The sequence below is a fragment of the Streptacidiphilus sp. EB129 genome, from assembly GCF_041262645.1.
GTDB lineage: Bacteria > Actinomycetota > Actinomycetes > Streptomycetales > Streptomycetaceae > Streptacidiphilus.
Map to the genome: position 1 here is coordinate 56,792 of NZ_JBGCCS010000018.1, position 55,157 is coordinate 111,948.

A 55,157-nucleotide genomic window follows, 5' to 3' on the forward strand; every position below is an offset into this window, starting at 1 on the left:
CCGAGGCGGCCGTCCCGGTGCTGCTCCCGATCGGCGGCGCCGAGCGGGTGCTGGTGACCGCGCAGGACCTGCCGGGCCGCAGCAACCGGGAACTGTCGGCCCGTCACCTCGCCGAGCTGCTCGGCACCCTGCGCCAGCCCGTCGGCTGGTACGACCCCACCCACTCGGCACCGCGCCGCAGTTGCGCGCTGACGGTGCCGGTGCGGCTGCCGTCACGCCCGCGCCGTCCGCTGCGGCTACTCGCGGAGTGGGACCAGTCCGGCCGGATCCCGGACCGGCTCTGGCTGACCAGCCTGCCGGACCACTCCGCCGCCGAACTGCTGCGGATGGCCAAGCTGCCGCTGCGGGTGGACCACGACGTCGAGCGGGTCACCAAGCCGGTCGGTATCCACGACTTCGAGGGCCGCTCCTTCCCCGGCTGGCACCGGCACGCCACGCTGGCCTCGGTGGCCCACGCGCTCACCGTCCTGGACGACCTCGACCGGGCCAGGGCCGTGGCCCTTCCGCAGGCCTCGTAGGCCCCTCCCGGGGTCGTCGCCGGCCGAGCCGGCCAGGCCGAGCCGGCCAGGCCGAGCTGACCAAGTCCCCGGGTATCTGACGAAGTGCGGTTCGGCCATTGTTCCGAACACCCCGTGAATGTGCAGACTGCTGTCGCAGCAGGAATTGAGCAGCCGCCTCGAAGTGGCGCGCGCATTCACCGTGGGGGAAGGCATCCTGTGAGTACTCTGACGACGTGGCCGGAATATCCGACGGTTGCGTCAGGGCCGGTCACGGCCGATATCGAATTCCTTCGGACACTGCCCGCCGAACAGCAGCCGGAATGGGACGACCAGCTCGGTCTCGACCAGGCGTCGGCGGAACTGGCGCGGATGCCCGCGCTGGTGGAGCGGGAGGAGGTCCGGGCCCTGCGGGCGCTGCTCGCGGAGGTCGCGGCGGGCCGGATCCTGGTGCTCCAGGCCGGCGACTGCGCCGAGGACCCGGCCGAGTGCACCCTGCCGCACATCGTGCGCAAGGCCGCGCTGCTGGACATCCTGGCCGGGGTGATGAAGCTGGGATCGGGCAAGCCGGTGCTGCGGGTGGGACGCATCGCCGGGCAGTTCAGCAAGCCCCGGTCCCGGCCCACCGAACAGGTCGACGGCCGCGAACTGCCGGTGTTCCGGGGGCACCTGGTCAACTCTCCCGAGCCGACCGCGCAGCGGCGCCGCCCGCAGCCGGAGCGGCTGCTCACCGGCTACCGCGCGGCCAGGGCCGCGGTCGACATCCTGCGGCACCGGCAGCTCGGCGGCGGCCCGACCGTGGAGGCCCCGGTCTGGACCAGCCACGAGGCACTGCTGCTGGACTACGAACTGCCGTTGCTGCGCCGGGACGAGGACGGCCGAACCGTGCTCACCTCGACGCACTGGCCCTGGATCGGGGACCGTACCCGGCAGGTCGACGGCTCCCACGTGGCGATGCTGGCGATGGTGGCCAACCCGGTGGCCTGCAAGGTCGGCCCGACCATGGGGACCGCCGATCTGCTGGCCCTGTGCGAGCAGTTGGACCCGCACCGGGAGCCGGGCCGGCTCACGCTGATCTCCCGGATGGGCGCGGACGCCGTCGGCTCCCGGCTGGCGCCGCTGGTCGAGGCGGTCCAGTCGGCCGGGCACCCGGTGATCTGGCTCTGCGACCCGATGCACGGCAACACCCGCAGCACGCCGAGCGGACTGAAGACCCGCGTGCTGGAGGACATCGTCGCCGAGGTCACCGGCTTCCAGCAGGCGGTCCTCGGCGCCGGCGGCGTGGCCGGTGGCCTGCATCTGGAGACCACGCCGGAGCAGGTGCGCGAGTGCGTCGCCGAGCAGGACCGGCGCGACGCGCCGGAGGGTCAGGACCCCTGGGACCTGTCCGGCGGCTGCTACACCAGCGCCTGCGATCCCCGGCTCAACCCGCAGCAGGCGATCACGGTCGCCTCGGCCTGGAGGTACTGAACGATGTCGGAGCTCACAGCGGTGCCCGGCGACCGGGCCGGCGGCGACCGCCCGTTCGGCTGTCCGCCCGCCCGCGGTCCGGCCGCCGCGGGTCCGTTCGCCCCCGGTGCGGCCGCCGCCGGCCAGGGTGTCGGCGACCCGGCCATGAGCGGACGGGTCGCACTGGTCACCGGCGCGGCCGGGGGCATCGGCGCGGCCGTGGTCGAGCAGTTGGCCCGGCTGGGCGTCCAGGTGGCGGCCGTGGACCGGGACGCCGACGCGTTGACCGTCCTGGTCGGGCAGCTCGCCGCGCAGGGCCTGCCGGTGCGGGAGTTCCCGGCCGACGTCAGCAGCAGCGCCGAGGTCGACGCCGTGGTCGCGGCGGTCGAGCAGCACCTGGGGCCGATCGACTACCTGGTCAACGGCGCCGGGGTGCTGCGCCTGGGCCGGGCCGCCGAACTGACCGACGACGACTGGGCCGCGACCTTCGCGGTGAACACCCTGGGCGTGTTCCAGGTGTCCCGGGCCGTGGTCGGCCGGATGACCGCCCGGCGGCGCGGGGCGGTCGTGACGGTGGCGTCCAACGCGGCGGCCACGCCGCGCACCGGGATGGCCGCCTACGCCGCCTCCAAGGCCGCGGCGTCGATGTTCACCCGCTGCCTCGGTCTCGAGGTCGCCCGCCACGGCATCCGCAGCAACGTGGTGGCCCCCGGTTCGACCGAGACCGCGATGCTGACGGCGCTCTGGGACAGCGGCGCGGGACCCGAGTCGTCCATTGCCGGAATTCCCGGGGAGTTCCGTACCGGAATTCCGCTGGGGAAACTCGCGCAACCCGCCGACATCGCCGCCGCCGTGGTCTTCCTGCTCTCGGACCGGGCCGGCCACATCACGCTCCAGGAACTCACCGTCGACGGTGGCGCGTCGCTCGGCCACTGAAGCTCGGCCACTGAAAGAGGACACCATGCCGGGAATTCCCGTTATCGAGCCCTATCCGATGCCGGTGGCAGCCGAACTGCCCGCCAACACGGCCGAATGGACCGTCGACCCGGAGCGCGCGGTGCTCCTGGTCCACGACATGCAGCGCTTCTTCCTGCGGCCGTTCGTCGAATCGGCCCAGCCCGTCGGCGACCTGGTGCGCAACGCCTCGCGGCTGCGCGGGCACGCCGTGCGCAACGGCGTGCCCATCGCCTACACCGCCCAGCCCGGCGGCATGACCCCGCAGGAGCGCGGTCTGCTCAAGGACTTCTGGGGGCCGGGGATGACCCCCAGCGCCGAGGACCGCACCGTGGTCCCGCCGATCGCCCCGGACGAGCCGGACTGGGTCTTCGTGAAGTGGCGCTACAGCGCGTTCCACCGGACCGACCTGCTGGACCGGATGCGCACGGCCGGCCGCGACCAGCTGCTGGTCTGCGGCGTCTACGCGCACGTCGGCGTGCTCACCACGCTCAACGACGCGTTCGCGCACGACATCCAGTCCTTCCTGGTCGCGGACGCCGTCGCGGACTTCTCCGCCGACTACCACCAGCAGGCACTGCGGTACGCCGCCGAGCGCTGCGCGATGGTCCTCAGCACCGACCAGGTCATCAAGGAGTTGCCGTGACCGATGGAGCCGTCGCCCCACTGCTGGACCGGGTGCTGTCGCTGCGCACCCCCGCGTTCGCTTTGCTGCACCGCCCCGGCGCGGGCCGCGGGGACCGGGTGGACGTGCTGTCCGGAGCGGTCACCACCGTCCCGGCGCTGGCCGACCTGCCGCTGGCCGAGCTGCCACCGGCCGACCCGGCGTTGCCGACCGGTGCGCCGGCTGCGGACGAAGTCGGCGCCGCCGCCCACGAGTTGCTGGTGCTGGTGCCGTACCGGCAGATCAGGGAACGTGGCTTCGCGGGCGTCGACGACGGCACCCCGCTCCAGGTGATGCGGGTGGACGAGCAGGCCGAGGTGCCGCTGGACCTGCTGCTGCACCGGCTGCCGGACACCCCGGCGCAGACCGGCGACAGCCGTTTCGACATCGACGACGCGCGCTACCAGGAGCTGGTGCGGCAGGTCGTGGACCAGGAGATCGGCCAGGGCAGGGGTGCCAACTTCGTCCTCAAGCGCACCGTCACCGTCGACGTCACCGACTACTCCCTCGACCACGCGCTGGCGTTCTTCGGACGGCTGCTGCGCGCCGAGTCCGGCGTCTACTGGACCTTCGTCATCCACACCGGCGAGCGCACCCTGATCGGCGCGACTCCGGAGCGCCACATCAGCGTGGACCACGGCACGGCCGTGATGAACCCCATCAGCGGCACCTACCGCTATCCCGCCACCGGCCCCACGCTCCCCGGGGTGATGGACTTCCTGGCCGACCGCAAGGAGGCCGACGAGCTCTACATGGTGGTCGACGAGGAACTCAAGATGATGGCCCGGATCTGCGAGTCGGGCGGCCGGGTGGTCGGCCCCTACCTCAAGGAGATGGCGCGGCTCGCCCACACCGAGTACTTCATCGAGGGCCGCACCTCGCGCGACGTCCGCGAGATCCTGCGGGAGACCCTGTTCGCCCCGACCGTGACCGGGAGCCCGCTGGAGAGCGCCAGCGAGGTCATCCACCGGTACGAGCCGGAGGGGCGCGGGTACTACAGCGGCGTGGCCGCGCTGATCGGACGGGACACCGCCGGCGGCCGCGCCCTGGACTCCGCGATCCTGATCCGCACGGCGGACGTGGACCCCGGCGGCCGGGTCCGGATCGGCGTCGGCGCGACCCTGGTGCGGCACTCCGACCCGGCCTCCGAGGTGGCCGAGACACGGGCCAAGGCGGCCGGGCTGCTCCAGGCGCTCAGCGGGACACGGCCCTCGGCGGGCTTCGGCTCGCACCCGGAGGTGCGGCGGGCGCTGGCCCGGCGGAACGAGACCATCTCCGGCTTCTGGCTCGGCAGCGGCTCCGAACGGCTGCCGCTGGGTGACGAGTTGACCGGGATGCGGATTCTGGTGGTGGACGCCGAGGACACCTTCACCTCGATGATCGCCCATCAACTGGGCTCGCTGGGGCCAGAGGTGACCGTTCGTCGGTTCGACGACGAGTACCGGTTCGAGGACCACGACCTGGTGGTGCTCGGCCCCGGCCCCGGCGACCCGCGCGCGGAGGACGACCCCAAGATCGCCAGACTGCGGGCAGCCGTACGGAAGTTGCTGGCCGAGGACCGCCCGTTCCTGGCGGTCTGCCTGAGCCACCAGGTGCTCTGCACCGAGCTCGGCCTGGAACTGGTCCGCCGGGACACGCCCAACCAGGGCGTGCAGCGCGAGATCGACCTGTTCGGGCGGCGCACCAGGGTCGGCTTCTACAACACCTTCGCGGCCCGCGCGGACGCCGACCGGATCGGCCCGCTCCAGGTCAGCCGCGATCCCGGCACCGGCGAGGTGCACGCCCTGCGGGCGCCGCGCTTCGGCTCGATGCAGTTCCACGCCGAGTCGGTGCTGACCGAGGACGGCGTGAGCATCCTGCGCGACGCCGTCGCCGCACTCGGGCTGCGCCCGCGTCTGGCGGCCCCGGCGGCGTCCGGTACCGCGCCGGTGGCCGCAGCCGCGCACTGACGCGGCACCGAGTGAAGCAGACCGAAGCACCGACCGAAGCACTGATGGCAGTACGAGAGAGGGATACCCATGCACTGTGTCGTCGTCTGGTGGGATCTCGCGGGATCGGGCCGGACCATCGAGTCGCTGCGCCCCTTCCTGCGCGACGAGGCCGTCCCGCGCTTCTCCGCCGTCCCCGGGCTGTGCCTGAAGGTGTGGGTCTCCGACCCGGCCACCGAGCGCTGGGGCGCGGTGCTGCTGTGGGAGTCGGCCGAGGCGGCCGCGGCCGCGGCCGGTCTGCCGAACCGCGCGGCGGAGCTGATCGGCCGGCCGCCGTCCCAGCGTTCCGCCTTCGACATCGAGGCCGTCGTCGAGGGACGGCACGACCTGACCTCGCTCAGCGGCCTCGGCCTGGCGCTGGGGGCGGACCGATGACGACGATCCTCATCGCCGGCGGCGGCATCGGCGGCCTGGCCGCCGCGCTCGCCGCCGCCGGGGCCGGGCACCGGGTGACCGTGCTGGAACGGCAGGGCGCGTTCGCCGAACTGGGCGCCGGCATCCAGATCGCACCCAACGGCTTCCAGGCCCTGGATCGGCTCGGCGTCGGCGACGTGGTGCGGGCCCGGGCCGTCCACGTCGACGAACTGCGGCTGATGGACGGCACCACCGGCGCCAGGGTCCAGCGCCTGCCGCTGGACGACCGCTACCGCGCCCGCTTCGGCAACCCCTACGCCGTCGTCCACCGCGCGGACCTGCACGCGGCGCTGCTGGCGGCCTGCCGCGACTCGGAGCGGATCACGCTGCGCGGCGGCAGTACGGTCACCGGCTACACCCGGTGGGACGGCGGGGTCGAACTCCGTCTGGACGGCGGCGCGTCGCTGTCCGGGGACGCCCTGGTCGGCGCGGACGGGATCCGCTCCGCGATCCGCGCCCGGCTGATCGGCGACGGCGAGCCGCTGGTGTCCGGCCACACCATCTACCGCTCGGTGATCCCGATGGACGAGGTCCCCGCCGAACTGCGCTGGAACGCGGTGACGCTGTGGGCTGGACCCGGCTGGCACTTCGTCCACTACCCGATCGGCGGCGGGCGGTTCCTCAACCTGGCGGCCACCCGCGACAACGGCGCCACGGTCGCGGTGACCGGACTGGAGGCCCCCAGGGACCTGGTTCTCCGCGCCTTCCCGGAGCTCGGCGACACCGCGCGCCGGCTGCTGGAGCTGGGCCGGGAGTGGCGCGAGTGGGTGCTCTGCGACCGCGACCCGGTGTCCGGCTGGACCGACGGGCCGGTGGCGCTGCTCGGCGACGCGGCCCACCCCATGCTCCAGTACGCGGCCCAGGGCGCCTGCATGGCCCTGGAGGACGCCGTCGTCCTGGGCAGGGCGCTGGCCGGGGCACGGGACGGCGGCGACTGCGCCGAGGCGTTCGCGGCGTACGAGGCGGAGCGTGGCGAGCGCACCGCGCGGACCACGCTGGTCGCCCGCGAGATGGGGCGGCAGCTCTACCATCCGCGCGGCGCCGAGGCGTTGGCCCGCAACGCGTACCTCTCCGGGCTGTCGACCGAGGAGTTGCACGGGAAGGTGTCCTGGCTGCATGCCGGGCCCCCGGACGCTCCCGGCGGCCTCGCGGCGGCCCTCCCCGCCCCGGCCGCGGCGGCCGGGCCGGCGTCCGTATCCGTCACCTGACCAAGTCGCCATCCGGCCGTTGCCGCTGTCCGGCGCCCCGTGTGAGGGTCCGACAGCATCGCGACCGCGACAGCCAATCCCACCGCGCCCCCTGGAGGAGAGACACCATGACCACAGCCGACATGAGCGCGCTCGACGCCGGCGGCTCCCGGCGCAGTGCCGTCGACGCAGAGCGCTCCCGGCTCTGGGGCCGGGGCTCGGTCGTCACCGCGGAGCTGACCGCCGAGGAGACCGGCGGCGCCGTGGGGATCACCCGGTTCCAGGCGGTCCACGGCGAACGCGGCCCGCGCCACATCCACTCGGTGGAGGACGAGATCTTCCTCGTCGGCTCCGGCGAGCTGACGGTGACCGTTGGCGACCGGGTGCACGAGGTCTCCGGCTCGGGCACGCTCTTCCTGCCGCGCGGAATCCCGCACTCCTACGAGGTGGTCAGCGCGGACGCGCGGTTCCACGTCATCACCACACCCGGCGGGTTCGAACGCTTCTTCCTCGCCGCCGGGTACCCGCTGGACCTGGGCGCGGACGCCCCGGTCGGCGCGCGCTGGTCTGTCGACCGCACCCACGACTTCGCCGAGCGCCTCGGCCTCGGCCTGACCTGGTGCGGCTGACCCGGCGCAGGCAGCACCAGCCGCTCGCACCGCACACCTCCTCTCCGACGGAACTCCCGGAAAGCGACCACGACAGACCATGACGAGACTCAACAGGCGCAGCATGCTGGCCGGCACGGCGGCGGTCATCGCCGGTGCGGCGACCCTGGAAGCCGGCCCGCTCACAGCAACCGCCACCGCAGCGACCCCGACCGCCGCTCCGACCAGCACCCCGACCGGCGCCGGTCACGCCGACACCGCGCCGATCGTCGTCCGCCCGGACGACCCGCGCTATAGCGACCTGGTGGTGGGCAACAACACCCGCTGGGTCGGACGCCCGGACTCGGTGCGGGTGGTGCGCTCGACCGCCGAGGTGGTGCAGGCGGTCCAGGAGGCGGTGGACGCGGGCAAGCAGCTGTCGGTGAAGAGCGGCGGCCACTGCTACTGCGACTTCGTGTTCAACCCCGACGTCCGGGTGGTCATCGACACCTCCCTGCTGGACACCGTCGAGTACGACCAGACGCTCGGCGCCTTCGCGGTCGGCGCCGGGGCGACCCTGCTGCAGACCTACGAGGCCCTGTTCAAGGGCTGGGGCGTGACCGTCCCCGGCGGCATGTGCTACTCCGTCGGCATCGGCGGGCACATCGCCGGCGGCGGCTACGGCATGCTGTCGCGCCGCCACGGTCTGAGCGTCGACCACCTCTACGCGGTGGAGGTGGTCGTGGTGGACGCGTCCGGCACCGCCCGCAGCGTGGTGGCCACCCGTGAGGCAACCGACCCGCACCGGGACCTGTGGTGGGCTCACACCGGTGGCGGCGGGGGCAACTTCGGTGTGGTCACCCGGTACTGGTTCCGCAGCCCGGGTACCGACGGCCGGCCGGCCGCCGAGCAACTGGTCACCCCTCCCAAGGAGGTGCTGGTCAGCGCGATATCCCTGCCCTGGACCGAGCTGACCAAGGACGCCTTCGCAGGCCTGGTGCGCGCCTTCGGCGGCTGGCACGAGCGCAACGCCTCGGCGGACTCCCCGTACGGCACGCTGTGCAGCTTCCTGATGATGAACCATCAGTCCAACGGCAGCATCGGCCTGCTCACCCAGATCGACGCCACGGTGCCCGACGCTGAGAAGCTGATCGAGGACTACCTGAGCGAGGTCACCGCGGCGCTGGGCGCCGGGGCGGCGCGTCCGATGACCCGGTCGACCGGTGAGCACGGGCCGCTGCCGCAGCTGTTCACCCCGCAGCGACTGCCCTGGCTCACCGCGTCCAAGCTGCTCGGCACCAGCAACCCGACGCTGACCAGCCCGGTGCTGCGCGGTGCGCACAAGTCGGCGTACCTGCTCAAGCCGTTCAGTGACGCACAGATCGGGTCGATGTACCGGCATCTGACCCGCACGGACCACCAGAACCCGGCGTCGATGGTGGTACTGCTGTCCTTCGGCGGCAGGATCAACGAGGTCGCCTCCGACGCCACCGCCTCCGCGCAGCGCGGGTCGATCTTCAAGGGGCTGTTCCAGAGCTTCTGGTCCGGCGCCGGGAACGACGCCGAGAACATCGGCTGGACCCGCGACGTCTACAGCGAGGTGTTCGCCGCGACCGGCGGGTACCCGGTGCCGGGCGCGGCCGCCGACGGCTGCTACATCAACTACCCGGACGCCGACATCACCGACCCGGCCCAGAACCGCTCCGGGGTGCCCTGGCAGACCCTGTACTACAAGGACAACTACCCGCGCCTGCAGCAGGTGAAGGCCGCGTACGACCCGCGCGACGTGTTCCACCACTCGCAGTCCGTCTCCCTGCCCGCGTAGTCCTCCTGACGATCCGAGAGGTGGTCGTAGATGCAGCCGGAGACCACGGCGGGACCGGCGGCCGCCGCCGCGCCGGCGACTTCAACGGCGGCGGCGTCCCCCGGTGACCGTTCGGCACGGCGGACCCTGGCCTTCACCCTGCTCGCCTCGGTGCAGTTCACCGTCATCCTGGCGATGAGCGTGCTCAACGTGGTGCTCCCGGAGATCCAGCACGAGCTGGGCCTCGACCGGGCGCAGCTCGCGCTGGTCAACGCCGCCTACGGGGTCTCCTTCAGCGGCCTGCTGCTGCTCGGCGGCCGGCTGGCCGATCTGTACGGGGCGCGTCGCGCCTTCGTCGCCGGGACCGGCCTGTTCGGTGTGGCCTCGGTCCTGGCCGGGCTGGCCCCGGACGCGTGGACGCTGCTGGCGGCGCGGTTCGGGCAGGGCGCCGGGGCCGCGCTGGCGGTCCCGGCGGCGGTGGCCCTGGTCGGTGTCCTGTATCCGGAACCGGCCCGGCAGACCCGGGTGATGGCGCTCTGGGGCGGCCTGGCCGCGTTCGGCGGCACGGCGGGGATGCTGCTGTCCGGGGCCGTCGCCGACACCGACTCCTGGCGCTGGGCCTTCGCCGTGCCGGTCCTGGTCGCCGCCCTGGCGGCCGGTTCGGCGCGACGGCTGCTGCCCGCCGGGGGCGGCGGCGGAAGGACAAGGGGCCAACTGGACGTGCCGGGGGCGCTGCTGGTGACCGCGGGTATCTCGCTGCTCGGCTACGGGCTGCTGCAGGTCCCGGACCGGGGCTGGACCGCCGGGGTCTCGCTCGGCCCGCTCTGCGCCGGCGTGGTGCTGCTGGCGCTGTTCGTCGCGGTCGAACGGCGGGCCGCCCTGCCCATCCTGCCGCTGTCCTTCCTGGCCACGCCGCGCCGGGCGGTGGCGCTGCTGGCGGTGTTCCTGGGTTCGGCCGGGATCACCAGCGTGTTCTTCATGCTCGCGCTCTACTTCCAGCAGGCCCGCGGCTACTCGGCGCCGGCCACCTCGGCGGCCTTCCTGCCCTTCGGTCTGGCCCTGGTCACCGCCGGACTGCTGGTCGGACGCCTGGTGCAGCGCTTCGGCCCGCGTCCGGTCACGGTCGGCGGCCTGGCGCTGTCCGGGCTCGGCCTGGCCCTGCTCAGCGGCATCGGGCAGGGCACCCCCTACCTCGGGCCGGTGCTCGCCGGCCTGCTGCTCTTCGCCGTCGGGGTGGTGCCGGTCTTCGCCGGGGCCACCGTCTCCACGATGGCGGACGTCCCGGCGGGCCAGACCGGCACGGCCGGGGCGGTGGCCAACACCGCACTGGAGATGGGTCCGGCGCTGGGGCTGACCGTGCTGGTCACCCTGGCGGCCGCCCACACCGACGCGCTGACCCGCTCCGGTGCGGCAACCGCCGCGGCCGCGACCTCCGGCTACGGCTTCGCCTTCGGCTGCGCGGCGGCGGCGTTCGGGGCCGCCGCGCTGGGCGCGGCGCTGCTGCTGCGGCCGCGCGGCCGCTGACCGTCCCTTCCTGTACTGATGTGATGTCAGTGATCCTGCTAGCAAACGAGATGAGTGAGTGTTGATGTCCCAGCGGTTGATGTCCCAGCGATTCACCGACAAGGTCGTCCTGGTGACCGGAGCGGGTGCCGGTATCGGGCGCGCGAGCGCCCGGGCCTTCGCCGCCGAGGGCGCGGTCGTGGTGGCCTCCGGCATCCGCCCGGAGTCGATCGAGGAGACCGTACGGCTGATCGAGGCCGACGGCGGCAAGGCGAGCGCGGTGCCGGCCGACGTGTCCAGGCCCGACGACGTGGCCCGGCTGGTGCGCACCGTGGTGGAGCGGCACGGCGGCCTGCACGTGGCGCACAACAACGCGGGCGTCTTCGGCGGCCCCGCACCCGTCGGCGACCTGGACCTGGCCGTCTGGCAGAACGTGCTGGACGTGAACCTCACCGGGGTGCTGCTGTGCCTGCAGGAGGAGATCCGCCACATGCGCGCCCACGGCGGCGGCGCGATCGTGAACACCTCGTCCAACATCGGCGCGCACAGCCGCCGCGCGGGCCTGGCCGCCTATGCCACCTCCAAGGCGGCGGTGAGCACGCTGACCAAGGTCGCCGCGCTGGACCACGTCAAGGACGGCATCCGGATCAACGCGGTCAGCCCCGGGCCGACCGACACCTCGATGTCCTTCCGGCCGGGCGAGACCGAGGCCGACCGAGCCGCGCGGCTGGCCGGCGCGGTGCCGCTGGGGCGGGTCGGGTCCACGGCGGAGGTGGTCGCCGCCGTGTTGTGGCTCGCCTCCGACGAGGCCGGCTTCGTCGTCGGCCACGACCTGGTCACCGACGGTGGCGTCACCGCGTAGCGCCGGGCATCGCCTGAGGTCAGCGGCGGTGTGAGGAGGCGGGGGTGCGGGGGAGTAAAGCTCATATAAGGAGGGAAGAGGCATATCGGAACTATCGGTAGTTTTCGGAAGAAGGCGATCGGAATGGCCGATATCTCGCATCATGGCCCAGACATCGCGGCACACCCGGATGTCGCCGAGATGCGGGCGCGCTACGCGCGCATGGAGAGCCGCCGCGGCGTCGTCGCCATCGACGGGCTCGTCCTCCTCGCCGGTCTGTACGCGGCGATCTCCCCGTGGGTCGTGCACTTCGGGCCCACCAACCCCAACCTGCAGGCCAACAACCTCATCCTGGGCATCGCCGTGGCGGTGATCGGGCTGTGCCTGACGCTCGCCCCCGAGCGCATGTACCGGCTGAGCGGCGTGGTCGCGCCCATCGGCGTGTGGCTGATCATCTCGCCCTGGGTGGTCACCGTCGGGCACCACCCCACGGCGGGGATGATCTGGAACAACGTCCTGGTCGGCGGACTCTGCTGCGCCCTCGGACTCGCGGCCACGGGCATGCTGCTGTCCGAAGGCAGGTCCGCGCGCAGCTAGCGCGCAGCACGACCGCGAGCGCCCCGTCACGCGGTGAGCCCCGCGCCGGAGCACCGGTCCCGTGACCCGCCTCAGGCCGGTCGCGTGACCCGCGACAACGCAGAGTGCGGATTCGGCACCACGCCGGATCCGCACTCTGTTGTTGCCACGGCGGCTGTTGTCCACATCCGAGGCCGGACACCCCCATTCTCCCCCCGCTGTGCCCCGGCCGCTGCCGGCGTTCGGCGGATCCTCGCCGTCATCCGTTCCAGGTCCAGTCGCGGATCTCGGGCAGGTCCTGGCCGTGCCTGCCGATGTACTGGCTGTGCTGGACGAGCTTGTCCTGCATCTGCTGCTTGAGGTGGTCGCCGCGGGCGCCCAGGTGCGGGACCCGGTCGATCACGTCCATCACCAGGTGGAAGCGGTCCAGGCGGTTCTGCACCCGCATGTCGAAGGCGGTGGTGATGGTGCCCTCCTCGTTGTAGCCGCGCACGTGCAGGTTGCGGTTGGTGCGGGCGTAGGTGAGCCGGTGGATCAGCCAGGGGTAGCCGTGGAAGGCGAAGACGATGTGCTTGTCGCGGGTGAACAGCGAGTCGTAGTCCGCGTCGCTGAGCCCGTGCGGGTGCTCGGTGTCGGGCTCCAGCCGCATCAGGTCCACCACGTTGACCACGCGGACCTTCAGTTCGGGCAGGTGCTCGCGCAGCAGGGACACCGCCGCCAGGACCTCCAGCGTGGGCGTGTCCCCGCAGCAGGCCAGGACCACGTCCGGCTCGCCGCCCTGGTCGTTGCTGGCCCACTGCCAGATCCCGGCGCCCTCGGTGCAGTGGACCACCGCTGCCTCCATGGACAGCCACTGCGGCATCGCGCGTTTGCCGGCCACCACGACATTGACGTACTGCCGGCTGCGCAGGCAGTGGTCCATCACCGACAGCAGGCAGTTGGCGTCCGGCGGCAGGTAGACCCGCACCACGTCGGCCTTCTTGTTCACCACATGGTCCAGGAAACCGGGGTCCTGGTGGGTGAAGCCGTTGTGGTCCTGCTGCCACACGTGCGAGGTCAGCAGGTAGTTGAGGGAGGCGATGTCAGCGCGCCAGGGCAGTTGCGAGGTGACCTTCAGCCACTTCGCGTGCTGGTTGACCATCGAGTCGACGATGTGGATGAACGCCTCGTAGCAGTTGAACAGACCATGGCGGCCCGTCAGCAGGTAACCCTCCAGCCATCCTTCGCACTGGTGCTCGCTGAGCATGGAGTCGAGCACCCGGCCCGAGGGCGCCAGGAACTCGTCGCCCTCCACCGTCCGGCCCTGCCACTGGCGACTGGTCACCTCGAAGACCGCGCCCAGGAAGTTCGACAGGGTCTCGTCGGGGCCGAAGATCCGGAAGTTGCGCTGCTGCTCGTTCAACGAGGTCACGTCCCGCAGGAACTCGCCCAGCACCAGCGTGTCCTGCGCCTGGACCGCACCGGGCAGGGGCACCTTCACCGCATGGGTGCGGAAGTCCGGCATCCGCAGGTCCCGCAGCAGCAGCCCGCCGTTGGTGTGGGGGTTGGCGCCCATGCGCCGGTCACCCTTGGGGGCCAGTGCGGCCAGGTCCGGCATCAGCCGGCCGTCGTGGTCGAACAGCTCCTGCGGCCGGTAGCTGCGCATCCAGCTCTCCAGCTGCGCGAGATGGCCGGGGTGTTCGGCGTCCACCAGCAGCGGCACCTGGTGCGAGCGGAAGGTCCCCTCGACCTGGAGGCCGTCGACGGTGACGGGGCCGGTCCAGCCCTTGGGCGAGCGCAGCACGATCATCGGCCAGCGCGGACGTGCCGAGTCCCCGGTACTGCGGGCGTGGTCCTGGATCTGCCGGATCCGTTCGACGGCCGTGTCCAGGGCGGCGGCCATGAGCTGGTGCATCGCCTGCGGCTCGTGGCCGGCCACGACCAGGGGGTCCCAGCCGCAGCCGCGGAGGAACTGGTCCAGTTCCTCGTCCTCGATCCGGGCCAGGATGCTGGGGTTGCTGATCTTGTAGCCGTTCAGGTGCAGGATCGGCAGCACCGCTCCGTCGCTGACCGGGTCGAGGAACTTGGTGGACTGCCACGCGGTGGCCAGCGGCCCGGTCTCGGCCTCGCCGTCACCGACCACGCAGGCGACCACCAGGTCGGGGTTGTCGAAGGCGGCGCCGAAGGCGTGACTGAGCGAGTACCCCAGTTCACCGCCCTCGTGAATCGAGCCGGGCGTGGTCGGCGCCACATGGCTGGAGATGCCGCCGGGGAACGAGAACTGGGTGAAGAGCTTCTTCATCCCGGCCTCGTCCTGGCTGACGTCGGGGTACACCTCGCTGTACGAGCCCTCCAGGTAGGTGTTGCCCACCAGCGCCGGGCCGCCGTGGCCGGGACCGGCGACATAGAACATGTCCAGGTCGTATCGGGTGATGACCCGGTTCAGGTGGACGTAGATGAAGTTCTGGCCCGGGGTGGTGCCCCAGTGCCCGACGGTCAGCGGCTTGACGTCCGACAGTTCCAGTGGTCGCTTCAGCAGCGGGTTGTCGTAGAGGTAGAGCTGGCCGACCGACAGGTAGTTGGCCGCCCGCCAGTACGCGTCCATCGTCTGCAGCAGATCGGCGGAGAGGGTCCCGCGGAAGGGGTCGTGCGTGGCCATGGGTCAGAGCTCCTTGTACGACAGGGCATGACCGTGCGGGCCGGGCAGCCAGCGACTGCCCCGGTCCGCACAGCGGCTACGGGCTTCGGTCCGCAACCCGGTTGGCTTCGGATCAGGGGCTGTTGACGCGGCGTGCGCCCTGGACGGGCAGGTCGCCCCGGTTGGCCTTGACGACCGACACCGGGTTGGCCGTGCCGTTGGGCTTGCCCGGCGGCAGCGGCCGGGTCCGGGGTACCGGCGGGGCCGCCGGTACCGGCTGGGTCGCGAGGGGGCCTGCCGTCGGGGTTGCGCGGGGGGTTGCCAGTGGGGTGGCGGCTGCGGCCTCGCGGGCGAGGAAGGAGCCGAGTTCGCCGATGGTGCTCATCAGCGGTGCCGGGAAGACGACGGTGGTGTTCTTGTCGACGCCGATCTCCACCAGGCTCTGCAGGTTGCGTAGTTGGAGGGCCAGCGGGTGCGCCATCATGATGTCCGAGGCGTCGCCCAGTGCGGCGGCGGCCATGGACTCGCCCTCGGCATTGATGATCTTCGCCCTCTTCTCCCGCTCCGCCTCGGCCTGGCGTGCCATCGCCCGCTTCATGCTGTCGGGCAGCTGGATGTCCTTGAGTTCCACCAGGGTCACCTGCACGCCCCACTCGACCGTGGTCACGTCGAGGATCTCGCGGATGTCCAGGTTGATCGTGTCGGTCTCGGACAGCGTCTCGTCCAGGGTGTGCTGTCCGACCACCTTCCGCAACGTGGTCTGGGCGATCTGGTCGATGGCGGCGTAGACGTTCTCGATCGCGACGACCGACTTCACCGCGTCCACCACGCGGAAGTACGCCACCGCCGACACGTCGACGCTCACGTTGTCGCGGGTGATGATGCCCTGCGACTGGATCGGCATGGTGACGATCCGCAGCGACGCCCGGTGCAGGACGTCGACCAAGGGAATGATCATGTGGAGCCCCGGCTCCCGCTCGCCGAGTACCCGGCCCAGCCGGAACAGCACTCCCTGCTCGTACTGCTTGACGATCTTCACCCCCAGCCCGACCCCGAGCAGGGCCAGCAGCAGGACGACGACGATCAGGACGATGAGAACGGTCATGGCGTTCCTCGGCTCATGGCGCGGATGGGATCGCGACCGCGCCGCGCCCCGCGGATCTGCGGATCAGCGGATCAGCGGAGAGCGTGGGTCGGCAGGAGTCGGGCCCGGACGGGTCAGCTTCGGACAGCAGGAGCGTCAAGGACGAGCGGCACGGGCCATGAGGCGGCGCGGCTGCGTGCCACGCTCGCCCGCAGGGCCCTCCGGGTGGATCCGTCCCCGGCGGCGGCCCCGGTCGGGGGGCCGGTGACCAGGGCCTCGGCGCCCACACCCGCGGCGTCGGCCATCAGGGCGCGGGTGCTCTGATGGTTGTGTACGTCGCAGGCCGTCGCCATCAGCCGAGCTGCCCGGTCCGGGTCGCACTCCGGAGGCACCACCAGCAGGTCCCAGCGTCCGACCGTGTAGGAGAGCAGGCAGAGGTCGTCGGGCTCCTGCTCGATGTCGAACCACCCCAGGCGCACGGTGTGCGTGCCCGTCGGGACCGCGGGCGGAACGTCCGGCCACATACCCCGATGCACCGTGACCCGGGTGATCCTGCCCCACACCCGGTCCAGCTCCGCCACGAGCGCCGGCAGTTCCCGGGCCAGATCCCGCGAACGCGGCCACCAGGCCCCGTCCACCCTCCCCGGATTGCGGCTCGCCGGTTTGAGTGACAACCGCACTGCCGGCGCAGCCGTCGCCGGAATCTGCACCTGCTGGGAAACCTGCGGCTGCTGGAGAACCTGCAGGGGAACACTGGTCGTCGTCACGGCGCGAACCCGTCCCTGGGCCATCGAGGCCCAGCATTGTCGCTCGCCGGAGACGATGCCGCCAAAGTGGCGATATTCGAGAGGCCCTCGGTGACTCCAACATACTCCCCTCCTCCAAGCCCCCGGCCTCTCCTGATGGCTCCTGGGCGGAAACGCACACAAGTGCAGCCATGGGCCCGGGCATTGATCCGGCGAAGCACGGGGAGGGCGCCGGAGCCCAGGCGTCGCGCGGTGGTGTGCTTCGCCGGGGGAGGGCAGGGTAGGAGCCACACAGGTGGTCGGCCGGGACCGGTCGCAACTCCGGGTCGCGCAGTCGGAGCCCCGAGCCCCGGGGACGCGAGCCGTGTGACACGAGAGGAGCCGTCGTGATCGAGGCCGCGGACATCCGCGAGTGGCGCACCCACGATGTCGTCGACCCGGACGGCCGCAAGATCGGGACGCTGGAGGCGGTCTACGTGGACACCCGAAGCGACGAGCCGGCCGTGGCCACCGTACGGGTCGGGCTTCCCACCCGCCACCGCCTGGTGTTCGTCCCGCTGGACCGGGCCGTCGTCGGCCCCGGATACGTCCGGGTCGCCTACCCCAGGGCCCTGGTCAAAGGCGCGCCCTCGATCGGCACCGACGACGTGCTGCCCGCCGAGGACGAGGAAGCGATCTTCACCCACTACGAGCTGGACTATCAGTCCGGCTCCGGCGGCGAGCGGAAACTCGCCCGCCGCTGATCTCACCCGCACCGGAGGGAAGGCGACCGCGCCATGGCATTCGTACTGTTGCTGATCATTGTCGCGATCGTGCTCGGCATCGTCGGAGTCGTCGCCAAAGGGCTGCTCTACCTGCTGATCATCGGCATCGTGCTGTTCATCGCCGACCTGGTCTACGTCGGCGTGCGCTGGTCCCGACGGCCGGGGCGCCGCCCCGTGCGCTGAACGGCCCCGGGCGCGAACGACGAACGCCCGAACCTGGCCGAAGGCCGGGCACGGGCGCCGATCCACGATGCGGAAAACCGAGCACCGTGGGGAAAGAGTGTGTCCGAGGGGGGACTTGAACCCCCACGCCCCGAAGGGCACTAGCACCTCAAGCTAGCGCGTCTGCCATTCCGCCACCCGGACCGGGTGATCATCGCGGCGTCTCCGTCGCGCTGACGTGCTTAACCATAGCAAAGATCAGCCCGGGTTCCGAACGGGTTACCGGGGGCTGGACCTGCGGTGATGGGCGGGCGGCTCGCGGGGCGGGGTTGGGCTCGGGACGGGGAGGAGGGAGGATGGCGGCAAACTCGGGAGAGAGGCGGAGCACCGTGAGCGAGACGAATCCGAACCGGCAGGGCGGGCATGCGGCCGGCGGCGGTCGTGCACCTGGTGAGGACGAGGTCGCCGAGCTGTGCCGGGAACTGATCCGCATCGACACCAGCAACTACGGTGACGGATCGGGGCCGGGCGAGCGGGCCGCGGCCGAGTACGTGGCGGAGAAGCTGGCCGAGGTCGGGCTGGAGCCGCAGATCTTCGAGTCGGCCAAGGGCCGCGCGAGCACGGTGGCCCGGATCGCCGGGGAGGACCCGTCCCGTCCCGCACTGCTGATCCACGGGCACACCGACGTCGTCCCCGCCAACGCGGACGACTGGACGCACCACCCCTTCGCCGGCGAGATCGCCGACGGCTGCGTCTGGGGCAGGGGTGCCGTGGACATGAAGGACATGGACGCGATGACCCTCGCGGTGGTCCGTGACCGGCTCCGCAGCGGGCGCAAGCCCCCGCGTGACATCGTGCTGGCCTTCCTCGCGGACGAGGAGGCCGGCGGGGTCTACGGCGCCCGGCACCTGGTCGACAAGCACCCGGGCCTGTTCGAGGGGGTCAGCGAGGCGATCGGCGAGGTCGGCGGGTTCTCCTTCACCGTCAACGAGAACCTGCGGCTCTACCTGGTGGAGACCGCGGAGAAGGGGATGCACTGGATGCGCCTCACCGTGGACGGCACCGCCGGGCACGGCTCGATGACCAACAAGGACAACGCGATCACCGAGCTGTGCGAGGCCGTGGCGCGGCTCGGCCGGCACAAGTTCCCGGTACGCGTCACCAAGAGCGTCCGGCACTTCCTGGACGAGCTCTCCGACGCGCTCGGCGTCGAACTCGACCCGGAGGACATGGACACCACGCTGGAGCGCCTGGGCGGCATCGCCAAGCTGATCGGCGCGACGCTGCGCAACACCGCCCAGCCGACCATGCTCGGCGCGGGCTACAAGGTCAACGTGATCCCGGGCCAGGCCACCGCCCATGTCGACGGCCGCTTCCTGCCCGGTCTGGAGCAGGAGTTCCTGGACGAGCTGGACAGCGTGCTGGGCCCGCGGGTGCGCCGGGAGGCGGTGCACTCGGACAAGGCGCTGGAGACCAGCTTCGACGGTGCCCTGGTCGACGCCATGCAGACCGCGCTGCGGGCGGAGGACCCGATCGCCCGCGCCGTGCCGTACTGCCTGTCCGGCGGCACCGACGCGAAGTCGTTCAGCGAGCTGGGCATCCGCTGCTTCGGCTTCGCCCCGCTGCAGCTGCCGCCGGACCTCGACTTCGCCGGGATGTTCCACGGCGTGGACGAGCGGGTGCCGGTGGACGGGCTGCGGTTCGGCGTCCGGGTGCTGGACCGGTTCATCGACGCCTGCTGACGCCTGCTGACGCCTGCGGCGCGCGGACGTGGCCCCGCGCCGGCGGACTCCGCCGAACGGCCCGTCGCTCCCTGACCGGGAGCGGCGGGCCGTTCGCACGTCCATCCGCCGACTCACCGCAACGGGTGAACCACAGGTGGCACACGTACCCCGTTTGCCACAGTCTCGTTCACCCATATGCAGCCCGCCGAACGGGCTGCGACGTCGACAAGGAGGACATCATGCAGGTCAAGAAGATCGCCGCGGTTGCCGCGGTCACTGGTGGTCTGGTTCTCGCCGGCGCGGGTGCCGCGTCCGCCCACGGGGCGGACGCCGAGGGTGCGGCCTGGGGTTCCCCGGGGGTGCTCTCCGGCAACGTGGTGCAGGTCCCGATCCACATTCCGGTGAACGTCTGTGGCAACACCATCAGCGTCATCGGGCTGCTGAACCCGGCCTTCGGGAACAGCTGCTCGAACAGCTGAACGTTTTCCGGATTCTGGGTCTCTGACCAACGTCCGGACCTCTGACCAACGTGGTCCCGGGAGGCGTGCCATGCCTCCCGGGGCTGCGGCGTTCGCTCGGTCGAAACGAAAGGCGCGCGTCGCGTGACCGGGGCCGGACCCACCTCGTTAGCTGAGGCACCAGCGCGAATGCGGCAGGTCATCACGGTCCCGTGCGGACCAATCACCAACTGAGGGCAGGGCAATCCATGCGACAAGCTGCCAGACGCGGGCTACTCACGGTCATGGCGACCGGAAGCGTCCTCGCGTCCACCGCAGGCTACGCCTATGCGGACGCCGGAGCCGCGGGCACGGCGAGCGACTCACCGGGCGTCGGCTCGGGCAACACGGTCCAGGTGCCGGTCGACGTCCCGACCAACGTCTGCGGCAACACCATCGACGTCGTCGGGCTGCTGAACCCGGCGATGGGCAACGACTGCCGGAACAGCGGCTCCCGGCGCGACGCGGACGCCGGGGCCGGCATCGCCGGTGGCAGCCACGGCTCGCCGGGCGTCGGCGCCGGCAACACGGTGCAGATCCCGGTCGACATCCCGCTCAACGCCTGCGGCGACTCCGTCAACGCGGTCGGCGCCGGGAACCCCGCGTTCGGCAACCACTGCGCCAACCACGGCGGTACGCCGCAGCAGCCGACCGCGGGCGGAGACACCGGCGGCGACAACGGCGGTGGCTCGGGCACGCCGTCCGAGAACTGCTCCTGCACCCCGCCGCCGCCCCCGCCGACCGACAACTGTCCGCCGCCGGTGAACAACCACCCGCAGCCACCACCGCCGCAGAGCACCCCGCCGCAGAGCACCCCGCCGGTGATCGCCCCGCAGCACCGTCAGAGCCCGCCGCCGCCCCAGCAGGTTGTCGGCGCGCACCAGGTGCTGCCCACCCGGGCCGTGCTGGCCTCGACCGGTGCGGGTGACACGGCCGGTGTGCTGCTGCCGACCGGCACGGCGCTGCTGCTCGGCGGTGCCGGACTGGTGTTCTTCCGCCGCTCGCGCCGGCACAGCGAGCGCTGAGCGGCGCGGCCGCCGTCCGTCGGCGCCGTGCGCAGCGAGCAGAACGAAGGGGTGGTCGGCTCCGGAGGGAATCCGGGGTCGGCCACCCCTTCGGCGTTCGGTCCCGCCGCTGCCCCGGCGGTCGTTCCCGGACGCGTCAGCCCAGGTCGTCGGAGAGGTAGGACCAGGTGCGGACCTGGCGGATGATCTTCCGTCGGAGTACGACCTTCCGGCGGCCGTCCGGGTACAGACGCAGCCGGTCCAGTTCCCAGTGTCCGTACTCCGCCTGCTCGGTCAGCAGGCGCCTCGCGTCGTTCCGCGAGACGTCCCGCGCCAGCAGCAGTGACCTGAACTCGTATTCGGGCTGTTGGACGATCTTCGGTGCGGCTTTGGTGACGGCCAAGTCTCATTCCTCCGGCAGAACGCTCTACGGCAAGCCTACGTGGCCCTGCGGCTGATCGGATCTGACAGGGGTTCAGCCCGGCGCCGAACCTGGTCCGGCCAGGTTCCCACGATCCATCGCGCGGCGACAGGGCGTTTCCGCTCAGGGCACTCCGACGGGTCGGAACGGGTGGGGCGGGTGGGACGTGTGGGGTGCAGTTCCGTACGAATCGGGCGTGAGCGGAGAACTCCTGTGCACCGGCGGCCCAACAGCGGATAGCGTCAGCACCATGCCTGATGTCGCGCAGCCCACCATCGCCGAGGTACGTAACGCAGCTGAGGCGGTCAAGGCCGCCATCGACCGCCATCTGGCCGCCGTCGAAGCCCGTACCGGGGAGAACGACCCCGGTGTCGCCGCCGCCTACGAGGCACTGGCGCGTGCCGCCGACGACTACGACGAAGTCCTCTACGACGCCTACGACGAGGTCACCCCCTTCGAGGTGCCGCACGAGACCGGCGTCGGCCACTATGCCGATCCGGACGACCCGGAGGCGATCAGCGTGCTGATCCGCCGGGACTACCTGATCGCCGATCCGCTGCGGCTGCGGGCGGCGGCGCTGCGCATCGACGGCAGTACCGCCGTCGACCCCGCCCCGGTCGCCGCCTCCAGCGTGACGGCGGCGCTCGGCGCGCTGTTCGGGGAGTACGAACCCGACGAGATCGCCGGCCGGGCCGAGCAGTTCGGCCTGGAGGAGGGCGACTCGACGCTCTGGGTCACCGCCGCCGACCCGGCCGAGCCGGGGGACTGGCTCGGCGAGCCCTTCGACGACGCCGACCCGGAGCTGCTCATCTGCCGCTTCGACGTCAGCGAGGTCTACGACGACGAGCTGGAGGTCCTGGACCCCGAGCACTGAGGTCCAGGCCCCCCGGGGCCGGTCAGCCGCCGGCCAGGTCGGCGGTCTGCTCGGCGACGATGCCGCGCAGCCGGGTGACCCGGGGCCGGGCCGGCACCGAGCCGACCGCCTGGACGAGGGCCGGGCCGACCGCGTGCACCACCGACAGGTGCCGCTCGGCCCGGCTGAACGCCGTGTAGACCCACTGCCGGGTCAGCTCGCCGGCCGCCTCCGGGGCGAGCAGGACCACCACGGCGGGCCAGCGCCGCCCCGCCGCCTGATGCGCGGTCAGCGCCCAGCCGTGCCGTACCGAAGTGATCTGGTCGCGCGGCACGGTCACCTCCTCGCCCTCGCACTCCAGCAGCAGCCCCTGCGGGACGCCCGCCAGCACCGTGCCGGGACGGGCCACGCCGGGGGCCGGGGAGTGCACCACCAGGTCGCCCGGGTCGAAGCCGCCGAAGGCCCCCGGGCCCGGGTTGAAGCGCTGCTTCAGTCCCGCGTTCAGCGCCCGGGTGCCCGCAGGCCCGGAATGACCCGGGGTCAGCACCCGGACCTGATCGGCGGGAATGCCGAGGGCGCGCGGGATGGAGTCGTGGATCAGCTGCAGCGCCCGGTGCACTGCCTCCGCGCCGTCCTTGGCCGTGACGATCACGACCTCCTTGTCGGGGGCCTCGACCGGCAGCAGTTCGCCCACGCCGACGCCGGAGGCCAGCTCCCCGATCGGGCCGAAGTCCGGGGTGCGCGACGCCACCGAGGGGCAGGGTTTGGCGGCCAGCACATCGGCGAACACCCGGCCGGGACCGGCGGACCACAGCTCGGCCGGGTCGCCGCTGAGCACCAGCCGTGCCCCGTCGGCGACCGACTCCACCAGCGTCGCCGCCGTCTCCACATCGAGACCCGGGGCGTCGAGGACGACCAGCAGATCCAGTGCCAGCGTCCCGTCAGGGGCGCGCCCGGGGCCCTGCGCTCCGGTGAGCAGCCCGGCCAGGGTCACCGCCGCCTCGTCGGCGAGCCGTCGCACGCCGTCGGCGGTCGCCGCGCAGGCGTAGGCCCGCAGGCCCAGCGTGCGGGCGGCGCGGACCAGCGCCATCGGCTCGGCCCTGGCGGCCTCGCCGCCGGTGTGCAGCACCAGGCCCGCGTCGGAGACGGCCCGGATCAGCGCGGCGGCGGACGGGGACGGCGCGGCGTCGACCGCCGAGGCCCAGTCGAGGGTGAGCGGGTCGGTCTCGGTCTCGTCGTCCGTCTCCGCGTCCGCGTCCGTGTCAGCAATGTTCTCGGCCTCGCCCTCGGCCTCCCTACCGGCGCTGCCGGCGCGGCCGTCCTCGCCGCCGGTCCCGGGAGCGGGGTCGCCCTCGAAGGTGGAGATCAGCCGCACCAGGCCGTCGGCCAGGCTCTCCTCCGCGAGCGCGAGCCGGTCGAGCGCCAGCAGGGTGCGCATCGGCGGCGCGTCGTCCTCGTCCGAGCTCGACGCGCCGGGCTGCTGCACCTCCTCCTGGAAGGCCATCACCTGGCCCTCGCCGAGGATCCCCGCGAGGGCGACCTCGGGCTCCGGCACCGACTGCTTGAGCAGGCCGTCGGCGATCGTGCCCAGCTCCACCGCGGTGTGCCCGCGCAGTGCCGCCTGTTCCAGCAGCCAGAGCGTCAGCGCCCGGGCCCGGCGCGGGTCGTCGGGGCCGCAGGCGTCGCCGAGCAGGCCCCGGGCGAAGCCGTCGGCGTGCTCCGGGCGGACCCCGGGCACGGCCAGGATCGCCCACGGGTCCTCGCGCAGCAGGGCCGGTGCCCCCTCGCCCAGCCCGGCCACCGTGGCCGGCGCCAGCTCGGCCGGCGCCCCGCCGGCGGCCAGCACCTCCGTCGTGGCCCGCAGCGCGGCGGCGTGCGCGGCATCCGGCGAGACCACGGCGGACTCGCCGCCGGACGCTGCACCGGCGCCGGACCCGGCATCGGGCGCGGTTCCGGAACCGGCGGCCGGGGCGGCCGGGTCGCCGGACCCCGGTCCTGCTCCACCGCTCATCGCGCGCATGGCCGCGGCGAGCTGCTCCGCCGACGGCCGCGCCTCGGCGGGGGCTGTCTCGGTCTGGGTCGGCTCGACGCTCACAGGGCGCTCCAGTCCTGGTCGGGGTAGTAGTGCACCGGCGCGGAGACGTCGTCCAGCGCTCGGCAGATCTCTCCCGGGAGCGTAAGGGACTCCACTGACAACGCCGCCGCAAGCTGGGTGGCGTTGCGGGCGCCCACGATCGGCGCGACCACCCCGGGGCGGTCGCGGACCCAGGCGAGGGCCACCTGCAGTGGCGTCGCGGCGAGCCCGTCGGCGGCGGTGGCGACCGCGTCCACGATGCGCCGGCCGCGTTCGTCCAGGTACGGCTGGACGAACGCGGAGAAGTACGGCGACGCCCCGCGCGAGTCCGGTGGCATGCCGTGCCGGTACTTGCCGGTCAGCACCCCGCGACCCAGCGGGGAGGCCGCGAGCAGGCCCATGCCGCTGTCGACGGCCGCCGGCAGCACCTCGCGCTCTATCCCGCGCTGCAGCAGCGAGTACTCCATCTGCGTGCCGGCCAGCGGCGTGCGCCCGGGCATCGCGCGCTGCCAGGTGGCCGCCTTGGCGAGCTGCCAGCCGCAGAAGTTCGACACGCCGACGTAGCGCGCGCGTCCGGAGGACACGGCCAGGTCCAGCGCGTGCAGCGTCTCCTCGGTGGGTGTGTCCGGGTCGAAGGCGTGCACCTGCCACAGGTCGACGTAGTCGGTCCCGAGCCGGCGCAGCGAGGAGTCCAGCGCACTCAGCAGATGGCCGCGCGAGCCGTCGAAGCGCCGGTCCGGGTCGGGCACGCTGCCCGCCTTGGTGGCGATGACCAGCTCCGAGCGCGGCACGAACTCCTCGATGAGCTGTGAGAGCAGGTACTCGGCGCCGCCGTCGGCGTAGACGTCGGCGGTGTCGACGAGATTGCCGCCCGCCTCGACGAACGTCTTCAGCTGCTCCGCCGCGTCGAGTTCGTCCATCTCCCGGCCCCAGGTCATGGTGCCGAGGCCGAGTCGGGAGACGCGGAGCCCGGTCCGGCCCAGGTGTCGCTGTTCCATAGCCGGTGAGCGTAGTGGGCGTGCCGCCGGGCGGGTGGATGCGACGCAGGCCACAACTGCGTACTGGCCAGTAGCTTCGACCGGGAAGCCCCGATACAGTCAGCGTGAAGTCCCCTACCTGTGGAGGCAGCACCGTGCGACTCGGTATCAATCTCGGCTACTGGGGCCTCGGCAACGACGCCGACAACATCGCTGTCGCGCAGGAGGCCGACCGGCTCGGCTTCGCGGCCTGCTGGGCCGCCGAGGCGTACGGCTCGGACGCCGCCACCGTCCTGGCGTACGTCGCCGCCAAGACCGAGCGGATCGACGTCGGTTCGGCGATCTTCCAGATCCCGGCCCGCACGCCCACCATGACGGCGATGACCGCCGCGACCCTGGACACCCTCTCCGGCGGGCGCTTCCGGCTCGGCCTCGGCGTCTCCGGCCCGCAGGTCTCCGAGGGCTGGTACGGCGTCAAGTTCGACAAGCCGCTGGCCCGGACCCGCGAGTACGTCGAGATCGTCCGCAAGGCGATGTCGCGGGAGCGGGTCGTCCACGAGGGCGCGAACTGGACCCTGCCGCTTCCGGGTGGCCCGGGCAAGGCGCTGAAGCTGACCATCCACCCGGTCCGTGAGCGGATTCCGCTCTACATCGCGGCGATCGGCCCGAAGAACCTGGAGCTGACCGGCGAGATCGCGGACGGCTGGCTCGGCATCTTCTTCGCCCCCGAGCAGGCCGAGCTCTCGCTCGGCCCGGTTCGCGCCGGGCGCGAGAAGGCAGGACTGACCCTCGACGGCTTCGACGTCGCCCCGAACGTGCCGATCGCGGTCGCCGCGAGCGACAGCGAGGCGGACCTCGCCGCGGCGGCGGACATCTTCCGGCACTACACGGCGCTGTACGTCGGCGGGATGGGCAGCAAGGAGCAGAACTTCTACAACCGGATCGCCTGCCGGATGGGCTACGAGGCCGCGGCGGACGAGGTCCAGAAGCTGTACCTGTCGGGCGACAAGACGGGCGCGGCGGCGGCGATCCCGCAGCAGCTGATCGACTCCACGACGCTGGTCGGCACCCGCGCGCGCATCGCGGACCGCCTGCGCGCCTACGCGGACGCCGGCGTCACCACGGTGAACCTCGCCCCGGGCGGCTTCTCGCTGGACGAGCGCATCCTCGCGCTCCGTACGGCCGCCGAGGCGGTCGAGCTGGCGGGACTGGCCTGACGGCACGATGACGCGGCGAGCCCGCGTGCGGTGCGATGCCAGGGCCACCCCGCCTCAGGAAGAGGTTTGTATGACCAGTGCCGGCCGTGAATCCGTCTCCGTCCGGACGGAGATCGCCGTAGTGCCGGACGCCGTCTGGGCCGCCGTCACCGATGTGACGCGAATGGGCGAATGGAGCCCCGAGTGCACGGGTGCGGCCTGGCGCGGCAGCCCGGCCGGTCCGGTGCTGGGCGCGCGCTTCCAGGGCCGCAACCGCAAGGGCGGTATCCGCTGGAGCACCGTCTGCCGGGTCGTCGAGGCCGAGCCGGGGCGCGCCTTCGCCTGGGACGTCAGCTTCGGGCCGATTCCGGTTGCCCGCTGGGGATTCCGCCTGACGCCGGGCGACGTGGACGGCGGCGTGACGGTGGTGGAGCAGTTCTGGCAGGACCGCCGCGACCGCGTCAGCGCCTGGACGACGGAGACCGTGCTGCGCACCGGTGGCCGCGCGGAGTGGAACCGCCGGAATATGACGGTGACGCTCGCCGCGCTGAAGCGCGCGCTGGAGGCCGACCCGTCAGCAGGCGAACGGGATCGCTGAAGGTCACCGTGCACCATCTCGCGATCACGGAGGTTGCGACGTGCCGCCGGGAATACGAAGCGGGGTAAGGTCCGCTTGAGCCGGTAGGGTCCGTTCAAGGCTCTGACGGTGCGGCAATGTGCCGTGGCAGTCGGGTGAATCTACGGAATGGATGGTGGACAGATGCCTCTCGCTGGAGAGTACGAGCCGAGCGCGTTCGACTTCAGCCGTAATCAGGTTGAGCTCTACGAGCGCACCGGCGGCGCCGAGGGCGGCGACAACCAGGGCAGGCCGGTGATTGTGCTGTCGTCGCTGGGTGCCAAGACCGGGAAGCTGCGCAAGACGCCGCTGATGCGCGTCGAACACGAGGGCCAGTACGCCGTCGTCGCTTCGCTGGGCGGAGCGCCCAAGCACCCTGTCTGGTACTTCAACCTGATCGCGCACCCCCACGTGGAACTCCAGGACGGCCCGGTCAAGAAGGACTACCAGGCCAGGGAGGTCCACGGGGACGAGTACGCGGCCTGGTTCGAGCGGGCCGTCGCGACCTGGCCGGACTACGCCGAGTACCAGAAGAAGACCACCAGGACGATGCCGATCTTCGTCCTCACGCCTTTCGAGGCGTAGAAGTACTCAGTCAGCGAATCGAGCGCTGTTCCGGAACGAATCAGGCGGCGTTGGATGCGGCGCGCGGTGCTTGTGCCGCGCCGGTCGCGGACCGGAACATCCAGGGTTTCCTCATGCACGCGAACTGCGCTGTCGGCGAGCCGCCGGTAGCGCAGGCCGTGCGTCGGTGTTACGCCCAGCAGGGTGACAATGAGCGTGGGCGAACGTCCTCACCGCTCGATGATCGGCGCCCACGGCCATCGATGGCACGCATGCCTCGAAGCGGACGTTCGCCTACCCCGCAGTGGGTTGATCCTGCGGGGATCTGACTCGGAATCAATCCGTTCGCTCAGCGGCCGAAGCCGCGGCTGCGGCATGGGATGACGCTGTCCACCGCGGTCCCGCGACGCCTCGGCGCAGACCGGGTCGGGCCAGGAGGACCCCCGGAAGGCGCGCGGCGCGGACCGCAGCCGCCCCTCCCCGATGCTTGGCGTTCGCTGGAAGTTTGCCCAAAGTGAGGATCATCTTCCGCAACCCCTTGTCTCCGCCCCGGGCGGCTCGCTAGCGTTCACGCCGCTGACACCCCGACCAGGGGTGGTCGCAGGAACCGCCCGCACCGCCATGCCCAACCCGCCGTAGGGTCAACCCCTTTGCGTGCGGTCGCACCATGGTTCGCCGCCCGAGTTCCACCCGACCCCGGGCGACAGCCGTTCGCTGAGGTACTGCCTTCACTCAAGGAGAACCACGTGATCAGCCCGTTCACCGCCCGCCGATCCATCAGAACCGGACTCGCCCTCGCCGCAGGCCTCACCCTGGCGATAGCCGGGTCCACGGGCGCGATAGCCGCGACCGCGCAGCACACCGCCGCCGCGCCGGCCGCCTCCGCCTCGGCGCAGGCCCACCGCCACGGCGTCTTCCCGACCCGGTCGCAGAGTGCCGCCGCCCGCACGGCGACCCGGGCCCGGACCAACCCGAAGACCCTGTCCTACGGCGGCGGCGTCGACGGCATCGGCGTCCAGAGCGGTCACTCCAAGGTCTACCTGGTCTTCTACGGCACCCAGTGGGGGACCCAGACCACCGACGCCAACGGCAACGCCAAGTTCAGCGGCGACGCGGACGGTGCGGCGAGCGCCGCGCAGCAGATGTTCAAGGGCATCGGCACCAACAGCGAGACCTGGTCGGCCGACCTGACCCAGTGGTGCGACGGCCCGAACGTGGCCAAGGGCGCGACCAGTTGCCCCTCGAACGCCAACTTCATCCCGTACCAGACCGGCGGCGTGCTGGCCGGCGTCTGGTACGACAACTCCGCCGCCTCGCCCGCACAGGCGAGCGGCCACCAGCTCGGCGTCGAGGCGGTCAACGCCGCCGGCCACTTCGGCAACACCACGGCCGCGTCCAACCGCGACGCCTACTACGTCATCCTCTCGCCCCACGGCGTGAACCCGGACGACTACCAGAACCCGACCACCGGGTACTGCGCCTGGCACGACTGGAACGGTGACACCACCCTCACCGGCGGCGCCGTCACCTCCCCCTACGGTGACATCGCGTTCAGCAACCAGCCGTACAACATGGACCTGGGCTCCTCCTGCGGCGTCGACTTCGTCAACTCCAGCGGCACCCTCGACGGCTACACGATGACCCTTGGTCACGAGTGGCACGAGATGATGTCCGACCAGAACCCGGCGGGCGGCTGGACCAACCACACCACCTCGTCCTACGCCGGCCAGGAGAACTCCGACGAGTGCGCCTGGCTCGCCCCCGGCACCACGGGCGGCGCGGCCAACATCTCCTTCGGCTCCTTCGGCACCTACGCCGAGCAGGCCAGCTGGTCCAACGACACCAACAGCTGCGCCATCAGCCACGCGATCCTGCACTGATCCCCCACCGTCAGTGACCGCGGCCTGCGGACCTCCTGTCGAGGTCCGCAGGCCGCGGTGCGTGGGTGTGCGATCAGACCGGTGGGGCCTCAGCGGGCTGCCGCGGGAGGCGACAGACGCAGGCCCGCCAGGTCCGGGGGCGGGGGAGCGTCGGGGCGCAGAAACCACGGCGCGGACTCCCCGTCAGTCGCGGTGGCCGGTGCGTCCGTGAGATGGAACCGGTCCCGCAGCCGGCCGTAGAAGTCGGTCGGGTGCAGGCGGATGAGCCGCACCCGCTGAGGGGCGCGGAAGACGCCGATCCAGTCCCCGGGATCGAGCACCGCGCGCAGCTGACCGTCGATGCTGACCGCCGCGCGGCCGGAGTGCGGCAGGATGCGCAGCGCGACCGGTTCGTCGGGGGCCGCCACCACGGTGCGGTTGAAGGTCATGTGGGGCGCGATGGGCGTGAACACGACGGCATCCATGTGCGGGGAGAGCACGGGGCCGCCGGCCGCGAAGGAGTAGGCGGTGGAGCCGGTCGGGGTGGCGACCACGAGAGCGTCGGCCGAGTAGGAGGCCAGCAGCCTTCCGGCGATGTAGACACCGGCGCTGACCTGGTGGTCGCGGGCCAGCTTCTCCACGACGACATCGTTGAGGGCGTTCACGTCCAGGGCCACACCCCACCCGGCGCCCACGGTGCTCTCCTGCCGCACCTGGGGCGGCGGCAGGGCGGGACCCCGCCCGTAACGCAGGAATGCCTCCATCTCCTCCGGCACCTCCGGTGGCCGGGAGGCGCGCATGGTCAACGTCATGCGTTCCTCCACCACGGCGCGGTCGGCGTGGACGGCGTCGAGGGCCGCGGTGACGTCGCCGACCGGCACTTCGGTCAGGAACCCGACCTTTCCCAGGTCGACGCCGAGCACGCTGGCGCCCGTCTTGACGGCGATCCGGGCGCCGCGCAGAAACGTCCCGTCCCCGCCGAGGGTGACGACGAGGTCGGGGTCCCCGGCCGCGTGGGCCTCCTCCCGGCCGGAGCCGCGCCGGTGGTCCGTCGACCAGACGTCGATCTCGGTGCAGGGGACGCCGCGTGCGTCGCACCAGGCGTGCACGCGGGAGGCGGCGTCCAGGGCGACGGTGTGGCCCTGATGGACGACCAGTCCGATGCGGTGCACGGGCATGGGGCTCCTCGTCTTGATACCTCGTCTTGATACCGCGTCGCCAGGAGGCTGAGTCCGCGGCCCGGCGGGGAGCGAGACTGCCGCTCGGTCCTCCAGACCCATGGTGGGGCCAGGTCGTGCGATCAGCGCGTCGGCGGCCACGGCGTCGATGCCGCGTCAGCCGAGTGCGCGGTCGAGGTTGAAGGCGGCGCTGATCAGTGACAGGTGGGTGAAGGCCTGGGGGAAGTTGCCGAGCTGTTCGCCGGTCGGGCCGATCTCCTCGGCGTACAGACCCAGGTGGTTGGCGTAGGTGAGCATTTTCTCGAAGGCGAGCCTGGCCTCCTCCAGCCGGCCGGCGCGGGCCAGTGCCTCCACGTACCAGAAGGAGCAGATGGAGAAGGTGCCCTCGGGGCCGTGCAGGCCGTCCGGGCTGGCGGTCGGGTCGTAGCGGTAGACCAGGGAGTCGGAGACCAGGTCAGTGGTGAGCGCGTCCAGGGTGGAGAGCCACTTGGGGTCGGTGGGCGAGATGAACTTGGCCATCGGCATCATCAGCAGGGAGGCGTCCAGCTCACCGTCGTCCAGGGCCTGGACGAACGCGCCCCGCCTGGTCGACCAGCCGCGCCGCATGATCTGCCGGTAGATCGCGTCACGGGACTCCCGCCAGCGGGGCAGATCGGCCGGCAGGCCGCGGCGGTTGGCCATCCGCATCGCCCGCTCCAGTCCCACCCAGCACATCAGCCGCGAGTAGACGAAGTCCCGCCGGCCCGAGCGGGTCTCCCAGATTCCCTCGTCGGGCTGGTCCCAGTGCTCGCAGAGCCAGTCCGCCATCGCGCCGACCTCGTCCCAGCGGGCGCTGCTGATCGGCTGTCCCCACTTGTCGTACAGGTAGACCGAGTCGATCAGGGCTCCGTAGATGTCCAGCTGGAGCTGGCCGGTGGCGGCGTTGCCGACCCGGACCGGTCCGGAGCCCAGGTAGCCCTCCAGGTGCGGCAGTTCGTACTCGGGCAGCTCGCTGCGCCCGTCGATGCCGTACATGATCTGCAGCGGGCCGGTCGCACCGGCACCGCGCATGATGCCGCGTTCGCAGAGGAACCCCATGAACGCCTCGGCCTCCGAGGTGAACCTCAGCCGCAGCATGGCGTAGGCGCAGAAGGCGGCGTCGCGGACCCAGACGTACCGGTAGTCCCAGTTGCGCTCGCCGCCGATCTGCTCGGGCAGGCTGGTGGTCGGTGCCGCGACGATCGCCCCGGTCGGTGCGTAGGTGAGCAGCTTGAGCACCAGCGCGGAGCGGTTCACCATCTCCCGCCACCGCCCGTGGTAGCGCGAACCGGCCAGCCAGTGGCGCCAGAACCTGACCGTTGCCTCGGCCTGCTCCTGCGCCTCGGCGCGCGGGCAGGTCCGGGACGGGACGCCGTCGCCGATCTGGTCGAGGGCGAACACGTGGGACTCGCCCTCCTGGAGCTTGAAGTGCGACCACACGTCCATGCCGTCGCTCTCCAGGGGCGCGGTGGAGGTCAGCGCGAGCGTCAGTGACGGGGAGTGGAACACCGCCGCGTTGCCGTCGAGCTGCGCGGTGTGCGGTTCGGTGCCGTAGCCGAAGCGCGGGGCGATCCGCGCCTTGAACGGGAGGGTTCCGCGGACGCAGACCACACGCCGGATCAGCCGGTGCCGGGCGGCCTCGGTCGACTCGTCGACGATCGGCATGAAGTCCTGGATCTCCGCCACCCCGTCCGCCGCGAAGAACCGTGTGATCAGCACGTTCGTGTCGGGGAAGTAGAACTGCCGGGTGCGTGTCGACACGTCGGCGGCCAGTTCGAACGAGCCGCCGCGGTCGGCGTCGAGGATGGATCCGAAGACGCTGGGCGCGTCGAAACGCGGGCAGCAGTACCAGTCGATGGTGCCGTTCGTGCCGACCAGAGCGGTCGTACGAAGATCGCCGATCAGGCCGTGTTCGGAAATCGGTATGTAGCGGCAGCTGTCTGCCTGCTCGAAACCAGTCGTGTCGAACGCCATGCCGGCCTCCCTGCCGCTGCGGCGTGGGCCCGGAGAGGAATCTCCGCGTTTCATGCTAGATCGCTGCTCGAGGCGGGCACGGTCATGGTGTGGTGCGGCAGCATGGGTCAGCTCTTCGCGCTGGTGGGGTTCTGAGCGCGCGGGTCGGGGCCGTGCACGGCGCCGGTGGTGCCGGAGAGGGCGGCGCCGGTGCCGCCCCAGCGGGACGAGACGATCTCCGCGGCGATCGAGACGGCCACCTCCTCCGGCGTCCGGGCGCCCAGGTCGAGGCCGATGGGCGCGTGCAGGCGCGCCAGCGCGGCCGCGTCGACGCCGGCCTCGCGCAGCCGCGCGAGCCGGTCCTCGTGGGTACGGCGGCTGCCCATCACGCCGATGTAGGCGGCGGGCGTCCGCAGCGCGACCTCCAGCACCGGCACGTCGAACTTGGGGTCGTGGGTGAGCACGCAGATCACCGTCGAGCGGTCGACCTCGGTGCCGGCCAGGTAGCGGTGCGGCCAGTCGACGACCACCTCGACCTGCGGCGGGAAGCGCCGGGTCGTGGCGAAGACGGGACGGGCGTCGCAGACCGTCACCCGGTAGCCGAGGAACGCCCCCAGGTCGGCGACGGCGGCGGCGAAGTCGATCGCACCGAAGACCAGCAGGCGCGGCGGGGGCGCGAAGGACTGCAGGAAGACGGTGACCTGGTCCATCCGCCGCTCGCCGTGCGGGCCGTAGTGGCGCTGCGCGGTCATGCCCTGCGCCAGCTCGCCGCGCGCGTCCGCGGTGACCGCCGCGTCCAGTCCGGCCGACCCGAGCGAGCCGGCGACCCGGTCCGGCCAGACGGCCAGCACCGAGCCGATGCGCGGGCCTGCGGCGGCCCGGGTGCGGTCCCCGGCATCGCGGGCGCCGCGGTCCGCAGCGGCGGCTCCGGCCTGGTCCCCGGCGTTGTCCGCGGCATGGTCCTCGGCGTTGTCCGCGTCGGTGGCCCCGGGGTCGTCCTGCGGTGTCGCGAGGACCGTTGCCAGGGCGACGGGCCGCTGCTCGGCGACCGACGCGGCCACGGCGTCGAACGTCGGGTCCAGCGCCGCCGACACCGGCCGAACCAGCAGCGTGATCTCGCCGCCGCAGGTCAGGCCGACGGCGAAGGCGTCGTCGTCGCTGTAGCCGAAGGTCTCCAGCCGGGCCCGGCCGGTACGGAGGACCTCCTGGGCCAGGTCGAAGACCGCGCCCTCGACGCAGCCGCCGGAGACGCTGCCCACCACCTCGTCGCCGGGGCCGACCGCCATCGCCGCGCCCGGCGCGCGCGGCGCGCTGCGGGTCACCCCGACGACCGTGGCCAGCCCGAACTCCGCGCCCGCCGCGTACCAGCGCCGCAGGGTGGGAAGGATCTCACGCATCAGCCGCTCCTCTCACCACGGCGGCCGGCGGCTCCAGCGCCGCCAGGCCGTGGCCCTCGACGGACACGTCCGCGCTCGGCAGCCATGCCCCACACTAGGCGGCCCTCATGCCCCCCGCGCGGCGGCCGGGTACGGCCGGGGCATGGCCAATCGGCGCGTCGCCTCGCACCATGGAGGGAGGGAAGGGAGCGGAAGAGGGCGGCGTGCGACTCCTCTGGGTCTGACGGTGCCCCCGGTTCCTGTGACGTCCCCGGGATGGACCCAGCCATGATGAAGCTCCGTTCTCCAACCGAACGCACCCCCGCGCGCGGCGGGCGGTCGAGCCGACGCGCCGCCCCGCGCGTCGCCGCCCTGCGCGTCGCGGCCGTCGCCGCCGGGGCGGCGGTCCTGCTGGCGGGATGCGGCGGCGGGACGGGCGGAAACGGCGGGAGCAGCGCCCCCGGCGTCACGCATCCCGTTGCCACCGACTCTCCGTCCTCGACCGGGGCGAGGCCGTTGCCCGCACCGCAGCCGCTGGCGGACCCGTCCACCCGTCCCGGCGCCCCCACCGCGGCCACCGGTCACGCAACTCCGGCCTGCGGTAACGCGCTTCGGCTGGCCACCTGGTCGAACAGCCGCCTGGCGATGCTGACGATCACGGTGCCGGCCGCGGAGGGCGATCCGTCGAGCGTCACCGCCGAGGTCGGGGCGGGGGCGGGCGGGGTGCTGCTCTTCGGCAGCTCGGCACCGTCCGGCCTCGGCGCCGAGCTGGCCGCGCTGAAGGCACACGCGCCCGAGAGCTTCGGCCCGCTGGTGATGACGGACGAGGAGGGCGGTGGCATCCAGCGGATGGCCAACCTGGTCGGTTCGCTGCCGTGGCCCTCCTGGATGGGCGCCAACTGGAGCGCCGCACAGATCCGGCAGGCCACGGCACTGGTCGCCGCCAGGATGGCCGCCGCCGGCGTCACCATGGACCTCGCGCCCGTCGCCGACGTGGACGGCACGAACGCCCCGCCCAGTGCCACCGACCCGGACGGCTGGCGCTCCTTCAGCGGTAACGGCGCTGTGGCGGCAAGCGACACCATCGCCTACATGCAGGGCATGATCTCCGGCGGCGTGATCCCGGTGCTGAAGCACTTCCCCGGGCTGGGCGGATCCAGCTACAACTCCGATGACGGCCCCGCGAGCACCCTGCCGTGGCCGACCGAGCAGACGGTCGGCGTCCCGCCCTTCACCGCTGCTATCGCCGCCGGTGCGCCGGCGATCATGATCTCCAACAACACCGTCCCCGGCCTCGCCACCGACCCGGCTGGCCTCTCGCCCACCGTGATCACCGGCGAGCTCAAGGGCAGGCTCGGCTTCCACGGGCTGGTGATCACCGACGCCCTGGACGCCAAGGCTGTCTCCGCGGCCGGGTTCGACGTCCCGCAGGCGGCTGTTCAGGCCCTGCGGGCCGGTGCGGACATGGTCATGTTCGGCCTGGGGCCGAACGTCGGCGCCCAGACGTCAGCGACCGCCGCGGCGATCGTCTCGGCCGTGAACGGCGGAAGCCTCGCACGGTCCCGCCTGATCGACGCGGCCGGCGCCGTCCTGGCCGTCCGGCACATCGACCTCTGCCACAGCTGAGGTCCGGCCCGTCAGACGGCGCCGGGCACGGCGACGGACCTGATCAGCTCGCCGGAGCGTCCCCGGATGTCGATCCGGGCCGGCAGGGTGCGCTCCTGGACGCGCGTGCCGCCGGGCCCGGCCGGGTGCTCCTTGAGCAGCACGCCGCGGACCGCGTCCACCACCGAGGCCACGAGGGAGTCGTCGGTGATGGGCGTGACGTCGTCCCTGAGCCAGTGCAGGACGAGCACCCAGGTGTGACGCCCCGGGCTGGTCCGGGGCTGAGTGGGCTCCGCGCGGAGGCCGAGCCCGGAGAGGCCCTCGATGAGATCCCCGACGTCCTCGCCGTCGAGGTGCCGGAAGTTCTCTTCGATCAGCAGATGTGCCATGAGTGGGAACCCCCGTGTGCTGGTGCGGACTTGCGGGTGTGCGGACATCCGGGCGGTGCTCGCCCGTCGCCGGGGCTGGTGCTCCCGTCGGGTCGGCGCGGGTCATTCCACCGCACGGGGAGCACGGGACCTGAGCGTCTTGACGCGCTCGATACGCCTCGGTATCTGATCTTGATGCGTTCCTGTCTGACGGGTCGTCGCGGGGGAGGGTCGGTGGCTGTGGCGGGGCGGCGGCCGGATCAGTGGCCGGAGGGGACGAGGCGGCCGAGGAGTTCGCCGAAGGCGAGCAGGCGGTCGATCTGGCCCGGGCCGCCGTCGTCCAGGGACTTGCTGAAACGGAACGCCTCCGGCCGGAACCTGGCGGCCCCCGGCCCGCCCTCCTCCGGCGGCAGCGCGGCCATCTCCTGCACCGTGCCCGTCGTCACCACCACGTAGACGCCGCGCCTGGTCCGGCTGCCGGCGCCGTCCCGGCCGACCAGGGTGCGCATGCCCACGTGCCGGACCTCGGACAGCGGCAGCACCTGCACCGAGGAGTCCAGCACGGTGCCGCCCGGCGCGCCCGGGTCGGCGACCTCCTCGCTGTGCCACAGGATCAGCCGCCGCCCGTCGCACACCGCCGCCTCCTGCCAGACCGAGGCGCCGGACTCGGTCAGGTCCACCACCCGCTCCAGCGTGAAGCCCCGGATCCGGCGCCGCCCCAGCACCCCGCCGATGGCGGCCAGGGCCACGTCCGGATGCAGGAAGTAGGCCCGCGTCGCGTCCCCGAGCCGGCCGTACGGCGACCAGTCCCCGGCGGGCAGCCCGGAAGCGGGCCCCGCGTCCTCGTGGCCCTTCGTCACCCTGCTGAACATCGCGGCCCCCCTTGCCCGCCACACCTTCGCGTCCCCCACCAAAACCCTACCCATCACCGCCGACAGTGGGAGCTGTCCTACCCTGCCCGTACGCTGGGAACCATGCCGACCCTGCTGCTCGTCCGCCACGGCCGTTCCACCGCCAACTCCGCCGGGATCCTTGCCGGGTGGACACCCGGGGTGGAACTGGACGCGCACGGCTCGGAACAGGCCGAGGGCCTGGCCGAGCGCCTGTCCGCGGTCCCGCTCGCACAGGTGGTGAGCAGTCCGCTGGACCGCTGCCGGCAGACCCTCGCCCCGCTGCTGGCGGCCCGTCCGGAGCTCAAGCTGCGGCTGGACGAGCGGATCGGCGAGTGCCGCTACGGGGACTGGACCGGCCGGCCACTGGCCGAACTGGCCGGTGAGCCGCTGTGGAAGACGGTCCAGGCGCACCCCTCCGCCGCGGTCTTCCCCGGCCCCGAGGGCGAGTCGATGCGCGAGCTGAGCCACCGCGCGGTGGACAGCGTGCGCGAGTGGGACGCCGAGGTCGAACGCGAGCACGGCGCCGACGCGGTCTGGCTGGCCTGCAGCCACGGCGACGTGATCAAGGCGATCGTGGCCGACGCGCTCGGCCTGCACCTGGACAACTTCCAGCGGATCTCGGTGGAGCCCTGCTCGGTGACCGCCATCCGCTACACCCCGCTGCGCCCGTTCGTGCTGCGCCTGGGCGACACCGGTGACCTGAGCGGATTCGCGCCCCGCCCGGCCGCGGCGGGCACGGCCGCCACCGACGCCGTGGTCGGCGGGGACACCGGCATGCGTTAGCCGTCAGCGCGCGGCCCGCCCTGACTACGTGGGTTCCGTGGTCTGTTCCCGGGGCCTTCCTAGGTAGGGTGGGCTCGAACAGCGACGACCAGATCTGGAGCAGCCCCGTGCCTCGCCAGGTGTTCTTCTATGATCCGCCCGAGCGATTCGTGGCCGGTACGGTCGGCGAACCGGGCCAGCGTGCCTTCTACCTCCAGGCCAGCGACCACGGCCGGGTGACCAGCGTGCTCCTGGAGAAGACCCAGGTGGCAGCACTCGCCGAACGCGTCGAGGAACTGCTGGACGAGGTGGTCAGACGCAGCGGCGGCAGCACCGCCGTGCCCGCTGTGGCCCCGTCCGACCTGATCGACAGCGCACCGCTGGACCAGCCGGTGGTCGAGGAGTTCCGGGTCGGCACCATGGCCCTGGCCTGGGACGAGTCGATCGAACGGCTGATCGTCGAGGCCCAGGCCATCATCGAGGTCGACCCCGACGCCGAGTCGGACGAGCCCAACCTGTTCGAGGACGACGAGAACGGCCCGCCGATGCTGCGGGTGCGCCTCAGCGGCGCGATGGCGCGGGTCTTCGCCAAGCGCGCCCTGGAACTGGTCTCGGCCGGACGGCCGCCGTGCCCGTTCTGCAGCCTTCCGCTCGATCCGCAAGGGCATGTCTGCCCCCGTCAGAACGGATACCGGCGCTGAGTGAGCACTCCCGCTGAGCCGGCCGGCGAGCAGCCGGAGCCGCCCGAGGCCGATCCGGTCGCCTCGGCCGCACTGGCCGCCGCGCCCGAGCGGGCGCTGGCCCTGCTGCGCGACGGTGAGCTGCACATCCACGGACGGCTCACCGAGGCATCCAACGCGGCTTTCTACTGCACCGTCAGCAACGCCGAGGGTGACGAGGCGGTCTGCGTCTACAAGCCGATACGCGGCGAACGGCCGCTGTGGGACTTTCCCGACGGCACCCTGGCCGGCCGTGAGGTCGCCGCCTACCTGGTGTCGGCCGCGACCGGCTGGGGCCTGGTGCCGCCGACCGTGCTGCGGGACGGGCCGTTCGGCGAGGGCATGTGCCAGATCTGGGTCGAGTCCGACCCGGAGGCGCAACTGCTGGCCCTGCAGGACGCCGAGGAGCCGCTGCCCGGCTGGCGGGCCATCGCCCGCGCCGAGGTGGGGCAGGGGAGGACCGCGCTGCTGGTCCACGCCGAGGACGTCCGGCTGCGCCGAATGGCGGTGCTGGACGCGGTGCTGAACAACGCCGACCGCAAGGGCGGTCATCTGCTCCCGGCGGTGGACGGGCGCCTCTACGGGATCGACCACGGGGTGACCTTCGCCGCGCCGGGCAAGCTGCGCACGCTGCTCTGGGGCTGGGCCGGCGAACCGCTGGACGAGGACGCCCTGGCCGTCCTGGCCCGGCTGCGCGACCAGCTCGCGGGTGCGCTGGGGGAGCGGCTGGCGCCGCTGATCACCGGCGCCGAGATCGGCGCACTGCGCCGCCGGGTGGGGGAGTTGCTGGACTCCGGGCTGCACCCGGAGCCGTCCGGCGAGTGGCCGGCGGTGCCCTGGCCCCCGATCTGAGCCCGCCGGCGGTGCCGGTCGGGGCGACTGCGCCGGTGCCGGTGGCGGTCCGGTTTCCCTGTGCCGGTCGCGGTGCCGGTCGCGGTGCCGGTCAGGAACGGAGAAGCGGATGGCGCGGGCCCGGCCGTAGCGTGGCAGGCAAGGAACGCACGCCCCGGCGGCCGGTCCGGTCCCGGGCGCCGGTGTGGCGTGTCGCGGACCGGGCGGCGGTCGGGGCGACGACCGCCTGCCGAGCCGAGGAGCCACCGGTATGACCGCACTGCCCGTCTGGCCGCCCCGTTCCGTCGCCGTCCTCGCCACGCTCGCCGCGCCCACCACCGCGCCCACCACCACACCCACCGTCCCGGACGCGGCCCCGCAGACGGCCTCGTACGCGGTCCCGCACGTCGTCCCGGTCTCCGCCCCGGTCCGGGCCGGGGACGCGGGCATCCTGCTCAGCCTGCACCGGGCCGGCCGCTCGCTCGCGCGGCTGCGGGAGCGCCCCCAGGTGGCCCTGCTGGTCCTGCCCGAGGACGGCGCGGCCTTCACCGCCCACGGCACCGCCCGGATCGTGGCGGAGCCGATGGCGGGCGCGCCCGACTTCGCCGCCGTCGAGATCACCGTCACCGAGGTCGACCTGCACCGGCAGGCCACCGTCACCGGGGACGAGGGCCCGGAGCCGGCCGCGCGGGTCGCGGTGCTCCGCCAGCTCGCCGCCGTCCGGCTGCGCTGCCGGGTCGCCGCCCTGGGCCGCGCGACGCGATGACGCCCGCCTCAGCGGTCCGGCGCCGCCGTGCAGCCGGTGCGGCACCGGGTGGAGAGGCACTGGTGCGAAGATCAGTTGAGTCCGGTTAGAGTCATCCGTATGTATGCCTGGCCCGCCACTGACGTCCCCGCACTCCCCGGTCAGGGGAGTCCCCTGCGCATCTTCGACACCTCCGCGGGCTCGGTGCGGACCACCGAACCGGGGCCGACCGCCCGGCTCTACGTCTGCGGGATCACCCCCTACGACGCCACCCACCTCGGGCACGCGGCCACCTACAACGCCTTCGACCTGATCCAGCGGGTCTGGCGGGACGCCGGGCACGAGGTCGTCTACGTGCAGAACGTCACCGACGTCGACGACCCGCTGCTGGAGCGCGCCACCGCCACCGGCCAGGACTGGACCGAGCTGGCCGAGCGGGAGACCGCCCTGTTCCGCGAGGACATGACCGCGCTGCGGATGCTGCCGCCGGCCCACTACATCGGTGCGGTCGAGGCCATCCCCTCCATCGTCCCCATCATCAAGGACCTGCTGACCAGGGGCGCCGCCTACGAGCTCGACGGCGACATCTACTTCTCGGTCGAGTCCGACCCGCACTTCGGCGAGGTCTCCCGGCTCGACGAGGAGCAGATGCTGCGCCTCTTCGGCGAGCGCGGCGGCGACCCGGACCGCCCCGGCAAGAAGCACCGGCTCGACCCGCTGCTGTGGCTGTCCGCCCGCGAAGGTGAGCCGGCCTGGGACACCGAGCTGGGCCACGGCCGCCCCGGCTGGCACATCGAGTGCGTCGCCATCGCGCTGGACCACCTCGGCATGTCCTTCGACATCCAGGGCGGCGGCAGCGACCTGGCGTTCCCGCACCACGAGATGGGCGCCTCGCACGCCCAGGTCGCGACCAAGGCCCACCCGTTCGCCAAGGCCTATGTCCACGCCGGAATGGTGGCGCTGGACGGCCAGAAGATGAGCAAGTCGCGCGGCAACCTGGTCTTCGTCTCGGCGCTGCGCCGGGCCGGCGTTGACCCGGCCGCGATCCGGCTGGCACTGCTGGCGCACCACTACCGCTCCGACTGGGAGTGGACCGACGCGGACCTCGAACGCGCCCAGGACCGGCTGGCCCGCTGGCGCGCCGCGGTGTCCCGTCCGGACGGCCCGGACGCGGCCGAGGTGCTGGCCGAGGTGCGTGCCGCCCTGGCCGACGACCTGGACGCCCCGCGCGCCCTGGCCGCCGTGGACATCTGGGCCGCCCGCCAGGAGGCCGACGGCGGTGAAGACATCGGCGCGCCCGGCGTGGTCTCGCGCACCGTCGACGCCCTGCTGGGCGTGGCTCTCTGACGGTCCGGCACCGAGCCGGACGCCACTCGGGGGACCGGCACGGTCCGGTTCCCCGAGGCTCCGGGTCGGTCGCGGTGGAACCGGACGCGGGCCCGGTCCGGTCGCGGTGGAACCGGACGCGGGCCCGGTCCGGCCCCGGCACGCCGGTGCGCGTCGTGCCGACGCGGGTCACACCGGCACGTCGGACCCGGGGCTGTCGGCCGGGGCGCCGTAGGTGCGGCCCTTCCAGGCCGCGCCCCGGCCGCGCCAGTGCTGCACCGCCGAGTCCACCGTCATCAGCAGGTAGAGCGAGGCGGTGAACGGCAGCAGCAGCGCCGCCGCGGCACGCTGCCCGTAGTAGCGCAGCATCGGCACGAAGGTGCACACCATCAGCCCGTACGCGGCGGCGGAGACCAGCGCCAGCGGGAGATCGGCCGTCGCCACGCCGACCACCAGCAGCACCGGCGGCACCAGGTAGACCAGGCCCAGCCCGAGCACCGTCCCCAGCAGCAGCAGGACGGAGTGCCGCAGCTGCGCGTAGGCGCTGCGGGAGACCATCCGCCACAGCTGCCCCAGCTCCGGGTACGGGCGGACGCTGTCGACCTGCTCGGCCAGGCCCAGCCAGGTCCGGCCGCCGCCGCGCTTCACGGCCCGGGCGAGGTTCACGTCGTCGATCACCGCGCCCCGGATCGCGGCCACCCCGCCGGCGCGCTCCAGAGCCTCGCGGCGCACCAGGGTGCAGCCCCCGGCCGCCGCGGCGGTGCGTGTGCCGGGCCGGTTGCTGCGGCGGAACGGGTAGAGCTGGGCGAAGAAGTAGACGAACGCCGGGACGATCAGCCGCTCCCAGCGGGTCTCGGTCCGCAGCCTGGCCATCTGCGACACCAGGTCGTAGCCGCCCTCGGCGGCGGCGACCAGCCCGTCCAGCGAGTCACGGCCGTGCGCGATGTCGGCGTCCGTGAACAGCAGGTACTCCGCGTCCCCGGCCAGTTCCACGCCGTGGCGCAGCGCCCACAGCTTCCCGGTCCAGCCCTGCGGCGGCTCGCCGGGGCTGGTCACCGTCAGCGGCAGCGAGCCGGGGGCCGCGCCGAGGCGGCGGGCCAGCTCGCCGGTCCCGTCACTGCTGCCGTCGTCCACCAGGATCACCCGGGCCGGCCCCGCATACCCCTGCGCCAGCAGCGAGGGCAGGCTCAGCGGCAGCACCTCCGCCTCGTCCCGGGCCGGCACGATGACGACCACCTCCGGCCGGTGTTCCGTGCCGGGGACGTGCGGGGGCAGGCGGACGTCGGTCCGCCAGAAACCGCCCTGACAGAACGTCAGCCAGAGCCAGGCCAGCAGCGACGCGGTCGACACCCCGAGCAGCACGCTCATCAGTACAGTCACCCGCGCGAGTATGCCGCAGAGCGGACGGTTCCCGGTGCTGCCCCGGACGCGGACTCGGGGTCGAGCACGCGATCGACTATGGTCGTGGACTGTGAAGATCGCCCTCATGGACTCCGGAATCGGCCTCCTCGCCGCCGCCGCCGCGCTGCGCGGCCTCCGTCCGGACGTCGACCTGGTCCTGTCGTCCGACCACCCCGGCGGCATGCCCTGGGGGCCGCGCACGCCCGAGGACCTCACCGGCCGGGCCCTCGCCGTGGCCCGCGCCGCCGCCCTGCACGCGCCGGACGCGCTGATCGTCGCCTGCAACACCGCCTCGGTGCATGCCCTGGAGGCGATCCGGGCCGAGCTGGAGCCGGGCATCCCGGTCGTCGGCACCGTCCCCGCGATCAAGCCGGCCGCGGCCACCGGCGGCCCGGTCGCGATCTGGGCCACCCCGGCGACCACCGGCAGCGCCTACCAGCGCGGCCTGATCCGCGACTTCGCCGACGGTGTGGACGTCACCGAGATCCCGTGTCCCGGTCTCGCCGACGCGGTCGAGCGGGCGGACGGCCGGGCCGTGGCCGAGGCGGTCGCCGCCGCGGCTGCGCTGACCCCCGCGGGCACCCGCGCGCTGGTCCTCGGCTGCACCCACTACGAGCTGCTGGAGCAGCAGATCCTGGACGCGCTCCGAGCGCGCCTGGACGACCCGGCGGCGCTGACCGTGCACAGCTCGGCGCTGCCCGTCGCCGAGCAGGCCCTGCGCCGCGCGGGGGACACCGCCGAGGGCGGCTCCGCCCTGCTGGTGCTGCGGGGCGGCGAGACCGTGGAGCTGTCCTCCGCCGCGCTGAGCTACCCGCAGGGCCGGCTGCTGCCGGGCCTCGCCGAGCCGGTCCGCTAGGCCTGCCGGTCCGCTAGGCCTGCCGGTCCGCTAGGCCTGCCGGTCCGCTAGGCCTGCCGGCCCGCGAAGACCGGCCGGGCCGGCTACCGGGCTCCGGGTTCGGACTCCGGCGCGGAACCGGCCAGGGTGTCGCGGAGGGTGCGGAACTCGGCGGCGATGCCCTCCAGCGTGTAGTGCGCGTTCAGCCCGCTGGGGTTGGGCAGGACCCAGACCTGGGTGCCGCCGATGCCCTCCGGCTGGGGACCGACCACGGCCTTCGGGCGGCGGAAGGCGGTCCGGTAGGCGCCGATGCCGAGGACGGCCAGAGCGCGGGGCCGCAGCCGCTCCACCCGTTCGACCAGCGCGGCGCCGCCCGCGCGGTACTCCTCGGCGGTGAGCTCGTCGGCCTTCGCGGTGGTCCTGGCCACCACGTTGGTGATGCCCAGACCCAGCGCGACCAGTTCCTGCTGCTCCTGCGGGGCGAGCTGCCGGGGCGTGAACCCCGACCGGTACAGGGCGGGCCAGAAGCGGTTGCCGGGCCGGGCGAAGTGGTGGCCGGTGGCGCCCGACCACAGCCCGGGATTGATGCCGCAGAACAGCACCCGCAGCCCGGGCCCGGCGACGTCCGGGATCGTCGCCGTCTTCGCCGCTTCCAGTTGCGCCGCCGTCGGCGCCGAAGTCCTTCGCACCGACCCATTCTCCAACGGCGGCCGGGGCCGCGGCACCGACCCCGGCACGAACCTGCGCTCAGCCCGTCAGGTCGGACCGTCAGGACCGACCGCCAGGTCAGACCGTCAGGTCAGACCGCGACGGCGCTGCGCAGTCGGCGGACCGTGGGGGTCCAGCCGGCGAGGACGCCGTCGAACAGGCCCCGGGGGGTCGCCGCGTCGACGTTCAGCCGGCTGATCCGCAGCGGGTCCGGATGGGCCTGGACGGTCGACCGCAGGTCGAAGAGGTTGCCGTCGCTCAGGAACGCGCTGCGGTAGCCGTAGCCGCGCAGCACCGCGTCGGCCCGCGCGTCGGGAACCCCGCCGGGGTAGGCGAAGGCGCTGGGCTGCTCGCCGGTCAGCACGGTCAGCCGGTCGTGGCCTCCGGCGACCTCCTCGCGCACCACGTAGTCGTCGCACTGGTCCAGCCGGGCGTGACCCATCGAGTGGTTGCCGATGTCCACGCCGCCGTCGCGCAGCAGCGCCAGGTCGGCGCGGGTCAGCTGCGGGCTGCCGGGCGCCTGACGGCGGGCGGTCACCCGGAGCTCCTCCAGGGCACGTCGCCGGTCCGGATCCGGCATCGCCGACAGCGCGCCGACCGTGCCGCCGGGGGTGCGCGCGGAGAGGCCGCGGGCATGGCCGCCGTTCTTGCTGAGGAACTCGGCCTCCTGCCACCAGTACGGGCGCTCGGTGTCGACCAGCCCGGCGACGACGAAGGCGACGGCCGGGATCGCCCGTGCGGCCAGCACCGGCAGCGCGGTGGTGACCACACTGCGCCGGCCCAGCTCGAAACTGACCAGTACCGCGTGCGGCGGCAGCGGTTCGCCGCCGCTGAGTGCGTTCTGCACCTGGTGCAGTGAGACCGGGGACGCGGTCCGCAGCAGGCGCTCGGCCTGGGCCCGGAACACCGTGGGGTCGTCCAGGCACTGGAAGGTGAGCACGGCGAGCCGCCGCGCCACGCGGCCCCGAGCCCGGGCACACGCCGTGGACAAGCGTGCCCCGGTGGTGGTCGGGACGGAGCCCAGCCGATCCGCCGGGCGACTCATGGTGGTGAGATTCGCGTGTCGCACGAACGTCCCTTCCATCGCGCCGAGAGCCGCCGATGACGTGGCACCGGCATGGCCTACCTCTCCAACAACTGGAAGACCCGCTTCTATGACGGAAGGTTGTACGGCTGGTGTAAGAAGATTTCGGCCCCGGCCACCTCGCGGACAGAATGGGCGCATGGCAGCCCCGAAGGACGCGCAGGACCCGCACCACCCGTCGCCGGACCAGGTCGGCGACCCCGTCCAGGGCCATGTCCAGGACAACTTCCAGGGCCATGTGAAGGACCACGATCACCGGGAGCAGCCGGTCGATCCGCTGCCGGTGGAACGCCGGGTGGATCTCGGCCTGGCCCGGCTGCTGCCGGACCTGGACCGCCCCAGGGGCTGGCTGCTGACCATGGACGACGCGCCGCAGTCCTACGTCGACCTGGACGACCCGCTCTACCTGGAGTTCGAGTACGTCCAGCGACTCGCGCACGTCGCCGACCTCGCCGCCGCCTCCGGTCACCCGATCGAGGCGCTGCACCTCGGCGGCGGCGCGCTCACCCTGCCCCGCTACCTCGCCGCGACCCGGCCCGGCTCACGGCAGCGGGTCGTCGAGATCGACGCCGCGCTGATCGCCCTGGTCCGCGAGCACCTGCCGTGGCCGGCCGGTCCGCACCTGGACGTCCACGCCGCCGACGCCCGGGCGTTCCTGACCGCCGCCCCGGACGCCTGCGCCGACCTGCTGGTCGCCGACGTCTTCGGCGGAGCCATCGTCCCGGCGCCACTCACCTCGCTGGAGTTCGTCCGCGAGGCGGCCCGGGTGCTGCGGCCCGGCGGCAGCTACGTCGCCAACATCGCCGACGGCGCCCCGCTGGACTTCGCCCGCAGCCAGCTCGCCACGGTGCGCGCGGTCTTCCCGGAGGTCGCCCTGGTGGCCGAACCCTCGGTGCTACGCGGACGCCGCTACGGCAACCTGGTGCTGATCGCCGGACGGCAGGAGTTCCCGGTCGCCGAGCTGGCCCGGCGCACCGCCGCCGACCCCTTCCCGGCGCGGGTGGTCCACGGCGACCGGCTCGACCTGCTCATCGGCAGGGCCGAGGCGGTCACCGACGCGAGCGCCGTCCCGTCCCCGCCCCCGCCGGACGGCGCCTTCAGCCTCTGAGCGGGTGGGGGCGGGCGGCGCGGGCGGCCGGCGGGCTCCGCCGGCCGGTGGGTTCCGCCGGCCGGTGGCGGGCCCCGCCCCGGCGCCCGGTCAGCTCACGATGCGGGCCAGGGCGAAGCCGTCGTAGCCGCGCGCGCCCACGGTCTGCACCGCCGTGCCGTCCAGGCGCGGCTCGTCGGCGATGAACTCCAGCGCGGCCCGGGTACCGGCGTTGCCCGCGTCCCCGTCGTCGTACCGCACCACACCGCCGCCGCGCACCACGTTGTCGACCACGATCACACTGCCGGGGCGGCCCAGTTCCAGGGCCCAGCGCACATAGTTGGCGTTGTTCGCCTTGTCGGCGTCGATGAAGAACAGGTCGAACGGCTCCGCGCCCTCCCGCTGCAGCGCGGCCAGGCTCTCCAGGGCCGCGCCGACCCGGACCTCGACCACGTCGGCCAAGCCGGCGACCGCGATGTTGCCCCGGGCGACCTCGGCATGCCTCGGGTCGAACTCCAGCGACACCAGCCGGCCGCCCTCGGGCAGCGCGCGGGCCATCCAGATCGTGGAGTAGCCGCCCAGGGTGCCGATCTCCAGGATCCTCCGGGCCCCCTGGAGCTGCGCCAGCAGGTTCAGGAACTTGCCCTGCAGCCCGGAGACGGCGATCTGCGGCAGCCCGGCCGCGTCGCTGGCCTTCACCGCCGCGTCGAGTGCGGCGTCCACGGGGGTCAGGGTCCGGGCGAAGTAGTCGTCAACTGCGTTCCACTGCTCGTCATGGGTGCTCATGCGATGCCTCCGGGGTCTCGAACCGACCTTGTCCAGGGGAAAACCTATCCTCCGGCAGTGACAGGCGAGGCGGAACGCCACCAGCCCTACCATGGCGGCATGCGCCTCATCGGAGAGATCGACCCCGCTCGCCCGCTGCTCGTCGTCGCCGTCGCCGAGGAGGCGACCCACCTCGACGGCGGGCTGCCCGTGCTGCTCACCGGCATGGGCAAGGTCAACGCGGCCACCGCCGTCGCCACCGTGCTGGCCCGGGGGCCGCGACCGGCCTCGGTGGTCAACCTCGGCACGGCCGGAGCACTGCGTCCCGGCCTGGCCGGGACGCACGAGGTGCGGACGCTGCTGCAGCACGACCTGGACAGCGAGCTGCTGCGGACCCTGACCGGCGAGGTGTACGGGCCGCCGCTGGAACTGGACGCGGAGGGGCTGGTGCTGGCGACCGGTGACCTCTTCGTCGCCGAGGAGTCGGCACGGCAGCGGCTCGCGGAGCGCGCGGACCTGGTGGACATGGAGGGCTACGCCGTCGCCGGCGCGGTCCTGGCGGCGGGGCTCCCGGTGCGGGTGGTCAAGCACGTGAGCGACGAGGCAGGGGAGGGCGCGGAACGCACCTGGCGCGAGTCGGTGGAGGGCTGCGCCCAGGCCCTCGGCCTCTGGGCGCGCGAGAACCTGGGCTGAACGGTGCGGCCATGGGCCTGCCGCGTGGCCTGCGCCGGGGCGCTCACGCGCTGGTGACGTGGAAGACCGGGAAGCCGGGGGCGATCTCCAGGAGCCGGCTCTCCGGGGACTTCGCGTTCACGTCCTCGAAGAACATGCCGACCTCCCAGGCCCAGCGGCGCAGGTACTCGCGCAGGACGACCGGCTTGTCGGCGTCGGCCACCTCCTCGGCGCAGAAGGCGTCCGCACGGCGGCCGAGCCGGAGCTCACCGCCGCCCGCGACGCGCAGGTTGCGCACCCACTGGGTGTGTCCGCGCGGGGCGACCAGGTAGCGCTCGCCGTCGATCACCAGCAGGTTGACCGGGTTGGTACGCCACTCGCCGCTCTTGCGGCCGCGCACGGCGAGGGTACGGGAGCCCAGCAGGCTGATCCCGACCCGGCCGAGCCAGATCATCACCCTGTGGGTGGCCCGGTCCAGGGGGACCATCAGCCTGCCGCTGGGGGTGACCAGGCGCAGGGCGGGAGACTGGGAGGGGGACTGCGCGTCGGAGTGGGCGGATGGCTGGGCGGCGGGCTGGGCGATGGGCTCGGACATGGTCTGCTCCTCAGGTTCGCGTTCGGTGATCTGATTCAAGAGCAGTGCTCTCGTTTGCCTGATGTCGACTATGACGCGAGCGCTGCGCCCTGTCAAGAGCACTGCTCTCGTTTGATGTCGGTGCTCTTCTTTGTGGCAGACTGCTCTCATGGCAGCGATTCAAGGTGCACGGGAGCGGGCCCGCGAGGAACTCACCCGCGAGATCAAGGAAGCCGCCCGGCGGCAGCTCGGAGTCGAGGGCGCCCAGCGCCTCTCCCTGCGCGCCGTGGCCCGGGAACTCGGCATGGCCTCCTCCGCCCTCTACCGCTACTTCCCCAGTCGGGACGACCTGCTCACCGCCCTGATCATCGACGCCTACAACGCCCTGGGCGACCAGGTGCAGCGCGCCGTCGAGGACGTCGTCCCGGCCACCGACACCCGCGCCCGCTGGTACGCCCTCGCCCATGCCGCCCGCGCCTGGGCCAAGACCCACCCGCATGAGTACGCGCTGCTCTACGGCACCCCCGTCCCCGGCTACTCGGCGCCGACGGAGACCATCGCGCCCGCCTCCCGGGTCGCACTGCTGCTGGTGCAGCTGCTCCGGGACACGGTCGGCCGCTTCGAGCTGCCGGCCCCGGTCCGGCCGATCCGCGGGGAGCCGGCCCAGCAGCTCGCTGCCCTCGCCGCCGTGGTCGCGCCCACCGTGCCGCCGCCGCTGCTGGCCCGCGGGCTGGCCGCCTGGGCCCAGCTCTACGGTCTGATCAGCTTCGAACTCTTCGGCCAGTTCGTCGGCACGGCGGACCCCGCCGACGGCTTCTTCGCCCATGTCGTCGAGGAGATGGCGGATCTTCTCGGGCTTCCCGAGGCCACCTCATAGGCTCTCCCCATGCCCATTCCTGAATTCGTGCGCGAGTTGCGCGCCGCCATCGGCCCGCGACCACTGTGGATCTCCGGCATCACCGCTGTCGTCGTCGACGAGCGGGGGCGGCTGCTGCTGGGCCGCCGCTCAGACACCGGACGCTGGGCCCTGATCGCCGGGATCATCGACCCGGGCGAGCAGCCCGCCGACGCGGCCGCCCGGGAGTGCTGGGAGGAGACCGCGGTCCGGGTGGTCCCCGAGCGGCTCACCAGCCTCACCGTCTCGACCCCGCGGGTGCACGCCAACGGGGACCAGGCGCAGTACCTGGAGCTGACCTTCCTGTGCCGGGCGGAGGGCGGTGAGGCCAGGGTCAACGACGACGAGTCGCTGGAGGTCGGCTGGTTCGAGCTGGACGCGCTCCCGGCCGAGCTGGACGACTCCGCCCGGTACCGCATCGGCTGCGCGCTCAGCGGTCGCCCCGAGACGGCCTTCGCCTTCGACCCGGCCCTGCTGGACGCGGTGGCGCGGTGACCGGCCGGGACCTTCAGGACCTTCAGGACCTTCAGGACCTTCAGGACCTTCAGGACCTTCAGGACCTTCAGGACCGTCAGGACGGCAGGTGCGGTCAGGTCTTGCGCACCAGGTAGCCGTCCTCGGCGGCCTCGATCACCGCCGCCAGGTCACCGCCCGCCGAGGCGGTGGCCACGGCGGCGATCGCGCCCTCGACGAACGGCGCGTCGGCGAAGCGGGTCGGGAAGGGGAGTCCGCGGGCCTCGGCCTCGGCCAGCAGGCCGCGTACCGTCCGCACCGCCGCGCCCAGGTCGGCCAGCACCGCGACGCCCATCCCCTGGTCGGCCTGCCGGGCGGCGGCCAGGACCAGGACCGCGCTGGTGCCGGTCCCGCCGTCGATCGTGCCGCCCGCGGTCGCCACCGGCGCCGGGTCCCCGGTCCCCAGCAGCTCGACGGCCAGTCTCGCGGTCGCCTCGGCAAGCGCCGGACTGTGCGAGACCAGTACCACCCCGACCCGGTCCAGGGCCGGCAGCGGCAGCATCCGCAGCGGCCGGGCCCCCGCCGCCGGTTCCTGCTCCGGCTTGTCCTGGGGCTCGTCCTCGGGACGCAACGCCACCACCCGCGCCTCGCCGCCCATAGCCGTCGCACTCTCCCTGTCGCCGAGATCGCCGGCGGGCCCGCCGCCCGCCCGCCCCGTCAGCGTAGGTCGCCACTTCGCCCGGATCGGTCCGGGACACGCGGAGCAGCCCCGCACCGGCGGAGCTGACGATCAGTCAGCCATGGCCGGGCATGCACCTTCCCTTATTCTAGAACGTGTTCTAGCGTGGCGCGCGACTCCACACCAGCCCGACTCCACACCAGCCCCACCCCGTACCAGCCCGACTCCACCACCTGCCCCGACCCCGAGGGGACCGCGATGCACCTCGACTACACGCCCGAGCAGCAGCGCCTCCGCACCGAGCTGCGCGCGTACTTCGCGGAGCTGATGCCGCCGGAGGCGCACGGCCGGCTCAACGACCCGCGCCGGCAGAAGCAGTTCTACCGCGAGGTCAACCGCCGCCTGGGCGCCGACGGCTGGCTCGGCGTCGGCTGGCCGGTGGAGTACGGCGGCCGGGGGATGAGCCCGGTCGAGCAGTTCGTCTTCTTCGACGAGGCCGCCCAGGCCGGGGTCCCGCTGCCGATCATGGCGCTGAACACGGTCGGTCCCTCGATCATGAAGTTCGGCACGGACGAGCAGAAGGACTTCTTCCTGCCCCGGATCCTGGCCGGCGAGCTGGACATCGCCATCGGCTACTCCGAGCCGGACGCGGGCACCGACCTGGCCGCCCTGAAGACCCGTGCCGTGCTGGACGGCGACGCCTACGTGGTCAACGGCCAGAAGATCTGGACCACCAACGGCGACACCGCCGACTGGGTCTGGCTCGCCGTGCGCACCGACCCGCAGGCCCCACCGCACAAGGGCATCAGCATCCTCATGGTCGACACCACCGACCCGGGCTACAGCACCACGGTGATCCGCACCCTGGCCGGCCACGACACCACCGCCAGCTACTACCAGGACATCCGGGTCCCGGTCGGTCGCCGGGTCGGCGCGGAGAACGCGGGCTGGCGTCTGATCACCAACCAGCTCAACCACGAACGGGTCACCCTCGCCGCCCATGCCACCATGGCCAACCGCGCACTGGCCGAGGTGCAGCAGTGGGCCAGGTCCACCGAACTGTCCGACGGCCGTCGGGTGGTCGACCTGCCCTGGGTGCGCCAGCGGCTGGCCCGTACGCACACCCGGCTGGACGCCGTGAAGCTGCTCAACTGGCAGATGGTGGACGCGGTCCAGCGCGGCGCGCTGACCCCGCACGACGCGTCAGCGGTCAAGGTCTACGGCAGCGAGGCCCGCCGCGACGCCTACGCCTGGCTGATGGAGGTGGTCGGCGCGGCCGGCCCGCTCAAGGAGGGCTCGGCCGGATCCGTCCTGCAGGGCAACCTGGAGCGGGGTTACCGCAGCGCGGTGATCTTCACCTTCGGCGGCGGCAACAACGAGATCCAGCGCGAGATCATCTCCTGGATCGGCCTCGGCATGCCCCGCGTCCGCCGCTGACCGGCTGGCGACCCGGCGTGCTGCGGCCGTCTCAGGCACCCTTCAACCGACGGACTCGGAGCAGGATCAAGCCGGTGGCGCGGTGTATTTCGCCAGGGTTGCCTTGCTGGTACCGGCATCCACGAACGAGAGTGTCCACGGCCCGGTGTTCACGTCGAACTCCTTGCCGAACCCGACCCACTTCCCGGCCATCCTGCGGCCGGTGGGCTCGACCAGGAGCTGGATCGCGCCGTGGTACCGCGCGCCGGAGTAGTACCCGTCTGCCGCCGTCTGCTCGGTCCACGTGCCCGTGACCACGTTCCGGTCAGTGGACGTTCCGTGGTGCCCGGGGATCCGCTCACCCCGGTGTCGGTGGGGACCGTCATACTGTGGGGGCAGCCGAATGACTGGGGGCGCGGGGCGGTGGAGGCGGGAACACTGGTCCAGGGCCGTTACCGGCTGCTGGACCTGCTCGGCCGGGGAGGCATGGGCGAGGTCTGGCGGGCCGAGGACGAGTACCTGGGCCGGCGGGTCGCGGTGAAGTGCCTGCGTCAGGGGGCCGCCCACCGTGACGAGCGCCAGGCCGAGCTGCTGCATGAGCGCTTCCGGCGCGAGGCCCGGCTGGCCGCCGGGCTGCAGCATCCGGGAATCACCGTGGTGCACGACTACGGCCAGGTCGACGGCGCACCGTACCTGGTGATGGAGCTGCTCGACGGCTGTGACCTGGGGCGGCTGCTGGACGACAGTCCCGGGCGCGGGCTGCCGGTCGGCGAGGCGCTGTCCGCGGCGCGGCAGATAGCCGCCGCGCTCGCCTACACCCACGCCCGGGACGTGATCCACCGCGACCTCAAGCCCGCCAACCTGATCCGCACCCCCGACGGCACGGTGAAGATCTGCGACTTCGGGATCGCGCGCCTCAACGGCGACGTCGGCCTCACCTCGCGGCTGGGCGGCGGCAGGTCCCCCATGGGAACCCCGTACTACATGTCGCCGGAGCAGATCGAGGGCACCGACGTCGACCATCGCAGCGACCTCTACGCCTTCGGCTGCGTCCTGTACGAACTCCTCACCGGCGCGCCGCCGTTCGCCGTCGGTGACCCCCTGGTGATCCTGCTGGACCACCGTGACACCGCACCGAGGCCGCCGCGCGAGCTGCGTCCGGAGATCCCCGAGGGCCTGCAGCGAGTGGTGCTGGCCCTGCTCGCGAAGGATCCCGAGGACCGTCCGGCCGACGCCGCGACGGTGCTGCGGATGCTGGAGGACGCGGGGCCGGCCGAGCGCGCCGGCCTGCGGCTGCCGGACTGGGCGCTGGAGATGGGCCCGGTGCCGGTCTCGTTGGTGCGGGTGCTGCCGGAGAGCGTCGCGGTCGCCGAGCTGACCCGCTCCTGGGGTTCGGATACCGCCTCGGACACCGCCCGGGCCTCCGTGACGTCCGGCTGACGCCGGCCGGGTGAGAGCCGGCAGCAGATTATCTGACTGATCGTCAGATAATCTCTTCCAGTCTCCGCGCTGCTGCGGCATGCTGCCCTCCATGAGGACGGAACTCAGCGAACGGCTCGGTATCGAGCACGCCATCTTCGGCTTCACCCCCTTCCCCGCGGTAGCCGCCGCGATCACCCGGGCCGGCGGTCTCGGCGTCCTCGGTGCGGTCCGTTACGGCGAGGCGGAGGAACTGGCCAAGGACCTCGACTGGATGGACGCCCACGTCGACGGCCTGCCCTACGGCGTCGACGTGGTGATGCCGGCGAACAAGGTCGAGGGGGTGTCGGTCGCCGACGTCGAAGGAATGATCCCCGAGGGCCACCGGGCCTTCGTCCGGGAGACGCTGGCCCGCTTCGGGGTACCGGAACTGGCCGAGGGGCAGCGGGCCGGCTGGCGGATCACCGGCTGGATGGAGGCCGTGGCCCGCTCCCATGTCGAGGTCGCCCTGGAGCACCCGATCCGGCTGCTCGCCAGCGCGCTGGGCTCACCCCCCGCCGACGTGATCGACCGTGCCCATGGCGCGGGCGTCCTGGTCGCGGCCCTGGCGGGCAGTGCCCGGCACGCCCGGCACCACGCCGAGGCCGGCATCGACATCGTCGTCGCCCAGGGCCACGAGGCCGGCGGGCACACCGGCGAGATCGGCACCATGGTGCTGGTCCCGGAGATCGCCGCGGCCGTCGCACCACTGCCGGTCCTCGCGGCCGGCGGTATCGGCACCGGCGCCCAGGCCGCGGCGGGCTTCGCGCTCGGCGCGCAGGGCGTGTGGCTGGGCTCGGTCTGGCTCACCGTCGCCGAGGCCGAGCTCACCTCGCCGGTGCTGCGCGCCAAACTGCTGGCGGCCGGCTCCGGTGACACGGTCCGTTCGCGCTCGCTCACCGGCAAGCCGGCCCGGCAACTGCGCACCGCTTGGACCGACGCCTGGGACGAGGACGCGAGCCCCGGGACGCTGCCGATGCCGCTGCAGGGCCTGCTGGTGGCGGACGCGCTGAGCCGGATCCAGAACTACGAGACGCCCGAGCTGATCGGCACCCCGGTGGGGCAGATCGTCGGGCAGATGACCGAGGAGCGGCCGGTGGCCGCCGTCATGGACGAGCTGACCCGCGGTTTCGAACGCGCGGTCGCCCGGCTCGACCGCATCGCATCCCGCGAAGGAGGGCACGAGTGACCACTCAGCCGCCCGCCCAGCCACCCGCCGGCTTCTGGGCCCAGGCCGCCGCCAACCCGGACCGGGTCGCGCTGACCGCCCCCGACGGCACCGACTGGACCGCGGGCCGGCTGCTCGCCGCGGCCAACCAGCTGGTGCACGGACTGCGCGAGGCCGGGCTCAGCACCGGTGACGCCTTCGCCGCGGTCCTGCCCAACGGCGTGGAACTGTTCACCGCCTACCTGGCCTCCGCGCAGGCCGGGTTCTACCTGGTCCCGATCAACCATCACCTGGTCGGCCCGGAGATCGCCTGGATCGTCGCCGACAGCGGCGCCAGGATCCTGATCGCGCACGAGCGCTTCGCCGAGGCCGCCACCGCGGCCGCCGACGAGGCCGGACTGGCCAAGGAACGCCGCTACGCGGTCGGTGACCTGCCCGGTTTCCGCCCCTACCAGGACCTGCTCGCCGACCAGTCCGCCGGCACCCCCGCCGACCGCACCACCGGCTGGGTGATGAACTACACCTCGGGCACCACCGGACGCCCGCGCGGCATCCGCCGCCCGCTG

At 72.8% G+C, this 55,157-nt stretch carries 54 protein-coding genes, 1 tRNA gene and 1 pseudogene (2 of these 56 running past the window's edge); 37 read left to right on the forward strand and 19 right to left on the reverse strand.

The features are described 5' to 3' along the window. From ABH925_RS22145 to ABH925_RS22200, 12 genes are all read left to right on the forward strand, one after another. Window positions 1–518, forward strand: the end of a protein-coding gene (locus tag ABH925_RS22145; RefSeq protein WP_370150493.1) for an IS701 family transposase. The gene continues 667 nt to the left of window position 1, outside the view; the window shows 518 of its 1,185 coding nt (coding positions 668–1,185); its start codon lies beyond the left edge, outside the window; the stop codon is at window positions 516–518. Between the two features lie 207 nt (window positions 519–725). Next, window positions 726–1,967 carry a 3-deoxy-7-phosphoheptulonate synthase gene (locus ABH925_RS22150; protein WP_370150601.1) on the forward strand — a complete coding sequence of 414 codons (1,242 nt, stop codon included), beginning with the start codon at window positions 726–728 and terminating at the stop codon, window positions 1,965–1,967. A gap of 144 nt (window positions 1,968–2,111) precedes the next feature. Beyond that, entirely contained in the window at window positions 2,112–2,882 is a 771-nt protein-coding gene (locus tag ABH925_RS22155) for a 2,3-dihydro-2,3-dihydroxybenzoate dehydrogenase (protein WP_370150602.1), read from the forward strand. A 25-nt stretch (window positions 2,883–2,907) separates the two neighbouring features. Beyond that, entirely contained in the window at window positions 2,908–3,546 is a 639-nt protein-coding gene (locus ABH925_RS22160) for an isochorismatase family protein (protein ID WP_370150494.1), read from the forward strand. Next, a complete protein-coding gene (locus tag ABH925_RS22165) occupies window positions 3,543–5,513 on the forward strand; it encodes an anthranilate synthase family protein (RefSeq protein ID WP_370150495.1) in 1,971 nt (656 codons plus the stop codon). The genes ABH925_RS22160 and ABH925_RS22165 overlap by 4 nt, the downstream gene beginning before the upstream one ends. A 69-nt stretch (window positions 5,514–5,582) precedes the next feature. After that, window positions 5,583–5,927, forward strand: a complete 345-nt coding sequence (locus ABH925_RS22170; protein ID WP_370150496.1) for a hypothetical protein — start codon at window positions 5,583–5,585, stop codon at window positions 5,925–5,927. Next, entirely contained in the window at window positions 5,924–7,174 is a 1,251-nt protein-coding gene (locus ABH925_RS22175; protein WP_370150498.1) for a 3-hydroxybenzoate 6-monooxygenase, read from the forward strand. The genes ABH925_RS22170 and ABH925_RS22175 overlap by 4 nt, the downstream gene beginning before the upstream one ends. 107 nt (window positions 7,175–7,281) lie before the next feature. After that, window positions 7,282–7,782, forward strand: a complete 501-nt coding sequence (locus ABH925_RS22180; protein WP_370150499.1) for a cupin domain-containing protein — start codon at window positions 7,282–7,284, stop codon at window positions 7,780–7,782. 79 nt (window positions 7,783–7,861) lie between these two features. Then, on the forward strand, window positions 7,862–9,565 hold the full coding sequence (locus ABH925_RS22185) for an FAD-binding protein (protein WP_370150500.1): 1,704 nt from the start codon (window positions 7,862–7,864) through the stop codon (window positions 9,563–9,565). A gap of 30 nt (window positions 9,566–9,595) precedes the next feature. Then, entirely contained in the window at window positions 9,596–11,068 is a 1,473-nt protein-coding gene (locus ABH925_RS22190) for an MFS transporter (RefSeq protein ID WP_370150501.1), read from the forward strand. Window positions 11,069–11,147: 79 nt separating this feature from the next. Beyond that, window positions 11,148–11,909 (forward strand): SDR family NAD(P)-dependent oxidoreductase, encoded by a 762-nt coding sequence (locus ABH925_RS22195; RefSeq protein ID WP_370150502.1) that lies wholly within the window; start codon window positions 11,148–11,150, stop codon window positions 11,907–11,909. 123 nt (window positions 11,910–12,032) lie between these two features. Then, on the forward strand, window positions 12,033–12,485 hold the full coding sequence (locus tag ABH925_RS22200; protein WP_370150503.1) for an SPW repeat protein: 453 nt from the start codon (window positions 12,033–12,035) through the stop codon (window positions 12,483–12,485). A 238-nt stretch (window positions 12,486–12,723) separates the two neighbouring features. On the opposite strand, the gene ABH925_RS22205 is transcribed toward ABH925_RS22200, so the two are convergent. The 3 genes from ABH925_RS22205 to ABH925_RS22215 form a co-directional block, all read right to left on the reverse strand. Beyond that, complete coding sequence (locus ABH925_RS22205; protein WP_370150504.1) at window positions 12,724–15,102, reverse strand: phosphoketolase; 2,379 nt, start codon at window positions 15,100–15,102, stop codon at window positions 12,724–12,726. Between the two features lie 112 nt (window positions 15,103–15,214). Further along, window positions 15,215–16,186, reverse strand: a complete 972-nt coding sequence (locus ABH925_RS22210) for a slipin family protein (protein ID WP_370150505.1) — start codon at window positions 16,184–16,186, stop codon at window positions 15,215–15,217. A 113-nt stretch (window positions 16,187–16,299) separates the two neighbouring features. Further along, window positions 16,300–16,956 (reverse strand): DUF5994 family protein, encoded by a 657-nt coding sequence (locus ABH925_RS22215; RefSeq protein ID WP_370150507.1) that lies wholly within the window; start codon window positions 16,954–16,956, stop codon window positions 16,300–16,302. Between the two features lie 341 nt (window positions 16,957–17,297). On the opposite strand from ABH925_RS22215, the gene ABH925_RS22220 reads away from it, so the two are divergent. Beyond that, the gene (locus ABH925_RS22220) at window positions 17,298–17,654 is read left to right on the forward strand and encodes a PRC-barrel domain-containing protein (RefSeq protein WP_370150508.1); all 357 of its coding nucleotides are present in this window, start codon (window positions 17,298–17,300) and stop codon (window positions 17,652–17,654) included. 33 nt (window positions 17,655–17,687) lie between these two features. Continuing rightward, entirely contained in the window at window positions 17,688–17,858 is a 171-nt protein-coding gene (locus ABH925_RS22225) for a hypothetical protein (protein WP_370150509.1), read from the forward strand. 100 nt (window positions 17,859–17,958) lie between these two features. Here ABH925_RS22225 and ABH925_RS22230 read toward each other — a convergent pair. Next, window positions 17,959–18,041, reverse strand: a tRNA-Leu gene (locus ABH925_RS22230). Between the two features lie 185 nt (window positions 18,042–18,226). Between ABH925_RS22230 and ABH925_RS22235 the strand changes: the two genes are divergently transcribed. The 3 genes from ABH925_RS22235 to ABH925_RS22245 all read left to right on the forward strand — a co-directional run bounded on the left by ABH925_RS22235 (window position 18,227) and on the right by ABH925_RS22245 (window position 21,083). Continuing rightward, window positions 18,227–19,579: a M20/M25/M40 family metallo-hydrolase gene (locus ABH925_RS22235; protein WP_370150510.1), complete on the forward strand. Its 1,353-nt coding sequence runs from the start codon at window positions 18,227–18,229 to the stop codon at window positions 19,577–19,579. Window positions 19,580–19,800: 221 nt separating this feature from the next. Beyond that, entirely contained in the window at window positions 19,801–20,040 is a 240-nt protein-coding gene (locus ABH925_RS22240) for a chaplin (RefSeq protein WP_370150511.1), read from the forward strand. Between the two features lie 263 nt (window positions 20,041–20,303). After that, window positions 20,304–21,083 (forward strand): chaplin, encoded by a 780-nt coding sequence (locus tag ABH925_RS22245; protein WP_370150512.1) that lies wholly within the window; start codon window positions 20,304–20,306, stop codon window positions 21,081–21,083. A 136-nt stretch (window positions 21,084–21,219) separates the two neighbouring features. Here the strand turns inward: ABH925_RS22245 and ABH925_RS22250 are convergent, their stop codons facing one another. Next, complete coding sequence (locus ABH925_RS22250) at window positions 21,220–21,438, reverse strand: DUF5703 family protein (RefSeq protein WP_370150603.1); 219 nt, start codon at window positions 21,436–21,438, stop codon at window positions 21,220–21,222. Window positions 21,439–21,733: 295 nt separating this feature from the next. Here ABH925_RS22250 and ABH925_RS22255 point away from each other — a divergent pair, with 295 nt between their 5' ends. Continuing rightward, on the forward strand, window positions 21,734–22,357 hold the full coding sequence (locus tag ABH925_RS22255; protein ID WP_370150513.1) for a hypothetical protein: 624 nt from the start codon (window positions 21,734–21,736) through the stop codon (window positions 22,355–22,357). Between the two features lie 22 nt (window positions 22,358–22,379). On the opposite strand, the gene ABH925_RS22260 is transcribed toward ABH925_RS22255, so the two are convergent. After that, a complete protein-coding gene (locus tag ABH925_RS22260; protein ID WP_370150514.1) occupies window positions 22,380–24,431 on the reverse strand; it encodes an ATP-binding domain-containing protein in 2,052 nt (683 codons plus the stop codon). Beyond that, window positions 24,428–25,408 (reverse strand): aldo/keto reductase, encoded by a 981-nt coding sequence (locus ABH925_RS22265; RefSeq protein ID WP_370150516.1) that lies wholly within the window; start codon window positions 25,406–25,408, stop codon window positions 24,428–24,430. The genes ABH925_RS22260 and ABH925_RS22265 overlap by 4 nt, the downstream gene beginning before the upstream one ends. A 134-nt stretch (window positions 25,409–25,542) precedes the next feature. Between ABH925_RS22265 and ABH925_RS22270 the strand changes: the two genes are divergently transcribed. From ABH925_RS22270 to ABH925_RS22285, 4 genes are all read left to right on the forward strand, one after another. Then, entirely contained in the window at window positions 25,543–26,604 is a 1,062-nt protein-coding gene (locus ABH925_RS22270) for an LLM class F420-dependent oxidoreductase (RefSeq protein WP_370150517.1), read from the forward strand. Between the two features lie 70 nt (window positions 26,605–26,674). Beyond that, on the forward strand, window positions 26,675–27,181 hold the full coding sequence (locus tag ABH925_RS22275; protein ID WP_370150518.1) for an SRPBCC family protein: 507 nt from the start codon (window positions 26,675–26,677) through the stop codon (window positions 27,179–27,181). Between the two features lie 162 nt (window positions 27,182–27,343). Next, window positions 27,344–27,784: a nitroreductase family deazaflavin-dependent oxidoreductase gene (locus tag ABH925_RS22280; RefSeq protein WP_370150519.1), complete on the forward strand. Its 441-nt coding sequence runs from the start codon at window positions 27,344–27,346 to the stop codon at window positions 27,782–27,784. Between the two features lie 725 nt (window positions 27,785–28,509). Beyond that, the gene (locus ABH925_RS22285) at window positions 28,510–29,643 is read left to right on the forward strand and encodes a hypothetical protein (protein ID WP_370150520.1); all 1,134 of its coding nucleotides are present in this window, start codon (window positions 28,510–28,512) and stop codon (window positions 29,641–29,643) included. Between the two features lie 89 nt (window positions 29,644–29,732). Here ABH925_RS22285 and ABH925_RS22290 read toward each other — a convergent pair whose 3' ends face one another. From ABH925_RS22290 to ABH925_RS22300, 3 genes are all read right to left on the reverse strand, one after another. Next, window positions 29,733–30,800, reverse strand: a complete 1,068-nt coding sequence (locus ABH925_RS22290; RefSeq protein ID WP_370150521.1) for an NAD(+)/NADH kinase — start codon at window positions 30,798–30,800, stop codon at window positions 29,733–29,735. A gap of 156 nt (window positions 30,801–30,956) precedes the next feature. After that, window positions 30,957–32,792 (reverse strand): glycoside hydrolase family 15 protein, encoded by a 1,836-nt coding sequence (locus ABH925_RS22295; RefSeq protein WP_370150522.1) that lies wholly within the window; start codon window positions 32,790–32,792, stop codon window positions 30,957–30,959. A 107-nt stretch (window positions 32,793–32,899) separates the two neighbouring features. Beyond that, window positions 32,900–34,168: an XdhC family protein gene (locus tag ABH925_RS22300; protein ID WP_370150523.1), complete on the reverse strand. Its 1,269-nt coding sequence runs from the start codon at window positions 34,166–34,168 to the stop codon at window positions 32,900–32,902. A 267-nt stretch (window positions 34,169–34,435) separates the two neighbouring features. On the opposite strand from ABH925_RS22300, the gene ABH925_RS22305 reads away from it, so the two are divergent. Beyond that, on the forward strand, window positions 34,436–35,773 hold the full coding sequence (locus tag ABH925_RS22305; RefSeq protein WP_370150524.1) for a glycoside hydrolase family 3 N-terminal domain-containing protein: 1,338 nt from the start codon (window positions 34,436–34,438) through the stop codon (window positions 35,771–35,773). Between the two features lie 11 nt (window positions 35,774–35,784). Here the strand turns inward: ABH925_RS22305 and ABH925_RS22310 are convergent, their stop codons facing one another. Both ABH925_RS22310 and ABH925_RS22315 read right to left on the reverse strand, forming a co-directional pair. Next, complete coding sequence (locus tag ABH925_RS22310) at window positions 35,785–36,141, reverse strand: hypothetical protein (RefSeq protein WP_370150525.1); 357 nt, start codon at window positions 36,139–36,141, stop codon at window positions 35,785–35,787. 239 nt (window positions 36,142–36,380) lie between these two features. Then, window positions 36,381–36,992 (reverse strand): hypothetical protein, encoded by a 612-nt coding sequence (locus ABH925_RS22315; protein WP_370150526.1) that lies wholly within the window; start codon window positions 36,990–36,992, stop codon window positions 36,381–36,383. A gap of 102 nt (window positions 36,993–37,094) precedes the next feature. Here ABH925_RS22315 and ABH925_RS22320 point away from each other — a divergent pair, with 102 nt between their 5' ends. The 5 genes from ABH925_RS22320 to mshC all read left to right on the forward strand — a co-directional run bounded on the left by ABH925_RS22320 (window position 37,095) and on the right by mshC (window position 41,417). After that, window positions 37,095–37,796, forward strand: coding sequence for a histidine phosphatase family protein (locus ABH925_RS22320; RefSeq protein ID WP_370150527.1), 702 nt, complete (start codon window positions 37,095–37,097; stop codon window positions 37,794–37,796). A 107-nt stretch (window positions 37,797–37,903) separates the two neighbouring features. Next, complete coding sequence (locus ABH925_RS22325) at window positions 37,904–38,476, forward strand: DUF3090 domain-containing protein (protein ID WP_370150528.1); 573 nt, start codon at window positions 37,904–37,906, stop codon at window positions 38,474–38,476. A gap of 72 nt (window positions 38,477–38,548) precedes the next feature. Further along, a complete protein-coding gene (locus ABH925_RS22330; RefSeq protein ID WP_370150604.1) occupies window positions 38,549–39,346 on the forward strand; it encodes an SCO1664 family protein in 798 nt (265 codons plus the stop codon). A 250-nt stretch (window positions 39,347–39,596) separates the two neighbouring features. Continuing rightward, a complete protein-coding gene (locus tag ABH925_RS22335; protein ID WP_370150530.1) occupies window positions 39,597–40,091 on the forward strand; it encodes a pyridoxamine 5'-phosphate oxidase family protein in 495 nt (164 codons plus the stop codon). 99 nt (window positions 40,092–40,190) lie between these two features. Further along, window positions 40,191–41,417, forward strand: coding sequence for a cysteine--1-D-myo-inosityl 2-amino-2-deoxy-alpha-D-glucopyranoside ligase (gene mshC, locus ABH925_RS22340; RefSeq protein WP_370150531.1), 1,227 nt, complete (start codon window positions 40,191–40,193; stop codon window positions 41,415–41,417). A 168-nt stretch (window positions 41,418–41,585) separates the two neighbouring features. Here the strand turns inward: mshC and ABH925_RS22345 are convergent, their stop codons facing one another. Beyond that, window positions 41,586–42,764 (reverse strand): glycosyltransferase, encoded by a 1,179-nt coding sequence (locus ABH925_RS22345; protein WP_370150605.1) that lies wholly within the window; start codon window positions 42,762–42,764, stop codon window positions 41,586–41,588. A 103-nt stretch (window positions 42,765–42,867) separates the two neighbouring features. On the opposite strand from ABH925_RS22345, the gene ABH925_RS22350 reads away from it, so the two are divergent. Then, window positions 42,868–43,653 (forward strand): glutamate racemase, encoded by a 786-nt coding sequence (locus tag ABH925_RS22350; RefSeq protein ID WP_370150532.1) that lies wholly within the window; start codon window positions 42,868–42,870, stop codon window positions 43,651–43,653. Between the two features lie 83 nt (window positions 43,654–43,736). Here the strand turns inward: ABH925_RS22350 and mug are convergent, their stop codons facing one another. Both mug and ABH925_RS22360 read right to left on the reverse strand, forming a co-directional pair. After that, complete coding sequence (gene mug / locus ABH925_RS22355) at window positions 43,737–44,321, reverse strand: G/U mismatch-specific DNA glycosylase (protein ID WP_370150533.1); 585 nt, start codon at window positions 44,319–44,321, stop codon at window positions 43,737–43,739. A gap of 110 nt (window positions 44,322–44,431) precedes the next feature. After that, the gene (locus ABH925_RS22360) at window positions 44,432–45,280 is read right to left on the reverse strand and encodes a polysaccharide deacetylase family protein (protein WP_370150534.1); all 849 of its coding nucleotides are present in this window, start codon (window positions 45,278–45,280) and stop codon (window positions 44,432–44,434) included. Between the two features lie 283 nt (window positions 45,281–45,563). Here ABH925_RS22360 and ABH925_RS22365 point away from each other — a divergent pair, with 283 nt between their 5' ends. Beyond that, window positions 45,564–46,532 carry a spermidine synthase gene (locus ABH925_RS22365; protein WP_370150535.1) on the forward strand — a complete coding sequence of 323 codons (969 nt, stop codon included), beginning with the start codon at window positions 45,564–45,566 and terminating at the stop codon, window positions 46,530–46,532. Between the two features lie 90 nt (window positions 46,533–46,622). Here ABH925_RS22365 and ABH925_RS22370 read toward each other — a convergent pair whose 3' ends face one another. Then, window positions 46,623–47,297: an O-methyltransferase gene (locus ABH925_RS22370; protein WP_370150536.1), complete on the reverse strand. Its 675-nt coding sequence runs from the start codon at window positions 47,295–47,297 to the stop codon at window positions 46,623–46,625. A gap of 99 nt (window positions 47,298–47,396) precedes the next feature. On the opposite strand from ABH925_RS22370, the gene ABH925_RS22375 reads away from it, so the two are divergent. After that, window positions 47,397–47,969 (forward strand): nucleosidase, encoded by a 573-nt coding sequence (locus ABH925_RS22375; RefSeq protein ID WP_370150538.1) that lies wholly within the window; start codon window positions 47,397–47,399, stop codon window positions 47,967–47,969. 43 nt (window positions 47,970–48,012) lie between these two features. Here ABH925_RS22375 and ABH925_RS22380 read toward each other — a convergent pair whose 3' ends face one another. After that, complete coding sequence (locus ABH925_RS22380; protein ID WP_370150606.1) at window positions 48,013–48,435, reverse strand: nitroreductase/quinone reductase family protein; 423 nt, start codon at window positions 48,433–48,435, stop codon at window positions 48,013–48,015. Window positions 48,436–48,691: 256 nt separating this feature from the next. On the opposite strand from ABH925_RS22380, the gene ABH925_RS22385 reads away from it, so the two are divergent. Beyond that, window positions 48,692–49,399, forward strand: coding sequence for a TetR/AcrR family transcriptional regulator (locus ABH925_RS22385; RefSeq protein ID WP_370150539.1), 708 nt, complete (start codon window positions 48,692–48,694; stop codon window positions 49,397–49,399). Between the two features lie 9 nt (window positions 49,400–49,408). After that, entirely contained in the window at window positions 49,409–49,912 is a 504-nt protein-coding gene (locus tag ABH925_RS22390; protein ID WP_370150540.1) for an NUDIX domain-containing protein, read from the forward strand. A gap of 94 nt (window positions 49,913–50,006) precedes the next feature. On the opposite strand, the gene ABH925_RS22395 is transcribed toward ABH925_RS22390, so the two are convergent. After that, entirely contained in the window at window positions 50,007–50,432 is a 426-nt protein-coding gene (locus ABH925_RS22395; RefSeq protein WP_370150607.1) for a PTS-dependent dihydroxyacetone kinase phosphotransferase subunit DhaM, read from the reverse strand. 375 nt (window positions 50,433–50,807) lie between these two features. On the opposite strand from ABH925_RS22395, the gene ABH925_RS22400 reads away from it, so the two are divergent. Then, complete coding sequence (locus tag ABH925_RS22400; protein ID WP_370150608.1) at window positions 50,808–51,986, forward strand: acyl-CoA dehydrogenase family protein; 1,179 nt, start codon at window positions 50,808–50,810, stop codon at window positions 51,984–51,986. Between the two features lie 66 nt (window positions 51,987–52,052). Here ABH925_RS22400 and ABH925_RS22405 read toward each other — a convergent pair. Further along, window positions 52,053–52,298: pseudogene (locus tag ABH925_RS22405) on the reverse strand (XRE family transcriptional regulator); the annotation flags it as partial. A 90-nt stretch (window positions 52,299–52,388) separates the two neighbouring features. Here ABH925_RS22405 and ABH925_RS22410 point away from each other — a divergent pair. The 3 genes from ABH925_RS22410 to ABH925_RS22420 form a co-directional block, all read left to right on the forward strand. After that, entirely contained in the window at window positions 52,389–53,405 is a 1,017-nt protein-coding gene (locus ABH925_RS22410; protein WP_370150541.1) for a serine/threonine-protein kinase, read from the forward strand. Window positions 53,406–53,496: 91 nt separating this feature from the next. Next, complete coding sequence (locus ABH925_RS22415) at window positions 53,497–54,612, forward strand: NAD(P)H-dependent flavin oxidoreductase (protein ID WP_370150542.1); 1,116 nt, start codon at window positions 53,497–53,499, stop codon at window positions 54,610–54,612. After that, on the forward strand, window positions 54,609–55,157 hold the 5' portion of the coding sequence (locus tag ABH925_RS22420; protein WP_370150543.1) for an acyl-CoA synthetase. 1,017 nt of this gene lie beyond the right edge of the window; the window shows 549 of its 1,566 coding nt (coding positions 1–549); it begins with the start codon at window positions 54,609–54,611; the stop codon falls past the right edge of the window. The genes ABH925_RS22415 and ABH925_RS22420 overlap by 4 nt, the downstream gene beginning before the upstream one ends.

Excerpts from the sequence above, each read along its gene's own strand:
- ABH925_RS22155 (WP_370150602.1), top strand. The coding sequence starts at position 2,112 with ATGAGCGGACGGGTCGCACTGGTCACCGGCGCGGCCGGGGGCATCGGC.
- ABH925_RS22160 (WP_370150494.1), top strand. The coding sequence starts at position 2,908 with ATGCCGGGAATTCCCGTTATCGAGCCCTATCCGATGCCGGTGGCAGCC.
- ABH925_RS22170 (WP_370150496.1), top strand. The coding sequence starts at position 5,583 with ATGCACTGTGTCGTCGTCTGGTGGGATCTCGCGGGATCGGGCCGGACC.
- ABH925_RS22175 (WP_370150498.1), top strand. The coding sequence starts at position 5,924 with ATGACGACGATCCTCATCGCCGGCGGCGGCATCGGCGGCCTGGCCGCC.
- ABH925_RS22180 (WP_370150499.1), top strand. The coding sequence starts at position 7,282 with ATGACCACAGCCGACATGAGCGCGCTCGACGCCGGCGGCTCCCGGCGC.
- ABH925_RS22185 (WP_370150500.1), top strand. The coding sequence starts at position 7,862 with ATGACGAGACTCAACAGGCGCAGCATGCTGGCCGGCACGGCGGCGGTC.
- ABH925_RS22190 (WP_370150501.1), top strand. The coding sequence starts at position 9,596 with ATGCAGCCGGAGACCACGGCGGGACCGGCGGCCGCCGCCGCGCCGGCG.
- ABH925_RS22195 (WP_370150502.1), top strand. The coding sequence starts at position 11,148 with ATGTCCCAGCGATTCACCGACAAGGTCGTCCTGGTGACCGGAGCGGGT.
- ABH925_RS22200 (WP_370150503.1), top strand. The coding sequence starts at position 12,033 with ATGGCCGATATCTCGCATCATGGCCCAGACATCGCGGCACACCCGGAT.
- ABH925_RS22205 (WP_370150504.1), bottom strand. The coding sequence starts at position 15,102 with ATGGCCACGCACGACCCCTTCCGCGGGACCCTCTCCGCCGATCTGCTG.
- ABH925_RS22210 (WP_370150505.1), bottom strand. The coding sequence starts at position 16,186 with ATGACCGTTCTCATCGTCCTGATCGTCGTCGTCCTGCTGCTGGCCCTG.
- ABH925_RS22215 (WP_370150507.1), bottom strand. The coding sequence starts at position 16,956 with ATGGCCCAGGGACGGGTTCGCGCCGTGACGACGACCAGTGTTCCCCTG.
- ABH925_RS22225 (WP_370150509.1), top strand. The coding sequence starts at position 17,688 with ATGGCATTCGTACTGTTGCTGATCATTGTCGCGATCGTGCTCGGCATC.
- ABH925_RS22240 (WP_370150511.1), top strand. The coding sequence starts at position 19,801 with ATGCAGGTCAAGAAGATCGCCGCGGTTGCCGCGGTCACTGGTGGTCTG.
- ABH925_RS22245 (WP_370150512.1), top strand. The coding sequence starts at position 20,304 with ATGGCGACCGGAAGCGTCCTCGCGTCCACCGCAGGCTACGCCTATGCG.
- ABH925_RS22255 (WP_370150513.1), top strand. The coding sequence starts at position 21,734 with ATGCCTGATGTCGCGCAGCCCACCATCGCCGAGGTACGTAACGCAGCT.
- ABH925_RS22265 (WP_370150516.1), bottom strand. The coding sequence starts at position 25,408 with ATGGAACAGCGACACCTGGGCCGGACCGGGCTCCGCGTCTCCCGACTC.
- ABH925_RS22275 (WP_370150518.1), top strand. The coding sequence starts at position 26,675 with ATGACCAGTGCCGGCCGTGAATCCGTCTCCGTCCGGACGGAGATCGCC.
- ABH925_RS22280 (WP_370150519.1), top strand. The coding sequence starts at position 27,344 with ATGCCTCTCGCTGGAGAGTACGAGCCGAGCGCGTTCGACTTCAGCCGT.
- ABH925_RS22290 (WP_370150521.1), bottom strand. The coding sequence starts at position 30,800 with ATGCCCGTGCACCGCATCGGACTGGTCGTCCATCAGGGCCACACCGTC.
- ABH925_RS22295 (WP_370150522.1), bottom strand. The coding sequence starts at position 32,792 with ATGGCGTTCGACACGACTGGTTTCGAGCAGGCAGACAGCTGCCGCTAC.
- ABH925_RS22300 (WP_370150523.1), bottom strand. The coding sequence starts at position 34,168 with ATGCGTGAGATCCTTCCCACCCTGCGGCGCTGGTACGCGGCGGGCGCG.
- ABH925_RS22305 (WP_370150524.1), top strand. The coding sequence starts at position 34,436 with ATGATGAAGCTCCGTTCTCCAACCGAACGCACCCCCGCGCGCGGCGGG.
- ABH925_RS22310 (WP_370150525.1), bottom strand. The coding sequence starts at position 36,141 with ATGGCACATCTGCTGATCGAAGAGAACTTCCGGCACCTCGACGGCGAG.
- ABH925_RS22315 (WP_370150526.1), bottom strand. The coding sequence starts at position 36,992 with ATGTTCAGCAGGGTGACGAAGGGCCACGAGGACGCGGGGCCCGCTTCC.
- ABH925_RS22320 (WP_370150527.1), top strand. The coding sequence starts at position 37,095 with ATGCCGACCCTGCTGCTCGTCCGCCACGGCCGTTCCACCGCCAACTCC.
- ABH925_RS22335 (WP_370150530.1), top strand. The coding sequence starts at position 39,597 with ATGACCGCACTGCCCGTCTGGCCGCCCCGTTCCGTCGCCGTCCTCGCC.
- mshC (WP_370150531.1), top strand. The coding sequence starts at position 40,191 with ATGTATGCCTGGCCCGCCACTGACGTCCCCGCACTCCCCGGTCAGGGG.
- ABH925_RS22345 (WP_370150605.1), bottom strand. The coding sequence starts at position 42,764 with ATGAGCGTGCTGCTCGGGGTGTCGACCGCGTCGCTGCTGGCCTGGCTC.
- ABH925_RS22365 (WP_370150535.1), top strand. The coding sequence starts at position 45,564 with ATGGCAGCCCCGAAGGACGCGCAGGACCCGCACCACCCGTCGCCGGAC.
- ABH925_RS22370 (WP_370150536.1), bottom strand. The coding sequence starts at position 47,297 with ATGAGCACCCATGACGAGCAGTGGAACGCAGTTGACGACTACTTCGCC.
- ABH925_RS22375 (WP_370150538.1), top strand. The coding sequence starts at position 47,397 with ATGCGCCTCATCGGAGAGATCGACCCCGCTCGCCCGCTGCTCGTCGTC.
- ABH925_RS22380 (WP_370150606.1), bottom strand. The coding sequence starts at position 48,435 with ATGGTCCCCCTGGACCGGGCCACCCACAGGGTGATGATCTGGCTCGGC.
- ABH925_RS22385 (WP_370150539.1), top strand. The coding sequence starts at position 48,692 with ATGGCAGCGATTCAAGGTGCACGGGAGCGGGCCCGCGAGGAACTCACC.
- ABH925_RS22390 (WP_370150540.1), top strand. The coding sequence starts at position 49,409 with ATGCCCATTCCTGAATTCGTGCGCGAGTTGCGCGCCGCCATCGGCCCG.
- ABH925_RS22395 (WP_370150607.1), bottom strand. The coding sequence starts at position 50,432 with ATGCTGCCGCTGCCGGCCCTGGACCGGGTCGGGGTGGTACTGGTCTCG.
- ABH925_RS22400 (WP_370150608.1), top strand. The coding sequence starts at position 50,808 with ATGCACCTCGACTACACGCCCGAGCAGCAGCGCCTCCGCACCGAGCTG.
- ABH925_RS22415 (WP_370150542.1), top strand. The coding sequence starts at position 53,497 with ATGAGGACGGAACTCAGCGAACGGCTCGGTATCGAGCACGCCATCTTC.